The 56,075-nt window shown below is 60.8% G+C and carries 52 protein-coding genes, 4 tRNA genes and 1 other RNA gene (1 of these 57 only partly in view); 21 read left to right on the top strand and 36 right to left on the bottom strand.

The genetic code is table 11. The annotated features are described in order from the left end of the window. From GUC32_RS01030 to GUC32_RS01005, 6 genes are all read right to left on the bottom strand, one after another. Positions 1–374, bottom strand: partial view of a PLP-dependent aminotransferase family protein gene (locus GUC32_RS01030; protein WP_025304906.1) — the beginning only. 814 nt of this gene lie to the left of the window's left edge; the window shows 374 of its 1,188 coding nt (coding positions 1–374); it begins with the start codon at positions 372–374; its stop codon lies off the left edge, out of view. A gap of 44 nt (positions 375–418) precedes the next feature. Further along, positions 419–1,120: a high-affinity branched-chain amino acid ABC transporter ATP-binding protein LivF gene (gene livF, locus GUC32_RS01025; protein ID WP_025304905.1), complete on the bottom strand. Its 702-nt coding sequence runs from the start codon at positions 1,118–1,120 to the stop codon at positions 419–421. Between the two features lies 1 nt (position 1,121). Further along, the gene (gene livG, locus GUC32_RS01020; protein WP_025304904.1) at positions 1,122–1,892 is read right to left on the bottom strand and encodes a high-affinity branched-chain amino acid ABC transporter ATP-binding protein LivG; all 771 of its coding nucleotides are present in this window, start codon (positions 1,890–1,892) and stop codon (positions 1,122–1,124) included. Then, complete coding sequence (locus tag GUC32_RS01015) at positions 1,889–3,172, bottom strand: high-affinity branched-chain amino acid ABC transporter permease LivM (protein ID WP_060441197.1); 1,284 nt, start codon at positions 3,170–3,172, stop codon at positions 1,889–1,891. The genes livG and GUC32_RS01015 overlap by 4 nt, the downstream gene beginning before the upstream one ends. Then, positions 3,169–4,095, bottom strand: a complete 927-nt coding sequence (gene livH, locus GUC32_RS01010; protein ID WP_015376290.1) for a high-affinity branched-chain amino acid ABC transporter permease LivH — start codon at positions 4,093–4,095, stop codon at positions 3,169–3,171. Before livH ends, GUC32_RS01015 begins: the two co-directional genes overlap by 4 nt. A gap of 117 nt (positions 4,096–4,212) precedes the next feature. Next, positions 4,213–5,328, bottom strand: coding sequence for a branched-chain amino acid ABC transporter substrate-binding protein (locus GUC32_RS01005; protein ID WP_004934358.1), 1,116 nt, complete (start codon positions 5,326–5,328; stop codon positions 4,213–4,215). Positions 5,329–5,733: 405 nt separating this feature from the next. Here GUC32_RS01005 and panM point away from each other — a divergent pair, with 405 nt between their 5' ends. From panM to GUC32_RS00990, 3 genes are read left to right on the top strand one after another with little or no spacing between them, the layout of a single operon-like run. After that, on the top strand, positions 5,734–6,126 hold the full coding sequence (gene panM / locus GUC32_RS01000) for an aspartate 1-decarboxylase autocleavage activator PanM (protein ID WP_369435493.1): 393 nt from the start codon (positions 5,734–5,736) through the stop codon (positions 6,124–6,126). Next, on the top strand, positions 6,123–7,340 hold the full coding sequence (locus GUC32_RS00995) for a DUF3142 domain-containing protein (RefSeq protein ID WP_369435492.1): 1,218 nt from the start codon (positions 6,123–6,125) through the stop codon (positions 7,338–7,340). The genes panM and GUC32_RS00995 overlap by 4 nt, the downstream gene beginning before the upstream one ends. After that, a complete protein-coding gene (locus tag GUC32_RS00990; protein WP_369435491.1) occupies positions 7,327–9,396 on the top strand; it encodes a hypothetical protein in 2,070 nt (689 codons plus the stop codon). The genes GUC32_RS00995 and GUC32_RS00990 overlap by 14 nt, the downstream gene beginning before the upstream one ends. Before the next feature lie 64 nt (positions 9,397–9,460). On the opposite strand, the gene rpoH is transcribed toward GUC32_RS00990, so the two are convergent. From rpoH to ftsY, 4 genes are all read right to left on the bottom strand, one after another. Then, positions 9,461–10,318, bottom strand: a complete 858-nt coding sequence (rpoH, locus tag GUC32_RS00985) for an RNA polymerase sigma factor RpoH (protein WP_004934345.1) — start codon at positions 10,316–10,318, stop codon at positions 9,461–9,463. 317 nt (positions 10,319–10,635) lie between these two features. Then, the gene (ftsX, locus tag GUC32_RS00980) at positions 10,636–11,589 is read right to left on the bottom strand and encodes a permease-like cell division protein FtsX (RefSeq protein ID WP_025304898.1); all 954 of its coding nucleotides are present in this window, start codon (positions 11,587–11,589) and stop codon (positions 10,636–10,638) included. Further along, positions 11,579–12,250, bottom strand: a complete 672-nt coding sequence (ftsE, locus tag GUC32_RS00975) for a cell division ATP-binding protein FtsE (protein ID WP_004934337.1) — start codon at positions 12,248–12,250, stop codon at positions 11,579–11,581. Before ftsE ends, ftsX begins: the two co-directional genes overlap by 11 nt. 5 nt (positions 12,251–12,255) lie before the next feature. Next, a complete protein-coding gene (ftsY, locus tag GUC32_RS00970; RefSeq protein ID WP_369435490.1) occupies positions 12,256–13,890 on the bottom strand; it encodes a signal recognition particle-docking protein FtsY in 1,635 nt (544 codons plus the stop codon). A gap of 242 nt (positions 13,891–14,132) precedes the next feature. On the opposite strand from ftsY, the gene rsmD reads away from it, so the two are divergent. Together rsmD and GUC32_RS00960 are read left to right on the top strand one after the other, a co-directional pair. After that, positions 14,133–14,753, top strand: coding sequence for a 16S rRNA (guanine(966)-N(2))-methyltransferase (gene rsmD / locus GUC32_RS00965; RefSeq protein WP_042783457.1), 621 nt, complete (start codon positions 14,133–14,135; stop codon positions 14,751–14,753). After that, positions 14,743–15,015, top strand: a complete 273-nt coding sequence (locus GUC32_RS00960) for a DUF1145 family protein (protein WP_004934327.1) — start codon at positions 14,743–14,745, stop codon at positions 15,013–15,015. Before rsmD ends, GUC32_RS00960 begins: the two co-directional genes overlap by 11 nt. 3 nt (positions 15,016–15,018) lie before the next feature. On the opposite strand, the gene GUC32_RS00955 is transcribed toward GUC32_RS00960, so the two are convergent. Further along, complete coding sequence (locus GUC32_RS00955; RefSeq protein ID WP_060434781.1) at positions 15,019–15,375, bottom strand: DUF2500 domain-containing protein; 357 nt, start codon at positions 15,373–15,375, stop codon at positions 15,019–15,021. A gap of 159 nt (positions 15,376–15,534) precedes the next feature. Between GUC32_RS00955 and GUC32_RS00950 the strand changes: the two genes are divergently transcribed. Further along, positions 15,535–16,161, top strand: coding sequence for a lysoplasmalogenase (locus GUC32_RS00950; protein ID WP_025304894.1), 627 nt, complete (start codon positions 15,535–15,537; stop codon positions 16,159–16,161). Between the two features lie 40 nt (positions 16,162–16,201). Here the strand turns inward: GUC32_RS00950 and GUC32_RS00945 are convergent, their stop codons facing one another. Then, the gene (locus GUC32_RS00945; protein ID WP_025304893.1) at positions 16,202–16,579 is read right to left on the bottom strand and encodes an AprI/Inh family metalloprotease inhibitor; all 378 of its coding nucleotides are present in this window, start codon (positions 16,577–16,579) and stop codon (positions 16,202–16,204) included. Positions 16,580–16,633: 54 nt separating this feature from the next. Continuing rightward, on the bottom strand, positions 16,634–18,097 hold the full coding sequence (locus tag GUC32_RS00940) for a serralysin family metalloprotease (protein WP_025304892.1): 1,464 nt from the start codon (positions 18,095–18,097) through the stop codon (positions 16,634–16,636). Between the two features lie 682 nt (positions 18,098–18,779). Between GUC32_RS00940 and GUC32_RS00935 the strand changes: the two genes are divergently transcribed. Further along, entirely contained in the window at positions 18,780–21,098 is a 2,319-nt protein-coding gene (locus GUC32_RS00935) for a zinc/cadmium/mercury/lead-transporting ATPase (RefSeq protein WP_369435489.1), read from the top strand. A gap of 79 nt (positions 21,099–21,177) precedes the next feature. On the opposite strand, the gene tusA is transcribed toward GUC32_RS00935, so the two are convergent. Next, a complete protein-coding gene (tusA, locus tag GUC32_RS00930; protein ID WP_025304890.1) occupies positions 21,178–21,423 on the bottom strand; it encodes a sulfurtransferase TusA in 246 nt (81 codons plus the stop codon). A 219-nt stretch (positions 21,424–21,642) separates the two neighbouring features. Here tusA and GUC32_RS00925 point away from each other — a divergent pair, with 219 nt between their 5' ends. The 3 genes from GUC32_RS00925 (at position 21,643) to GUC32_RS00915 (ending at position 23,421) form a co-directional block, all read left to right on the top strand. Next, positions 21,643–22,302 carry a 7-cyano-7-deazaguanine/7-aminomethyl-7-deazaguanine transporter gene (locus GUC32_RS00925; protein ID WP_025304889.1) on the top strand — a complete coding sequence of 220 codons (660 nt, stop codon included), beginning with the start codon at positions 21,643–21,645 and terminating at the stop codon, positions 22,300–22,302. A gap of 40 nt (positions 22,303–22,342) precedes the next feature. Beyond that, the gene (locus GUC32_RS00920) at positions 22,343–22,777 is read left to right on the top strand and encodes a GNAT family N-acetyltransferase (protein ID WP_043142199.1); all 435 of its coding nucleotides are present in this window, start codon (positions 22,343–22,345) and stop codon (positions 22,775–22,777) included. Between the two features lie 80 nt (positions 22,778–22,857). Further along, the gene (locus tag GUC32_RS00915; protein ID WP_025304887.1) at positions 22,858–23,421 is read left to right on the top strand and encodes a DcrB family lipoprotein; all 564 of its coding nucleotides are present in this window, start codon (positions 22,858–22,860) and stop codon (positions 23,419–23,421) included. Between the two features lie 35 nt (positions 23,422–23,456). Here the strand turns inward: GUC32_RS00915 and glpC are convergent, their stop codons facing one another. From glpC to glpA, 3 genes are read right to left on the bottom strand one after another with little or no spacing between them, the layout of a single operon-like run. Continuing rightward, the gene (gene glpC, locus GUC32_RS00910) at positions 23,457–24,656 is read right to left on the bottom strand and encodes an anaerobic glycerol-3-phosphate dehydrogenase subunit GlpC (RefSeq protein WP_060448387.1); all 1,200 of its coding nucleotides are present in this window, start codon (positions 24,654–24,656) and stop codon (positions 23,457–23,459) included. Beyond that, positions 24,653–25,921 carry a glycerol-3-phosphate dehydrogenase subunit GlpB gene (gene glpB / locus GUC32_RS00905; RefSeq protein ID WP_369435488.1) on the bottom strand — a complete coding sequence of 423 codons (1,269 nt, stop codon included), beginning with the start codon at positions 25,919–25,921 and terminating at the stop codon, positions 24,653–24,655. The genes glpC and glpB overlap by 4 nt, the downstream gene beginning before the upstream one ends. Next, on the bottom strand, positions 25,911–27,560 hold the full coding sequence (gene glpA / locus GUC32_RS00900) for an anaerobic glycerol-3-phosphate dehydrogenase subunit A (RefSeq protein ID WP_337149021.1): 1,650 nt from the start codon (positions 27,558–27,560) through the stop codon (positions 25,911–25,913). The genes glpB and glpA overlap by 11 nt, the downstream gene beginning before the upstream one ends. 364 nt (positions 27,561–27,924) lie before the next feature. Between glpA and glpT the strand changes: the two genes are divergently transcribed. Continuing rightward, positions 27,925–29,280, top strand: a complete 1,356-nt coding sequence (gene glpT / locus GUC32_RS00895) for a glycerol-3-phosphate transporter (protein WP_025304883.1) — start codon at positions 27,925–27,927, stop codon at positions 29,278–29,280. An 82-nt stretch (positions 29,281–29,362) separates the two neighbouring features. Continuing rightward, the gene (gene glpQ / locus GUC32_RS00890) at positions 29,363–30,442 is read left to right on the top strand and encodes a glycerophosphodiester phosphodiesterase (RefSeq protein WP_369435487.1); all 1,080 of its coding nucleotides are present in this window, start codon (positions 29,363–29,365) and stop codon (positions 30,440–30,442) included. Positions 30,443–30,496: 54 nt separating this feature from the next. Here the strand turns inward: glpQ and yigL are convergent, their stop codons facing one another. After that, positions 30,497–31,294, bottom strand: coding sequence for a sugar/pyridoxal phosphate phosphatase YigL (gene yigL / locus GUC32_RS00885; protein WP_025304881.1), 798 nt, complete (start codon positions 31,292–31,294; stop codon positions 30,497–30,499). A gap of 4 nt (positions 31,295–31,298) precedes the next feature. Then, entirely contained in the window at positions 31,299–32,342 is a 1,044-nt protein-coding gene (gene pldB, locus GUC32_RS00880) for a lysophospholipase L2 (RefSeq protein WP_369435486.1), read from the bottom strand. A gap of 147 nt (positions 32,343–32,489) precedes the next feature. On the opposite strand from pldB, the gene rhtB reads away from it, so the two are divergent. Beyond that, the gene (gene rhtB / locus GUC32_RS00875; RefSeq protein WP_025304879.1) at positions 32,490–33,110 is read left to right on the top strand and encodes a homoserine/homoserine lactone efflux protein; all 621 of its coding nucleotides are present in this window, start codon (positions 32,490–32,492) and stop codon (positions 33,108–33,110) included. A 48-nt stretch (positions 33,111–33,158) separates the two neighbouring features. Here the strand turns inward: rhtB and rhtC are convergent, their stop codons facing one another. Genes rhtC through pldA form a run of 3 tightly spaced genes read right to left on the bottom strand, consistent with a single transcriptional unit; the run spans position 33,159 to position 36,546 of the window. Continuing rightward, entirely contained in the window at positions 33,159–33,779 is a 621-nt protein-coding gene (rhtC, locus tag GUC32_RS00870) for a threonine export protein RhtC (RefSeq protein WP_043142215.1), read from the bottom strand. Between the two features lie 12 nt (positions 33,780–33,791). Beyond that, positions 33,792–35,624: an ATP-dependent DNA helicase RecQ gene (gene recQ / locus GUC32_RS00865; RefSeq protein ID WP_142591276.1), complete on the bottom strand. Its 1,833-nt coding sequence runs from the start codon at positions 35,622–35,624 to the stop codon at positions 33,792–33,794. Between the two features lie 43 nt (positions 35,625–35,667). Then, on the bottom strand, positions 35,668–36,546 hold the full coding sequence (gene pldA, locus GUC32_RS00860) for a phospholipase A (protein WP_025304877.1): 879 nt from the start codon (positions 36,544–36,546) through the stop codon (positions 35,668–35,670). Positions 36,547–36,749: 203 nt separating this feature from the next. Here pldA and GUC32_RS00855 point away from each other — a divergent pair, with 203 nt between their 5' ends. Then, positions 36,750–37,220 carry a thioesterase family protein gene (locus tag GUC32_RS00855; RefSeq protein ID WP_016929489.1) on the top strand — a complete coding sequence of 157 codons (471 nt, stop codon included), beginning with the start codon at positions 36,750–36,752 and terminating at the stop codon, positions 37,218–37,220. Between the two features lie 66 nt (positions 37,221–37,286). Next, positions 37,287–38,174 (top strand): EamA family transporter RarD, encoded by an 888-nt coding sequence (rarD, locus tag GUC32_RS00850; protein WP_025304876.1) that lies wholly within the window; start codon positions 37,287–37,289, stop codon positions 38,172–38,174. Between the two features lie 16 nt (positions 38,175–38,190). Here the strand turns inward: rarD and corA are convergent, their stop codons facing one another. Then, positions 38,191–39,141 (bottom strand): magnesium/cobalt transporter CorA, encoded by a 951-nt coding sequence (corA, locus tag GUC32_RS00845; RefSeq protein ID WP_004934262.1) that lies wholly within the window; start codon positions 39,139–39,141, stop codon positions 38,191–38,193. 444 nt (positions 39,142–39,585) lie between these two features. Between corA and GUC32_RS00840 the strand changes: the two genes are divergently transcribed. Beyond that, positions 39,586–40,059: a WbuC family cupin fold metalloprotein gene (locus GUC32_RS00840; RefSeq protein ID WP_025304875.1), complete on the top strand. Its 474-nt coding sequence runs from the start codon at positions 39,586–39,588 to the stop codon at positions 40,057–40,059. Between the two features lie 45 nt (positions 40,060–40,104). Here the strand turns inward: GUC32_RS00840 and uvrD are convergent, their stop codons facing one another. The 6 genes from uvrD to GUC32_RS00810 form a co-directional block, all read right to left on the bottom strand. Continuing rightward, on the bottom strand, positions 40,105–42,267 hold the full coding sequence (gene uvrD / locus GUC32_RS00835; protein ID WP_025304874.1) for a DNA helicase II: 2,163 nt from the start codon (positions 42,265–42,267) through the stop codon (positions 40,105–40,107). A 78-nt stretch (positions 42,268–42,345) separates the two neighbouring features. Then, a complete protein-coding gene (gene yigB, locus GUC32_RS00830) occupies positions 42,346–43,062 on the bottom strand; it encodes a 5-amino-6-(5-phospho-D-ribitylamino)uracil phosphatase YigB (protein ID WP_025304873.1) in 717 nt (238 codons plus the stop codon). Next, positions 43,062–43,973: a tyrosine recombinase XerC gene (gene xerC, locus GUC32_RS00825; RefSeq protein WP_021504817.1), complete on the bottom strand. Its 912-nt coding sequence runs from the start codon at positions 43,971–43,973 to the stop codon at positions 43,062–43,064. The genes yigB and xerC overlap by 1 nt, the downstream gene beginning before the upstream one ends. After that, positions 43,970–44,683, bottom strand: coding sequence for a DUF484 domain-containing protein (locus GUC32_RS00820; RefSeq protein ID WP_049209356.1), 714 nt, complete (start codon positions 44,681–44,683; stop codon positions 43,970–43,972). The genes xerC and GUC32_RS00820 overlap by 4 nt, the downstream gene beginning before the upstream one ends. Beyond that, the gene (dapF, locus tag GUC32_RS00815; RefSeq protein ID WP_025304871.1) at positions 44,680–45,504 is read right to left on the bottom strand and encodes a diaminopimelate epimerase; all 825 of its coding nucleotides are present in this window, start codon (positions 45,502–45,504) and stop codon (positions 44,680–44,682) included. Before dapF ends, GUC32_RS00820 begins: the two co-directional genes overlap by 4 nt. A gap of 71 nt (positions 45,505–45,575) precedes the next feature. After that, positions 45,576–45,782 carry a lipoprotein gene (locus GUC32_RS00810; protein ID WP_004934241.1) on the bottom strand — a complete coding sequence of 69 codons (207 nt, stop codon included), beginning with the start codon at positions 45,780–45,782 and terminating at the stop codon, positions 45,576–45,578. Positions 45,783–45,860: 78 nt separating this feature from the next. Between GUC32_RS00810 and cyaY the strand changes: the two genes are divergently transcribed. Beyond that, positions 45,861–46,181: an iron donor protein CyaY gene (gene cyaY, locus GUC32_RS00805; RefSeq protein ID WP_004934237.1), complete on the top strand. Its 321-nt coding sequence runs from the start codon at positions 45,861–45,863 to the stop codon at positions 46,179–46,181. A 36-nt stretch (positions 46,182–46,217) separates the two neighbouring features. On the opposite strand, the gene GUC32_RS00800 is transcribed toward cyaY, so the two are convergent. Continuing rightward, positions 46,218–48,770, bottom strand: coding sequence for a class I adenylate cyclase (locus GUC32_RS00800; protein WP_019452546.1), 2,553 nt, complete (start codon positions 48,768–48,770; stop codon positions 46,218–46,220). 316 nt (positions 48,771–49,086) lie between these two features. On the opposite strand from GUC32_RS00800, the gene hemC reads away from it, so the two are divergent. Genes hemC through hemY form a run of 4 tightly spaced genes read left to right on the top strand, consistent with a single transcriptional unit; the run spans position 49,087 to position 53,112 of the window. Then, positions 49,087–50,028, top strand: a complete 942-nt coding sequence (gene hemC / locus GUC32_RS00795) for a hydroxymethylbilane synthase (protein WP_025304869.1) — start codon at positions 49,087–49,089, stop codon at positions 50,026–50,028. Then, the gene (gene hemD, locus GUC32_RS00790) at positions 50,025–50,765 is read left to right on the top strand and encodes a uroporphyrinogen-III synthase (RefSeq protein WP_025304868.1); all 741 of its coding nucleotides are present in this window, start codon (positions 50,025–50,027) and stop codon (positions 50,763–50,765) included. Before hemC ends, hemD begins: the two co-directional genes overlap by 4 nt. A 22-nt stretch (positions 50,766–50,787) precedes the next feature. Beyond that, positions 50,788–51,912, top strand: coding sequence for a uroporphyrinogen-III C-methyltransferase (hemX, locus tag GUC32_RS00785; protein ID WP_016929498.1), 1,125 nt, complete (start codon positions 50,788–50,790; stop codon positions 51,910–51,912). Between the two features lie 3 nt (positions 51,913–51,915). After that, positions 51,916–53,112 (top strand): protoheme IX biogenesis protein HemY, encoded by a 1,197-nt coding sequence (hemY, locus tag GUC32_RS00780; protein WP_004934228.1) that lies wholly within the window; start codon positions 51,916–51,918, stop codon positions 53,110–53,112. Between the two features lie 705 nt (positions 53,113–53,817). Here hemY and GUC32_RS00775 read toward each other — a convergent pair. The 6 genes from GUC32_RS00775 to GUC32_RS00750 all read right to left on the bottom strand — a co-directional run bounded on the left by GUC32_RS00775 (position 53,818) and on the right by GUC32_RS00750 (position 56,015). Beyond that, positions 53,818–53,946, bottom strand: a non-coding RNA gene (locus GUC32_RS00775) — RtT sRNA. Between the two features lie 35 nt (positions 53,947–53,981). Next, a tRNA-Pro gene (locus GUC32_RS00770) sits at positions 53,982–54,058 on the bottom strand. 74 nt (positions 54,059–54,132) lie between these two features. Then, a tRNA-Leu gene (locus tag GUC32_RS00765) sits at positions 54,133–54,219 on the bottom strand. A 41-nt stretch (positions 54,220–54,260) separates the two neighbouring features. Further along, positions 54,261–54,336: transfer RNA gene (locus tag GUC32_RS00760), tRNA-His, on the bottom strand. Positions 54,337–54,399: 63 nt separating this feature from the next. Beyond that, positions 54,400–54,476 (bottom strand) — tRNA-Arg (locus GUC32_RS00755). Between the two features lie 135 nt (positions 54,477–54,611). Beyond that, entirely contained in the window at positions 54,612–56,015 is a 1,404-nt protein-coding gene (locus tag GUC32_RS00750) for an amino acid permease (RefSeq protein ID WP_025304867.1), read from the bottom strand. Between the last annotated feature and the right edge of the window lie 60 nt (positions 56,016–56,075).

The following is a 56,075-nucleotide window of genomic DNA, read 5'->3' as shown; positions in this document are numbered from 1 at the left end:
GGGCGCTCCACCACGAACACGTCGCCGGGATTGACGATGGCGCGCATCACCAAATCCAGTGCCTGCTGTGAGCCGGCGGTGACCATTACCTCTTCCGCGCCAGCGGTGACGCCGCGCTCGGCGCACAGCGCGCAAATGCGCTCACGCAGCAGCGGGCTGCCCTCGGTCAGGCCATACTGGAATGCGCTTTTCGGCTGTTCGGTGATCGCCTGCTGGGTGGCGATGCTCAATCCTTCGAAATCGAACAGCGCATCAGAGGGGATGCCGCCCGCCAGCGAAATGACGTGTTCCATCTTGCTGTGCTTAAGCAATTCACGGATGGCCGAACTTTTTACGTTAACGATGCGCTGCGCGAGTAACCCTTCTGTCTTCATTTCTTCTTCTCGTACCTGATTATTTTAATTCGTAGGGGGGCGGATTAACCGCCCAGATACGCCGACCTCACTGCTTCGTTGGCTAACAATGCAGCCCCCGTATCTTCCAACACCACGCGGCCGTTTTCCAGCACATAACCGCGGTCCGCCAATTTCAGCGCCTGATTGGCGTTTTGCTCCACCAGGAAGATGGTCATGCCCTCTTCCCGCAGTTGCTGAATGATGTCGAAAATCTGCTGGATAATGATAGGCGCCAGCCCCAGCGAGGGCTCGTCGAGCAGCAGCAGCTTCGGCTGACTCATCAGCGCGCGGCCGATGGCCAACATCTGCTGTTCGCCGCCGGACATGGTGCCGGCACGCTGGCTTCGGCGCTCCAGCAGGCGTGGGAACAACGTGAACACCCGTTCAATGCGCTGTTGATACTGCTGGCGATCGGCGAAGAAGCCGCCCATCGCCAGGTTTTCTTCCACCGTCATGCGCGAGAAGACGCGCCGCCCTTCCGGCACGATCGCCACCGCTTCGCGCATGATGCGCGAGGTTTGCCACTGGGTGATGTCCTGGTCCTGAAAGACGATGCTGCCTTCGCTGGCTCGCGGTTCGCCGCACAAGGTGCCGAGCAGCGTGGTTTTACCGGCGCCGTTGGCGCCGATTAACGTCACAATTTCGCCCTGACTTATCGTGAGACTGACCTGATGCAGCGCCTGAATTTTGCCGTAATGGGCGGATACCTGATTGAATGACAACATATTATTCTTCGCCCAAATAAGCCCGGATCACGTCCGGGTTGTTGCGGATCTCCGCCGGTGTGCCCTGCGCCAGCGGCGTGCCCTGATTCACCACGTAAATGCGGTCGGAGATGCCCATCACCAGCTTCATGTCGTGCTCGATCAGCAGCACCGAGACCTTATGCCGATCGCGCAGCTCGACGATCAGGTGATCCAGCTCGTCGGTCTCTTTCGGGTTGAGGCCGGCGGCCGGTTCATCCAGCATCAGCAGCTCCGGCCGGGTCACCATGCAGCGGGCGATCTCCAGCCGCCGCTGCTGCCCGTAGGCCAGGTTGCCCGCCGAACGGTTGGCCATCTCCAGCAGGCCGACGCGCTCCAGCCACTCCGCCGCGCGCGCCAGCGCCTCGGCTTCGGCACGGCGGAAAGCCGGGGTTTTCAATAGGCCGGCGAACACGCCGCTTTTCAGGTGCTGATGCTGCGCCACCAGCAGGTTCTCGATCACCGTCATTTCACGGAACAGCCGCACGTGCTGGAAGGTGCGCACCACGCCCATACGGGCGATGGCCTGCCCCGCCAACCCTTCCAGGTGGCGATCGCGCAATTTGATGGTGCCGCCGGTCGGGCGGTAAAAACCGGTCAGGCAGTTGAACACCGTGGTCTTACCGGCGCCGTTGGGGCCGATCAGCGACACGATTTCGCCTTCGTTCAGCGTCAACGCCACGTTGTTGACCGCCAGCAGCCCGCCGAAACGCATCGACAGGCCCTCTACCTGCAGTAAAGGTTGAACGCTCATGCCTGCTCCCCCTTACCCGCGTGAATGTCCGCCGCCTGCAGCTTCAGCTGCGGCCGTTTCATCGGCAACAGCCCCTGCGGCCGCCAAATCATCATCAGCACCATCAGCGCACCCAGCAGCAACATGCTGTATTCATTCAGATCGCGCATCAGTTCGCGCGACACCACCAGCAGGATCGCCGCCAGAATGACCGCGAACTGCGAGCCCATGCCCCCCAGTACGACGATCGCCAACACGAAGGCCGACTCGACGAAGGTGAAGGATTCCGGGCTGACGAACCCCTGGCGCGCGGCGAACAGCGTGCCGGCAAACCCGGCGAACGCGGCGCTGATGGTAAAAGCGGTCAGCTTGATGCGCGTCGGGCTGAGGCCCAGCGAGCGGCAGGCGATCTCGTCTTCGCGCAGCGCTTCCCAGGCGCGCCCCAGCGGCATACGCAGCAGGCGGTTGATGACGAACAGCGTCAGTACCACCAGCAGCAGCGCCACCAGGTACAGGAACACGATGCGATCGCTCGGATCGTATTTCAGGCCGAAGAAGTTATGGAAGGTATCCCAGCCGCCGTCGCGCACGCTGCGGTTGAACTCCAGGCCAAAGAAGGTCGGTTTCGGGATCTGGCTGATGCCGTTCGGCCCGCCGGTGATCTCGGTATTGTTCAGCAGCAGGATGCGCACGATCTCACCGAAGCCGAGCGTCACGATTGCCAGATAGTCGCCGCGCAGCCGCAGCACCGGGAAACCGAGCAGGAAGCCGAAGGCGGCGGTGACGATGCCCGCCAGCGGCAGGCTCTCCCAGAAGCCGAGGCCGTAATAGTGATTCAGCAGCGCGTAAGTGTAAGCGCCGATGGCGTAGAAACCGCCGTAGCCGAGCACCAGCAGACCAGACAAGCCCACCACCACGTTGAGGCCGAGGCCCAGCATCACGTAGATCAGCGTCAGGGTGGCGATATCCACCGTGCCGCGCGAGACCAGGAACGGCCAGGCGACCGCCGCGACGATGAGCAGAGCCGCCAGCAGCTTTTGCCGCGGCGTGGTGCCGTCGAAGCTCGGCAGCACGAACGCCGGGCCGGAGACTTTTTTCAATCCCTGCTGCAGCAGCGGGCGCAACAGCTGGAAGAAAAAGACGATGACACAGCCGATGCCGATCCACATCCAGCGCACTTCCGCCGCGCCGTGCACCACCAGCTTGGTGCCGTCCAGGCTGAGCTGCATCCCCATCAGGAACGACGCCATCACGAACAGCACCGCCGTGGCGATCAGCGCATTGAGCAGATTGAGTTTCATACTTTCTCAACCTCCGGGCGCCCAAGGATGCCGGTCGGCATGATCAGCAGCACCACGATCAGCAACGCGAACGACACCACGTCTTTGTATTCGGTGCTCAGGTAGGCGGAGGTCAGCGCTTCCGCCACGCCCAGCACCAGGCCGCCAATCATCGCGCCGGGAATGCTGCCGATACCGCCCAGAACCGCGGCGGTGAAGGCTTTCATACCGGCCATAAAGCCGATGTAAGGGTTGATGACGCCGTAGAACTGGCCGAGCAACACTCCGGCCACCGCCGCCATCACCGCCCCGATGACGAAGGTCAGCGAGATCACCCGGTCGGTGTTGATGCCCAGCAGGCTGGCCATCTTCAGATCTTCCGCACAGGCGCGGCAGGCGCGGCCCATGCGTGAATAGCGGATAAACAGCGTCAGCGCCAGCATCGCCAGGAAGGTCACGAGCCAGATGGTCAGCTGCATGGTGCTGATGGTGGCGGCGAAGCCGTTGCTTTCTCCCAGCACCCACTGGCCGGTCACTAGGCTAGGCAACGCCAGATCGCGTGAGCCCTGCGTCAGGCTGACGTAGTTTTGCAGGAATATCGACATGCCGATGGCCGAGATCAGCGCAATCAGGCGCTTGGAGTTGCGCACCGGCTTGTAGGCCACCCGTTCGATGCTCCAGCCGTAGGCACTGGCGATAACGATCGAGACCAGGAACGCGGCGCCGATCAGCAGCCAACCGACGTCGATGCCGAGCATCATCAGGGCGGCGATAACGATAAAGGAGACATAGCTGCCGATCATGTACACCTCGCCGTGGGCGAAGTTGATCATGCCGATGATGCCGTAAACCATGGTGTAACCGATGGCGATCAATGCATAGGTGCTGCCCAACGTTAAGCCGTTGAACATCTGCTGCAGAAAATAGAGGAGTTGCTCTGACATACTCTGAACCCTTGGCTGCGAACCCCGCCGGCGCAGAACCGGCGGGTAAAGGGAGACGGGGCCGGCAAGCCGACCCGCCGGGCGCAGCGGGCTGCGCCCCACCCTAATCATTATGGCTTATTTGATCGGTGTGGACGTGCCGTTGGCATGCCATTCGAACACGCCGAACTCGAAGCCTTTCAGATCGCCCTTGTCATCCCAGGTCAGCGGCCCCATCACGGTGTCCACCGGCTTGCCGGTTTTCAGATCCTTGACGATGTCCGCCGGCTCCTGGCTGCCGCTGCGCTCCATGCCGGTGGTCAGCGACTGCAGCGCAGCATAGGTGGTCCAGACGAACGGGCCGGTCGGATCCAGCTTCTTGGCTTTCAGCGCATCGACGATCGGCTGGTTAGCAGGCACCTGATCGTAGCGTTTCGGCAGCGTCACCAGCATGCCTTCCGAGGCGGCGCCGGCGATGTTGGACAGCGAGGAGTTGCCCACGCCTTCCGGCCCCATGAAGCGAGTGGTCAACCCGGCCTGCTTGGCCTGACGCAGGATCTGGCCCATTTCCGGGTAGTAACCGCCGAAGTACACGAAGTCGATATTTTCTTTCTTCAGGCGCGCCACCAGGGTGGAGAAGTCTTTGTCGCCGGCGGTGATGCCTTCGAACATCGCCACTTCGGTGCCCTGTTTTTTCAGGCTGTCGCGCACCGAGCGCGCCAGGCCTTCGCCGTATTGCTGCTTGTCGTGCACCACGGCGATGCGCTTCGGCTTGATGTCGCTGAGGATGTATTTGGCGGCGGTCGGGCCCTGATCCGAATCCAGGCCGGTGGTGCGCAGGATCATCTTGTAGCCGCGGGTAGTCAGATCCGCGTTGGTGGCCGCCGGGGTAATCATGATCACGCCTTCGTCTTCATAGATATCGGACGCCGGCTGGGTGGATGAGGAGCACAGGTGGCCGATCACGTAGCGAATACCGTCGTTGATCACCTTGTTGGCGACCGCAACTGCCTGTTTCGGGTCGCAGGCGTCGTCGTATTCCACGCCGACCAGCTTGTCGCCCTTGATGCCGCCCTTGGCGTTGATGTCGGCAATCGCCTGGCGCGCGCCGGTAAACTCCATGTCGCCATACTGCGCGACCGGGCCGGACATTGCCCCGACGATCGCCACCTTGATGTCTTTCGCCATGGCCGCCTGGCTCATGGCCATCGCAATACAACCCGCCAGCAGTGCCTTACCTGTTGTTAATTTCATCCGCAAATCCCCATCTGTCGTTGTGAACGTACCTGTTGTGTTTGCCTGCGCCCGATCGTTATTGACCGCTTTTGTTATAAGTAATAATGATTTAGGCGTTTTGTCGGCATTATTTTCTAATAAGACTTTATTTTTCATACCATTAAACAGGAATTTTCTTCTGCAAATCAACTTCATCTGGCAGAAACAAGCGGTGTAAACAGGATAAAATTCGAATTAAATCTGCGCTCTTTACCTTTAGGCGCAGTGCGTTGTGCTGGTTAACAATCCGTTTACTAACTATTTACTCGGAAAATGCCCCGTGCAAAAAACATATTGCACAGTAATCGTACAGAAAAACTTACACAACGCTCTGCACAAGATCTATTACACTGTCGACATCATTTAGCTGCGCGGAAATTCTGCATGAAACTGACCATCGAGCGCCTGACCGCGCTGTCCCCGCAAGATCTCATCGACCTCGGTAAAATTTGGCCGCACCAGCAGCCGGAACAGTGGCAAGGCTGGCTGAGCGACGGCAAGGCGCTGTTCGCCGCCCGCTTCAACGAGCGTCTGCTGGGTGCGGTAAAAATTGCGCTGCAGGACGACCGCGCCGAGCTGCAGGACCTGCTGGTGCGCGAAGTTACGCGCCGCCGCGGCGTCGGTCTTTACCTGGTACAGGATGCGCAGCGTCAGCTGCCGCAGGTCGCCCATTGGCAGCTGTCGACCGCCGGTCTGGCGCCGCGCGAACGTGGGGAAGTCGATAACTTCATGCGCGCCTGCGGCTTCGCGCCGCAGGGCGATCTCTGGCTAAAATGAAACGCCGGCTGGCGGCGCTGGTCTTGATTGCGCTGGGGTTGGCGGCCTGGTTCGCCGGGCGCCAGCAGGCGCTGCGCCTGGCCTCAGGCTGGGATCAGCAGGTTTATGTCTGGCAGCGAGTTTGGACGCCGCAGCACGCCGATGCGCTGGCGCACAGCCGCGATCTGTTTACCGGGCTGCGGGTGCTGGCGCTGCAGGTGCATCCGCGTGAAGGCTGGCGGGAAATCCCGGCCGATCTCAGCCTGCTGAAGCAGGACGGCCACCCACTCTGGCTGGTAGCCCGCCTCGACGGCCAACTGCCGCAGCTGGATCAAGAGGCCATTATCCAGCGCCTGCTGGCGCTCACCCAGCGCTGGCAGGCGGCCGGGCTGCCCGTCACCGGCGTCGAGATCGATCATGATGCCGCCACCGCCCGCCTGCCGGACTACCAACGCTTTCTGCAGCGGCTGCGCCAACGGCTGCCCGCCGCTTTGCAACTCGGCATCACCGCCCTGCCGGCCTGGATCGGCTCATCCAACCTGCTCGGCGTACTGCAACAGGCCGACAGTTCCGTCCTGCAGGTGCACGCGGTGCTCTCGCCGCAGCAGGGGCTGTTTGACGGCCCGCTGGCGCTGCGCTGGGTGCGGCAGTACGCTGCCGTCACACCGAAGCCGTTTCGCGTCGCGCTGCCGGCCTACGGCATGGCGTTGTTGGGTTTTGATGCGCAAGGCGCGCAGGTGGAGAGCGAATCCTCGCTGCGCGTGGCGGGCAACGGCCGTGAGCTGACGGTCGCGCCGCAGCAGATCGCCGATTTTCTGCAGACGTTGGCGCAGCAAACGCCGCCCCGGCTACGCGGCATTCTCTGGTTCCGCTTGCCGCTGACGGACGATCGGCGCGCCTGGTCGCTCGCCACGCTGCGAGCGGTGATCGAGCGCCGGCCGCTGAACGTCGACTGGCAGGTAAAATTTAGGCCTCAGCCACAGCAAAACGGGCTGTATGACCTGATAATTCATAACAACGGGCCGGTAGATGCCCCGCTGCCGCAAGAGGTGGTCATCCGCGCCGACGACTGCCTGGCGGCGGACGCGGTCGGCAACTACCGGCTGGAATCCGCACCGCAACGGCAACGCTTTATTCGCATCAGCAGCGACCAACTGCGCGCCGGGCAATCCCGGCCGTTGGGTTGGCTGCGCTGCCAACAACTGACGCCAGGAGGCCCCCTTGTCACACCTTGATTCGCGCGCGGCACGGAACACCCGCCGCCTTCTTCCGCTGGCCATGCTGATCGGCGCCGCACTGCCGCTGAGCGGCTATGCCTGCGGCCCGGATTTTCCTAACCGGCTGCTGATCGACCGCAACGGTACCCTACTGTATATGCCGGAGGGCAATTTCGCCTTCGAAGCCGGCCGGCTGGTGCCGATGGATAAACAGTTGCCGCACTGGCAAGCCCCGCCGCCGCCGATGCCGCCGAAACCGATGCCGCAATCGCCGGAAACGATCGCGATCGGTAAAATGCGCGCAGCCAAAACGGTGGAAGAGGCTGACGCCGTCAATGCGCAGGGGTTGTCCAACGCCGCGCGTCTCTATCAACTGGGCGCCGTCGCTTTCGCCAGCCACGATCCGCGCGCCACAGACTATTTCCAGCAGGTGCTGAAGCTACCGGCCGCCGAGCAGAGCGACTGGGGACTGCGGGCGCAGTATTCGCTTGGCCGCGTCCTGATGGCTGACCACGGTACACCGGTGAATGAATCCGGTGAAGCAGTTCCCGCCGCCGAGCATCCGCCTAAAGCCGAACTTGAACAGGCGCTGACGGCATTCCAGCAGGTGATCGACCGGGTGAAAAGCGGCGCCGCCGATCCCGATCAGTTGGCATTGAGCAGCCTTGGGCAGCAGGCGCGCATCCACCTGTGGCTGGGTGACGTCGCCCCCGCCGCCCACCTCTATGCGCAACAGGCGGCGCAGGGCGATCCGAACGGCGGGCAGTCGCTGCAGTACGTCTCCAGCCTCCTGGTCAACCCCGACCATTTGGACACGCTGAAACAGATTATCGGCGATCCGTTGATCCAGCAGTTGGTGACCATTGAGCTGTTCGCGCGCAGCGGCAACCTGCAAATGGCGGATACCGACGGCAACGGCCGCTCCGCCCAGATCATCAGCCAGATCCTGACGCTGCTGGACGGCTCAGTGAAAAGCGGCTTCGCCGGCAGCGATCGGCTGGCGGCGTTGGCTTACCGTTCGGGGCAGTACCCGATGGCGGCGAGCCTGCTGAAAAACGCCGGCGACAGCGGCCTGGCGTGGTGGCTGCGCGCGAAAATGGCGCTGCGCGACGGCGACGTGAAAGCCGCCACTGCCGCCTACGCCAAGGCGGCAAGCGCGTTCCCCGCCGACGAAAGCTGGGGTGAACAACGCAACGCCGACTTCGTCGCAGAAGCCATCGTGCCCGAGTGCCGGGTGGCCGGCGAACAGGCCATCCTGGCGCTGAATCGCGGCGACTATCTGCAGGCGATGGACCTGCTGTATCGCGGCAAAGCGCTCTACTGGGCCGACGTGGCCGACGTGGCGGAGCGGGTGCTGACCGTCGATGAGTTGAAAGGCTTTGTCGATAAGCACGCCCCGGCGCCGACGACGCCGCTCAAGCCGGTTAATCCGGACGACTACGGCGGCCAGCAGATCACGCCGGAAGTGCAGCTGCGCGAACTGCTGGCGCGGCGGCTGATGCGCGCCGGACGAGCGCCGGAAGCGCTGGCCTATTTCGATATCCCCAACTACCGGCAAGCGGCGCAGCAGTTCGCCGACGAACTGAAGGCCGCCAAGGACAAATCCGCCGCGCCGCTGACGCGCGCGCAGGCTTACTATCGCGCCGCCAACCTGCTGCGCGCCCAGGGGCTGGAGTTTACCGGGTATGAGATGACGCCGGATTACGCCATCTATGGCGCCGGCTATTCCTATCTGGGGGATGCGTTCGATACTCGCGAGCTGAAGCATAAAAGCTGGATCGACAGCGCAGAAGCGGCGCGCGCCAAGGCGGCGCTACCGGAGGAAGACAACCGTTTCCTGCACTATCGCTGGCAGGCGGTGGGGCTGGCGCAACAGGCGGCCGATCTGCTGCCGCCGAAGAGCCAGGCCTATGCCGCCGTGTTGTGTAACGCTGCCAGCTGGGTTATCAAGCGTGATGCCAAAACCGGCCGTGCGCTTTATCAGCGCTATATCAACACCGGCACCCGTTATCCGTGGGCGGCTAAATTCGGCTACGACTGCCCGGCGCCGGACTTCACCGCCGTGGCGCCATAACGCCGAATTTCAGGCACTAAAAAGCCCGGCAAGCCGGGCTTTTTTTATCGAATCTCGCATCGACTCAGGCTTCGATCGCCATTTTGAGTTTCTTCATGGCGTTCTTTTCCAGCTGACGCACGCGTTCGGCGGAAACGCCGTACTGATCGGCCAGCTCCTGCAGCGTCGATTTGTTGTCATCATCCAGCCAACGGGCGCGGATGATATGCTGGCTGCGCTCGTCCAGACCTTCCAGCGCATAGGCCAGTTTGTCTGCGGCGTTGCTTTCCCAGTTATCTTCCTCGATGCCTTCGGCGAAGTCCGAGCTTTTGTCCTGCAGGTACAGCACCGGCGCCATCGACTGGCCATCGCGGGCCTCGTCGTCCGGAGTCGGATCGAACGTCATGTCCTGCGCCGCCATGCGAGATTCCATCTCGCGCACGTCTTTGCTGGTTACGCCCAGCTCGCGGGCCACCAGTTCCACTTCGTCCTGGTTGAACCAGCCCAAACGCTGTTTGGTTTTGCGCAGGTTAAAGAACAGCTTGCGCTGCGCTTTGGTGGTCGCCACTTTCACGATGCGCCAGTTGCGCAATACGTACTCGTGGATTTCCGCCTTAATCCAATGCACCGCAAAGGAAACCAGACGCACGCCGACTTCAGGGTTGAAGCGGCGAACGGCTTTCATCAGGCCGATATTGCCTTCCTGAATCAGATCCGCCTGCGGCAGACCATAGCCTGAATAGTTGCGGGCAATATGAGCGACAAAGCGCAGGTGAGACAGGATGAGCTGCTTAGCGGCATCCAGATCGCCCTGATAATGCAGCCGTTCAGCCAGCTCCCGCTCTTCCTCTGCCGTCAGCATCGGATAGGCGTTGGCTGCCCGGATATAGGCTTCCAAGCTACCTTGGGGTACTAAGGCTAAAGTTTGCATTTCTTTGGTCATTCAAACCCTCTCTATGAGAATACAAAATCATGCAGGTGATTATTACAGCGGGGAAATGATTGATTCTACGGCAGTTGCTGAAGCAAAAGCGGTTCCACACGCCGGGCACCTTAACATTTGCTGCAATTTTTGACCGTACTCTGCCCTAAAAGTTCACCCTTTTTTGCAAGCATTGTCGCTGACAATACGTGACGAGGATGAAGGCCGATAGGGAATTTGTGCGCTAAGAAGAGAGGGATGGTGCTGACTTCGCTTGAGGTCACTCTTCTCCCGCAACGCGATCAAAAGCAGCAGGAGAAGAGTATACCAAAAAAATCTTACTGTGGTGTAAATCGGCGTAAATGTTGCACCGTCGCCAGCCAGGCGGCGATCCAGCCGATCATCGCGGAGATGATCAGCAGCAGCAGCGCCTCATCCCAGCCCAGCCCGTGCAGGGTGAAGGTGGTGCCGAATACCTTGGCGACCCCGACGACCACCGACTCCAGCTGCCACACCAGCGCGCCGGAGAGCACCAGCGACAGCAGCGCGCCGGCAAAGCCCAGCATCGCCCCGCCGTTGAGGAACGGCCGCAGAATAAAGCCGTCGGTGGCGCCGATCAGCTTCATCACGTTGATGGTGTCGCGACGGCTGAAGATGCTCAGACGCACGCTGTTGCCGATCACCAGGAACACCGCCACGATCATCAGCACGCCGATGATCGCCGCGATCTGGCCCGCCAGCCCGGTCAGCGCCGCCAGGCGGGCAAACCAGCTGTCATCCATGCGCACTTCTTCCACGCCCTGCACCGCCGCTACGCGATCGCGCAGGGTGTTGAGGGTGTCCGAACTCTGGAAGCTCATCTTCGGCGTGACGATCGCCACCGCCGGCAACGGGTTCTCTTCCAGCATGTCCAGCGCGCCGCCAAAGCCCGACCAGTTACGGAACTCGCCGCGCGCTTCTTCACGCGACAGGTAGTTCACCTTCTCCACGCCGGCTTCCGCCTTGATGGCGTCGAGCACTTTCAGCGCCGCGTCGTCATCGAGCGATTTATCCAGGTAGACCGTCAGTTGCGGCGTCGGGTACCACTGGCTGGCCGCGGTGCTGACGTTTTTCCACACGATGTAGCACACGCTCGGCAGCGTCAGGGAGATGGCGATCACCATCACCGTCAGCAGCGTCGCCAACGGCTGGCGCAGCATGTCTTTGATGGCGTTCATCCAGGCGTAACGCCACTGTTCGCGCCAGCCGCCGCGCAGCGCCTTGCTCTTGGCGGTTTTTGCGTTATTGGCCATGGTGAGCGCCCCCCTGCATGCGGCCCTGGCTCAGCGTCAGGATGCGGTAATTGCGACGGGCGATAAGCCCGGTGTCGTGCGTCGCCATCAGTACGGTCACGCCGACGCGGTTGAATTCTTCAAACAGGCGCAGAATGCCTTCCGACAGCGCATCATCCAGGTTACCGGTCGGTTCATCCGCCAGCAGCACCGCCGGCTTGTTCACCACCGCGCGGGCGATGCCCACGCGCTGCTGCTCACCGCCGGACAGCTGAATCGGGAAGTTTTTCGCTTTATCCAGCAAACCGACTTTGTCCAACGCGGCGGAAACGCGGCGGCGGATATCTTCGGTGCTGGCGCCGGCGATGATCAGCGGCATCGCCACGTTGTCATACACCGTGCGATCCAGCAGCAGGTGGTGATCCTGGAAGATCATGCCGATCTGCCGACGCAGGAACGGCACCTCGCGGTTTTTCAAACGGCTGATGTCGTGCCCGCCAAACCAGATGTGGCCGGCGCTGGGCCGTTCGATACCGCAAATCAGTTTCAGCAGGGTACTTTTCCCCGCGCCGGAATGGCCGGTCAGAAACGCCATTTCCGCCGGGCGCAGATGGAAATCAACCCCCTGCAGCGCTTGCCGTCCGCCCAGATAAGCTTTACTGACCTGTTCAAAGCGAATCATCCGTATTAATCCTCTCGGGCAAAAAGTGCCTCAATAAAATCGTCAGCCTTAAACGGCCGCAAATCTTCGATGCCTTCCCCGACGCCGATATAGCGGATCGGGATACCGAACTGATCGGCGATGGCGAAGATCACCCCGCCCTTGGCGGTACCGTCCAGTTTAGTCAGCGTGATGCCGGTTAAGCCCACGGCCTCATTAAATAATTTCGCCTGACTGACCGCATTCTGGCCGGTGCTGGCATCGAGCGTCAGCATAACCTCATGGGGGGCCTGGTCGTCCAGTTTTTTCATGACGCGGACGATCTTCTTCAGCTCTTCCATCAGGTGCGATTTATTCTGCAGACGGCCGGCGGTATCGGCGATCAACACATCGATGCCGCGCGCCTTGGCGGCCTGCACCGCATCGAAGATCACCGAAGCGGAATCCGCGCCGGTATGCTGCGCCACCACCGGAATGCGGTTGCGTTCGCCCCACACCTGCAGCTGCTCCACCGCGGCGGCGCGGAAGGTATCCCCCGCCGCCAGCATCACCGACTTGCCTTCCGCCTGGAACTGACGCGCCAGCTTGCCGATGGTGGTGGTTTTACCCACGCCGTTCACGCCGACCATCAGGATGACATACGGGGTTTTACCGCTGACATCCAGCGGCTGATCGACCTTGGCCAGAATTTCGGACATTTCCTCCTTCAGCTTGCCGTACAGCGCTTCAGCGTCTTTCAGCTGCTTGCGGCTGGCGTGCTGAGTCAGGGAGGTGATGATCTTGCGCGTGGTCTCCACGCCGACGTCGGCGATCAGTAGCTGTTCTTCCAGCTCGTCGAACAGGTCGTCGTCGATCTTTTTACCGCGGAACAGCCCCATAAAGCCGGAACCGAGGTTTTGCTTGGTCTTCAGCAGGCTGCGTTTCAGGCGAGCGAAGAAGCCTTCTTTGGTCGGGCGTTCCTGCTCTTGCGCAGCGGCCGGCACCACAGGTTCAAGCGGCGCTTCTTCCGGCTCCGGTTCAGGTTCGACGATTGGCTCGGGTTCAACGACCGGCTCAGGTTCGACGATTGGCTCGGGTTCAACCACCGGCTCGGGCTCAACCACTGGCTCGGGTTCAACGACCGGCTCAGGTTCGACCACCGGCTCGGGTTCGACGACCGGCTCAGGTTCGACGACCGGCTCAGGTTCGACGACCGGCTCAGGCTCGACGACCGGCTCAGGCTCGACGACCGGCTCAGGTTCGACGACCGGCTCAGGTTCGACGACCGGCTCAGGCTCGACGACCGGCTCAGGTTCGACGACCGGCTCAGGTTCAACCACCGATTGCTGCTGCGCCACCACTTGCTCGGTGACGCTGACGATCTCTTCAGCCAACGCTTGCGGCGCCGCCGGATGTTCAGCCGCCGCCGGCAGGTTTTCCGCGATTTGCTCGCCGGCCTGACCGTTATCCCACTCCCCCGGGGTGTCGACGGAGGCGGCAGGTTCAGATTCCTGGGCGGGGAGCTTGTCATCCAGCTTGACGGCGGCCGGTTCAGCCGGCGTCTCCGCGGCCTGAGGTTCCGCCTGCTCTACCGGCTGCTCAGGTTGCTGTTGCTCTTCTTCCTTTTCCTTCTGGCCAAAGCCCAGCCAGGAGAAAAACCCACGTTTCTTATCTTTTGCCATGTTATGACTCTACTCCGTACCGAAGGCTCGCTTACCCTACATACCTGAAGGATATATGCTGACAATAATCCGCCGAGTCTATCACTTTCCCTCGCGCAGCAACACGCATCCGGCATGCTTTCCGGTGTGAAATCAGACAACAACGTTTTACCGTTCCCCCCGACGCCCGTCACCGGTAGAATAGGGACAACTTTTCGTTAACCTCTGCGGCCCCGCGCCGCAAAAGAAATCAAACAACGCTTATGACAAGACTCTCGCCACGGGCCGCGGCCAAAAAGCCGCCCCAGGCCGCAGCCGGACAGATCCGCATCATCGGCGGCCAATGGCGCGGCCGCAAACTCCCGGTGCCGAACAGCCCGGGGCTGCGCCCCACCACCGATCGGGTACGCGAAACCCTGTTCAACTGGCTGGCGCCGGTGATTCAGGGCGCGCGCTGCCTGGACTGCTTCGCCGGCAGCGGCGCATTAGGGCTGGAAGCGCTGTCGCGCTATGCCGGCAGCGCCACGCTGCTGGAATTCGAGCGGCCGGTGGCGCAGCAACTGGAAAAAAATCTGGCGCTGCTGCAGGGCAAAGGGGTAGTTATCAACACCAACGCGCTGAGCTGGCTGGCGGGCGACGGTCAACCGTTCGACGTGGTGTTCCTCGATCCGCCGTTTCGCAAAGGCCTGCTGGCGGAGACCGTCTTGTTGCTGGAGCAGCGGGGCTGGCTGGCCGACGAGGCCTGGATCTATGTAGAAGCCGAGGCGGAAAGCGCCGCGGCGGACGTGCCTGCCAGCTGGCAGTTGCACCGGGAGAAGGTCGCCGGCCAGGTGGCTTATCGCCTTTATCTTCGTTCGCAAGAGAAAACCGACCATGCTGATTAATCTGGGCCGCCTGCTGATGCTGTGCGTGTGGGGCTTCCTGCTCTCTAACCTGTTCCATCCGTTTCCCAAGCCGCTGAAGTATTTCATCGACGTGGCGCTGTTCTTTATGGTGGTGATGCACGGCCTGCAGCTGGTGCTGTTGAAATCCACCCAGCCGAAGGATCAGCCGATCAGCTACTGGCAAGAGGCCAAGATCTTTATCTTTGGCGTGTTTGAGCTGCTGGCCTGGCAAAAGAAACAGCCGCCCATCAAGAAAAAGTGACCGCTACGGCTGAACGGTGAACGAGACGAACCGCGTGCCCTGCATGTTTAACGTGCCGTGCGCGCCTTTTTCTATCGGGTTGTACTGCCATTGCTTCAGCCGCAGCGTAATGTCTTCACCGCCCTGGTTCGGGCTGAACACCACCTCGTAATACATCGGCTCGTTGACCAACGGCTCGCGCTGCGGCGCACGGGTCTTGGCGACCGGGAAGCTCCGCTTGTCGCTCACCGTCACCTGCAGACTACGCATCGGCGCACGATCGTTTTCCGTCTCCTGCTGGCGCTGTTTGAAGTAGCGTTGCGTGGCCAGCACGGCGATCAACGCAATGACGGCGACAAAAAATAACGGTGGCTTACTCATCGGTTTCCCATTTCCTTCACGGCCAAATCGGCGTAAACATAGCATTCTCAAGAAAGCATTGTCGATCGTCGGCAGGCTACCTACACTGAAATAAGAAGTGACATGGGTGACAGTTTGGAGCCGGTGGTTGCGGCTCCCTCCTACATAAGGATGACATCAATGAGTTGGCCGTTCCTTGCCGTATTCTTTTCCGGTTGGCTGTTCGTCGACGCCTCTTACCGCGGGCCGCGCTGGCAGCGTTGGGTGTTCAAACCCGTCACGCTGTTGCTGCTGTTGCTGCTTGCCTGGCAGGCGCCGGTGCTCAGCGCGGCGGGTTATCTGATCGTACTCGGCCTGCTGGCGACGCTGATCGGCGATGCGCTGCTCCTGCTGCCGCGCGAGCGGGTGCTGTACGCCATCGGCGCCTTTTTCCTGTCCCACTTGCTGTACACCCTGAGTTTCGCCAGCCAGATGACGTTCAGTCTGTTCTGGCCGCTGCCGCTGGCGCTGCTGGCGATCGGTGCATTGCTGCTGGCCACCCTTTGGACCCGGCTGGAAGAGATGCGCTGGCCAATCGTCACCTACGTGGCGATGACGCTGCTGATGGTCTGGCTGGCAGGCGAACAATATTTCCTGCGCAGCACCGATTTCGGCTTCTCGCTGCTGGCCGGCACCTCGCTGCTGCTGCTGGCCAACGTGGTTTGGCTGCTCAACCGCTACCGCTTCACCTTCCGCGCGGCGGACGCCATCGTGGCTTTCTGTTACTTTTCCGGCCACTTCCTGATCGTGCGTTCGCTCTACCTGTAGAGACCTGCCGCGGGTTCGGCGCGCCGAACCCGTTTCTTCATCAAGCCAGCGCTTTCAACGTCAGGGCATCACCCGCACCCAGCTGATTGCGGTACAGATCGCCGTCGCGCGAGAAGAACGCCAGCGTGCTGCCATCCGCCTGCAGCAGGGCGATGCCGTCCGGCGCCGGGCGCCAGCCCACCACCTCGGCCGCAAATACGCTTTGCAGACAACGCTGCCGATCCACCAGCTGGTAGCCGTTGGTCTCGCTTTGCTCATTGGCCAGAAACTCGATTTGGCATTGCCTTTCGCTGTCGGCTACCTGCCATTGCCCCGCCAGCGACTGCGCGGTCGGCAGCGCCAGACTGCCGGCCATCACCGCACTCGTCACCATCATGCCTCCCGCCGCCAGCGCGGCGCGCGTTAAAGTACCTTTCATACCGGCTCCCACATCACGCCCGGCCGAGACTGCGCCGGGCGCTCCGTTGCTGAGTTACACGATAAAGTCAGTGGCGACGTCTACCTGACCGACGATTTTCACCAGGAAGTCCGGCGCCTGATGACCCCCGATGTTCACCGACAAATCGGTCACGTTGTTGGACGCGTTGTAGCTCAGCAGCGCTTCACCGGCCGCGCCGCTGAAGTGATCGACGAAGTGAATGAAGTCGCTGCTCTGCGCCTCTTTGTTGAAGAACGACAGATCAATCTTGTCGATCCCTTTCTGGAAGTCGCGGATCCAGTCTGAAGCGCCCGGTGCGGAATCGCTGGCGGCAGAGAACACGAAGATGTCTTTACCGGCACCGCCCCACAGCTCATCCGCCCCGCCGCCGCCGAACAGTACGTCGTTACCCGCGCCGCCTTTCAGCACGTTATTGGCCGCGTTGCCGACGATCACGTCGTTGCCGGAACCGCCAATGGCGTTCTCAATGGTCACACCGGCGGCGATCGACACGTTGCCCTTCAGGCCGCCCACGTCGGAGAACGACTTCTCGTTCAGGTTGATGCGTTGGTTAGCGGTGTAACCGGAGAAGTCGAAGGTATCGTTGCCGCCCGCATCCCAGGCCGCAAAGATCACTTTTTGCGAGTTGCTGGTGGTGCTGAGGAAGTCACGACCGGTGTTGGAGTTAAAGCCGTACACGGTGTCGCCGGTGCGGGTCGACAGGTTGGCGCCATACAGGTGCTGAATGGCGGCAATGTCATCCAGCAGCGGAGCCGCGGCGTAATGACCGCCGTTGTCGCCACCGGTATTGGTTTCACTCCAGTAGCTCATCAGGCTGAACTGACGAGTATCTTCCGCGTAAGTGACGTCGCGGTAGGTCGGGTTGCCTTCACCGGCGTTGTAATCGCCCGGATGGCTCAGACCCAGTGCATGGCCAATTTCATGGGTGAACGTCTGGCGGCCGTAGTCTTCGGTCGCCGGATGCTTGACGTTGGACTGATTGACGTTGTACCAGGTCTGGCCCCCCAGATCCTGGCCCTGCCAAATGGTGTTCGGCAGGAAGGCGTAGGCCTGGGTGCCGTAATCATAGTGGCCGGGGCGATCCTGGCTGTAGTTGCCGAAGGTGATATTGGCCTTTTGTCCGGCCGCCACTTCGGTGAAGGTGATATTGGCGACGTCGGCCCAGGACTGCAGCGACAGCTTAGCCTGCTGCTGCTGTTCCGCGCTGAACTTGCTCAGCCCGGTGTCGCCGGCGACGTTAGTGGAAGAGAACTTATAATCCGGGAAGGAGAAGGTTAATTTGATCGGCTGGCCAAATACCTTGTAACCGTTCCAGGTTTGGTTCTCGCGGGTAATAAACAGCCCAGCTTGCTCGTTAGAAAATGAATCCTTGCCATTAATCTGAATCCCGTTACCCCGCTCATGATAATGCAGCAGGTCGTCTACAGCATCGTAACCGGTTGTGGCGGCCGCGAGGCTGGATTCAGTAATTTCAATTGCCTTTTTAGTAGATTGCATTGGTTCGATTCCACTCATTACCTGATTGATATCAATCAGACAGATAGACATAACCTCCCCGTAAGCCACGGTTAATGAACCTCAAGCTTGCTGGAAGGGGCTTATGCGCCGTTACCGGCAGTGTGTTAGGTAGAATTAATGCATATATATCAGCAAATAAGATCACCATTAAAAATGGTAATCGATTCCAATTATAGGCAGGACCGTAAAACTGCACATAAAATAATCAACCATTTATTATCGCAACGAAAGTTTGTTATGCTGCTTTTTAGGCTTCTTTACAAAGCAAACGAAACTTGATGAGGATAAGTTGGCACCAAACTTCAATAGCAACGCGGCCTGCAGAGTCAAGCGAATCATGCTGGCTTTACTCAGGGGAAAAGGTAAATTTTGCTAAAGCGTTATAGATTAATAACTCTTTATTATTAGGTCGGGCGATTTTTTAGTTTCTATAGGAATATTATTTTCTTATTTAAACTAACGGCAGCGAGCCTTTTCGCCCAAATAGGGGATAAGAAAAGCCGATATATTTAAATTCGCATTATTCATTATTGAATGAATCCCCCTTTTCTACGCCCGAACGCCGTTAGCAATAATTCTCATCCGGCGCTTGACTCTGGAGTGGACTCCAGGGTGTAGAGTCAGCTGAGCAAACCCGTTTAACAGCCCGAAGGGGGACGTTATGCACAATCAGCAAAACCATAATCATCAGGAACATCACCACGCCGAAGGCGGGTGCGGCTGCAACCACAGCCACAGCAAAACGCAGCATGGCTGCAGCAGCGAGCCGAAAAGCGCAGCCGTACAGGCCGAACACGCCCACCATCATCACGATCATGGCGATAGCGGCTGCTGCGCCACCGCGCCCGACGATCCGGACGAGGAAAGCGACAGGCTGGCCGCCGCTCCCCCTTCCGGCAGCCAACGTTTCAGCTGGAAAGTCACCGGTATGGACTGCCCCAGCTGCGCCAAGAAAATCGAAAATGCCGTCACCGCGCTCCCCGGCGTTGACAGCGCACGCGTATTGTTCGCCACTGAAAAACTGGTGGTCGACGCACAGTCCGATCTCAGCCTGCGGATCCAGGACGCGGTCGCCCAGGCCGGTTTTACCCTGCTCGGCACTCAGACCGCCAAAGATGCCGCGCCAAAAGCCTCGCGCTTCGGCGAATTTGCGCCGCTGCTGTTGTTAACTACCCTGATGGTGGTCAGTTGGGTGCTGGATCGGGTTAACCCGGAGCTGGGTCGCATCGCCTTTATCGCCACCACGCTGGTCGGGTTGGCGCCGGTCGCCGCCAAGGCGCTGCGTCTGATTCGCTCCGGCACGCCGTTCGCCATCGAAACGCTGATGAGCGTGGCGGCCATCGGCGCGCTGTTTATTGGCGCCACCGCCGAGGCGGCGATGGTGCTGCTGCTGTTTATGGTCGGCGAGCTGCTGGAATCCTACGCCGCCAACCGTGCGCGTCGCGGGGTGAAGGCGCTGATGGAGCTGGTGCCGGAAGATGCGCTGCTGCTGCAAGGCACGGAACGCAAACGCGTGCCGGTCGCCAGCCTGCGCCCTGGCGATGTGATTGAAATCGCGCCCGGCGGGCGCCTGCCGGCCGACGCCGAGCTGCTCAATCCGTTCGCCAGCTTTGACGAAAGCGCCCTGACCGGCGAATCGGTGCCGGTCGAGCGTCAACAAGGGGAAAAAGTGGCCGCCGGCAGCCTGTCCGTCGATCAGGCGGCACAGATGAAGGTGATTTCCGAGCCCGGCAAAAATGCCATCGACCGCATTTTGCAGCTGATTGAAGAGGCCGAAGAACGCCGCGCGCCGATCGAACGCTTCCTCGATCGCTTCAGCCGCTATTACACCCCAGCCATCATGCTGCTGGCCGTCGCGGTGATCCTGGTACCGCCACTGCTGTTCTCGCAGCCGTGGGAGACCTGGATCTATCGCGGCCTGACGCTGCTGCTGATCGGCTGTCCATGCGCGCTGGTGATCTCGACGCCGGCGGCCATCACATCCGGGCTGGCGGCCGCCACGCGGCGCGGCGCGCTGATTAAAGGCGGCGCGGCGCTGGAGCAACTGGGCCAGATTCAAACCATCGCCTTCGATAAAACCGGCACCCTGACCGAAGGCAAGCCGACGGTCACCGACGTGCTGCCCATCGGCGCGCTGACCGAACAACGGCTGTTGCAGCTTGCCGCCGCGGTAGAGGCCGGTTCACATCACCCGCTGGCGCAAGCGATCATCAACCGCGCCGCCGCAAGCGGGGCTGAGCTGCCGCTGGCGCAGGCGCGCCGCGCGCTGGCCGGCGTCGGTGTGGAAGGGATCGTGGACGGCAAGACCGTGCTGATCAGTGCGCCGGGCAAGCTGGCGCCGGGCCTGCTCGCCACACAATGGCAGAGCCAGGTAGACAAGCTGGAAAACGCCGGTAAAACGGCGGTGGTGGTGCTGGAAGACGGCACGCCCATCGGCTTGCTGGCGCTGCGTGATACGCTACGCAGCGACGCCAAACAGGCGATAGCCGAACTGAACGCGCTGGGTATTCGCGGCGTGATGCTGACCGGGGATAACCCGCGCGCCGCCGCAGCGATCGCCGGCGAGCTGGGCCTCGACTATCGTGCCGGTCTGTTGCCGGAAGATAAGGTCAGCGCGGTCACCGAACTGAGCGAACTGCGCCCGACGGCGATGATCGGCGACGGCATCAACGACGCCCCGGCGATGAAGGCCTCCAGCATCGGCATCGCCATGGGCAGCGGCACCGACGTGGCGCTGGAGACCGCCGACGCCGCCCTGACCCACAACCGACTGGTGGGCGTCGCGGAAATGATCCGCATCTCGCGCGCCACCCACGCCAATATCCGGCAAAACATCACCATCGCGCTGGGGTTGAAAGGGGTCTTCCTGATCACCAGCCTGCTGGGGTTAACCGGGCTGTGGCTGGCGGTGCTGGCCGACTCCGGCGCCACCGCGCTGGTCACCGCCAACGCGCTGCGGCTGTTGAGAAAGCGCAGCTAAGCTCTGAAACAAACACGGGCGCGGCATACCGCGCCCGTTGTCATTGGGGGAGGGAACTTTTAACTCGGCCGCGCCGCCGTTATACGCCTTTACGCAGCAGATAACGGTATGGCGCCTGCTCGGTCTCCTGCGCCACCAGCGTATGCTCCATAAAGCGGCAGAACCCCGGGATATCGCGGGTGGTGGCCGGATCGTCGGCAATAATCAGCAGCGTTTCGCCGTTGTCCATATGGCGCACGGTTTTACGCACCATCATCACCGGTTCTGGGCAACGCAGCCCCAGCGCGTCGAGCGTCTGGTCTGCCTGGGCAAATAAGTCAGTCATGCAATTTTTCTCGTTAAAAACGATCGGCGAACGCTCGCCGCATCTCATTAGCGCCTAGTTTACGCCGGTAGTTTTTCTGCGCAAGATGCGTTAACGTTTGCGTTAAATTTAACCATTGCATTGGTTGCGCAAACGCGTATCATGCCGCCGCGCAGCGTTTTTTGCTGTTTTGACAAGACACACTGGGTTCCCTCACCCCACTGCTAAAAAGGCTACAACATGTATTCGTTTACCGCACAGCAGCGCTTCACGGCGTTGGTCTGGCTTTCGCTGTTTCATATCGCCATCATTACCTCCAGCAACTACCTGGTGCAGCTGCCGATCACCGTTTTCGGCTTCCATACCACCTGGGGCGCCTTTACCTTCCCGTTTATCTTCCTGGCGACCGATCTGACCGTGCGCATTTTCGGCGCGCCGCTGGCGCGACGTATTATCCTGGCGGTGATGGTGCCGGCGCTGTTCATCTCTTATGTGATCTCCACCGTCACCTATCAGGGAGAATGGCAGGGCTTCGCGGCGCTGAGCAGTTTTAACCTGTTCGTGGCGCGCATCGCCGTGGCCAGCTTTATGGCCTATGTGCTCGGCCAGATCCTCGACGTACACGTCTTTAACCGTCTGCGCCAACGCAGCGCCTGGTGGGTGGCGCCGGCGGCGGCGATGTTCCTCGGCAACATCAGCGATACGCTGGCGTTCTTCTTCATCGCCTTCTACAAGAGCAGCGATCCCTTCATGGCCAACAACTGGGTGGAGATTGCGCTGGTGGATTACAGCTTCAAGGTGATGATCTGCCTGCTGTTCTTCTTGCCGATGTACGGCGTGTTGCTGAACATGCTGCTCAAACGCATCGCGGCGCGCAGCGGCAGCCTGCAGCCGAGCTGAGCCATGCTATTCTGGGCGGCCTTATCCTTGGAGGCCGCTCATGACCCCAATCGTCCGCACCGCCACGCTCGAAGAAATCCACCGCCTTTATCAACGCATCCCCGAATTCGGCGGCCTGCATAGCCTGGCCGATCTGCAGCAGCGTATCGGCACCGCCCCCGCCAGCCTGTTGATCGCCGAGATAGACGGGCAGCCGGCCGGTTTCAAACTCGGTTATCAACGGCAGGAAACGGTGTTTTACAGCTGGCTGGGTGGCGTGCTGCCGGCATTCCGTCGCCACGGCGTGGCGCAGGCCTTGTTGGCCGAACAGGAACGCTGGGCTCGGGCGCAGGGCTATCGCCAACTGACGGTCAAAACCCGTAACCGGTTCCGCGCCATGCTGACGATGCTGCTCACCCACCACTATCAGATTGTTCAACTGGAAAAGAAAGGCGAAGTGGCTGATTATCGGCTATTACTGGAAAAAAACTTGTGACAACATCTGCCTTGCATTTCAACCTGGAATAGGTTGCGATACGACAGTAAATCCCTACCGGAAAGGAAGAAGGAAGCCCGATGCGTAAAGTAGCGAAATTGATGGGTATCAGCCTGCTGGCGCTTGGCCTCGCGGCCTGCGACGGCAACACCAAAGACACCAAGGCAGCGCCAGACGGCGCGGCGGCCAGCGCGCCGGCCGGGCAGCAGGTAAGCCTGCTGGACGGTAAACTGGCGTTCACCCTGCCGGTCGGCATGGCGGATCAGAGCGGCAAGCTGGGCAACCAGGCTAACAACATGCATGTTTACGCAGACAGCACCGGCCAGCGCGCGGTGATCGTCATCTTGGGCGACAAGACCGCCGACAGCCTGGAGACCCTGGCCAAACGCCTGGAGAATACCCAGCGCGCGCGTGACGCCAACCTGCAGGTGATCACCAACAAGGCGCTCGACGTCAACGGCGTGCCGCTGCGTCAGCTGGACAGCATCATCACCAGCGGCGGTGAAAAGGCTTATTCTTCCGTCCTGATCGGTTCGCTGAACAACAACATGCTGACCATCCAGGTAACGCTGCCGGCAGACAATCAGCAGCAGGCGCAGACCGAAGCCGAAGGCATCATCTCCACTCTGAAGCTGAAGCAGTAATCCCACAGAGGGCCGGTTTGCCGGCCCTTTCGTTTTTATACCAGCGCCTGCGCCAGCAGGGTGATCGGATGTTCGCAGCGCTTGCTGGTGGACATTTCTATCTGCCATTTGCAGGTTTCGCAGTCGGTCACCACCAGATCCACCCCGCTCTCTTCTATCTGCCGGAACAGCGGCGCGCCGATGCCTTGCGACGTGGCGTAGTTCTCCGATTTGAACCCGTAGGTGCCGGCGATGCCGCAGCACTGCGAATCCAGCACCACCAGCTCCAGCCCCGGTATCTGCCGCAGCAGCTCCAGGGTGTAGGCGGTCCAGCCCATCTTCTCCATATGGCAAGGCGTGTGATAAGCCACCCGCAGCGGCGTACGCTTGAGCGGCAGGCTGCGCCCCTGATTGATCAGGCGATAGAGATAGCGCGTCGCCAGCTCCACCCGATCGCGCACCGCAGTGGTGTCTACGTCCAGCAGATGAGGGTATTCGTCACGCAGGGTGAAGGTGCAGCTCGATGAGGTCGCCACCACCGGAATGCCGCGCTCCAGCACCGTTTCATGCAGCGATTCGGCATTGACCCTGGCCTGCTTTTTAGCCTGCTCGATAAACCCGTTGGCGATCAGCGGCACGCCGCAGCATTTCTCGCGTTTCAGCAGTTGCACGCCGATATCCAGCGCGTTGAACACCCGGACCAAATCCTTGCCCAGCTGCGGGTGGTTATAGTTGACGAAGCAACCGTGGAAGAATGCCACCTGCTCGGCGTAACGCTGCTGAGCCTGCGCCTGTTGCCGGTACCAGCGGCGGAAGGTGCCGAACGAGTATTTCGGCAGTTCACGGCGGTGATCGATCTTCAGCGCCTTGTCCAACAGCTTGCGCACCGGTTTCAGCCCGGTAGCGGCGTTGACGATCGGCGCAAACGGCGTCGACAGCGAGCCCATGATATCGGTGTGGCTGAGGATGGCGTCGCGCAGCGTCGGCTTGCTCTGGGCGAAGTCGGCGCGGGCGCGCTGAATGATGTCGCCGATTTTGACGTCGGACGGGCAGGCCACTTCACAACGCTTGCAGTTGGTGCAGTATTTCAGCGCTTCGTCGTACAGCGCCGGGTCTTTCAGCCGCAGCCGCTCGCCGTCCGGCCCCGCCTGTTTCGGCCCCGGGTAGAGCGGGTTCACTTTGGCGACCGGGCAGTAAGTGGTGCAGACGGTGCATTTGATGCAGCTTTCAAAGCTGTGGTCCCGATGCAGGCTCATACGTTCTCCTCCGCGGCGATCTGCTGCGCGACGTGCAGCGCGCCGATCAATGACACGCCGGCGCCGCAGCCCTGCTGCAGCGGATCGTAGCCACCGGCGACCGCGCCGATGGCGTACAGGTTGTCGAACGGCACTCCCTGCTTCATCGCCCGCAGCCTGCCGTCGGTACGCACGCCGAACTGCAGGTAAGGCTGCGGCGCGAACAGCTCGCGTCGGCTCCAGTCGGCGCGATCCGCCCGGCTGTGTACGTCCAGCCCAAAGATCGGCTCACGCACCCGGTCGAAATCGGCCACCAGCCCATTGCTGAAGAAGCTGCCGCTGGCCAGCACCACCTGCTGCGCTCGCAGCGGAATATCGCCGTGGTTGCGGGTGTACAAACCGGTGATGCGGCCGGCCTCGCTCTCGGCGCGCAGCACGCTGTCGCCGGGCATGAAAATGCCGCCCAGCTGCTGAAAACGCCGCCGCAGCGCCTGATGCAAGCGCATGCCGGGCACCGAAGGCGGCAACGTCGGCAGCAGTCGGATCGGTTTGCCGACCGCATCCTGCAACACCGCCAGCGACGCATCGTCCTCCAGGCCCAGACAGGCCGGCAGGAAGAGCGCCTCGGCCTCGCCCGCCAGCCGCCGCAGCTCTTCGGCCATCGGCGGCAGGCTTTCCATCAAATCCAGTACCCGGGCGATGTTCACCGCGCGGAACTCACTGGGGTTATTGCGCAATCTGTCCAGCGCCGGCATGTGCAGATAGGCCACGTCCGTCTGCACGCCGAGCTCGCGGCTCAGGGAATCGGCGGCCATCTGCGGCTGGAAGTCGAGGAACCCTTCGATGCCGATCACCGCGATGCGCTGCCACGGCAGTTGGCCGGTCAGCGGCAGCGTCGGGATCGCCTGCGGGCTGAGCCAGGTGGCGCGGCGCGTGCCCAGCGGCGTAATGCGCAGATGGTTATTGGTTCCCTCCCCCTGCAGGTTCAACCCGCAGCGCGCCAGCAGCCGCTGTGCGGCAGCGGACAGCGCCGCCACCCGGCCGGGCCCGATCAGGGCATACGGATGCTGCGGCGCCTGCTGCGCCAGCTGCGGCAACGCCGCCAGCGGCATCTCGACCGGCGTGCCATCCGGCAATCTCGTCAACAGGTCGAGCGAGCCGGAGGAGAAGTAGAGCGCGCTCTGGCCAGAACTGACCACCGCGCAGCGCTTGCCCTGTTCGGCCACGGCAATGGCGCAGCTCAGGCCCGCCAGACCGCCGCCAATCACCACGACGTCAAATCGCATCATCTGCCTCCTGCTCCTGGTCGGCCTGGGCTTCAAGCCCGCATAATCCCTGGTAAACCCAGCTGGTAAATTCGCTCTCGCGCAGCGCATCGCCCCAGGCGATCGGCCGTACGCCTTTCCAGCGTTCGTTGAGGAACTGCGACAGCTGCGCGATGGATTGCTGCGGCGTGCTGACGTTAAAGCGCGTCAGCAGCCCGGCGGCGCGGCAGGCGCAGAGTTCGCCCTGGCAGGTGCCCATGCCGACGCGGGTGCGGCGGCGCAGATCCACCAGGTTATTGACGGTCAGCGAATTGACCGCATAACGCACTTCCCCGGCGGTCACCGCCTCGCATTCGCACACCAGGCTGGTGTCGAGCCGATCGGCCGCCGGCACCTGGCTGGCGCGATCGCCGTGGCGGTAAATCGCCGAACCACGGATGCTGGCGGGCAGTGAAACCACGCTGCGCACCGTTTCCTCCGCCGACTGGCGGGATCCGGGCAACGCGTCCTGCGCGGTGGTGCACGGACGGTTTACGCCAAGCTTTTCGCACACCTTGTCGGTGGCCCACTCCGCCATCAGGCGGTAGGTCATCAGCTTGCCGCCGGTGATGGTGATAAACCCTTCCAGCCCGTCGCGGGCGGCGTGATCGAGCAGCACGATGCCGCGGCTGACGTTGCGCCCGCTGGGATCGTCGTCGCTGGCGACCAGCGGCCGCACCCCGGCATAGGCGCGCAGAATGCGGGTCTGCGCCAGGGTGGGCGCCAACAGCGCCCCCTCGCGGATCAGAATGTCCACCTCCTGCGGGGTCACCAGCATGTTGTCAATTTGGTCGTAGTCGATATGGGTCGAGGTGGTGCCGATCAGCGAGATGGTGTCGCCCGGCACCAGGATGTCGGCGTCCGCCGGTTTGCGGCAGCGGTTGATCACCATGTTGTTGATGCGATGGCCGAGGATCAGCAGCGCCCCCTTGGCCGGGAACATGCGAATGCGTAAATCGGCATATTCGGCAATCCGCTGGCCCCAGATACCGGCGGCGTTGACCACCACAGACGCGTGCAGCTCATAGCGCCGCTGATTCTGATGGTCGTAAACGCGCACGCCCGTTACCCGATCGCCGCTGCGCAACAATCCCACCACCTGGTGGTAGGTCAGGATCTGCGCACCGTGCTCGCGCGCGTCCAACATGTTGGCGGCGGTCAGCCGGAAGGGATCGACGGTGCCGTCCGGTACGCGCACCGCGCCGATCAGCGCCGGGTTAGCCGCCGGCTCCAACCGCAACGCCAGCTGCGGGTCGATCGCTTCGGCGTCGATATCGGCCTGGCGACAGGCGGCGATAAACTGTTGCTGATAGTCCAGCGAGTCTTGCGGCAGGGTGATGAACAGCCCATCGGTGCGTTCGATACAGTGATGCGCAATGCGTTTCAGGATGCGGTTCTCTTCTATGCATTCGCGCGCCGACTCGCCGTCGGTCACCGCATAGCGCGCGCCGCTGTGCAGCAAACCGTGGTTGCGGCCGGTGGCGCCGGTGGCGATGTCGTGGCGCTCCAGCAAAATGCATCGCAGGCCGCGCCGCGCACAGTCGCGGGCAATGCCTGCGCCGGTGGCGCCGCCGCCGATGATGATCACATCCGTTTCGCCGCCGTCAAAATAGCTGCTCATGTCGCTCCCTCAGGATCGGTAGTTATGAGCCTATTGAGCCACGGTTATTGGGGTCTTTGTTTGATAAGGAACAATAACGAACATAAAACGAAATAAAAATGACCACAAAAAACCATCAATGTGATCATAATCACGATTTTTGGACGTTTTTCTATTTCATAACGTTAACGAATCGCTCAAAATCCGCCGTGGTTTCATGAAAGTGTAACAATTGCGCCATTCGTCACAGCGACACCAGGCGTATTTGATGACAATGGCGCTCGTTATGGAACACAAAAACACCACATTCGATATCCGCTCAATCATCAAATGAACGTAAAAGGTCATATTGATGTGATAACAGATAAAGCCATCGGAGGCGCTCATGTTGAGTATTTTTAAGCCAGCCGCACACATCGCCCGTGTGCCGAGCGATAAGGTAGATCCGCTCTACCGTAAGCTGCGCTGGCAAATTTTCCTGGGGATCTTCTTCGGTTACGCCGCCTACTATCTGGTGCGTAAGAACTTCACCCTGGCCATGCCTTACCTGATCGAACAAGGCTTCAGCCGCGGCGACCTCGGCTTCGCGCTGTCGGGCATCTCTATCGCCTACGGCTTCTCCAAATTCATCATGGGTTCGGTTTCCGACCGTTCCAACCCGCGGGTGTTCCTGCCTGCCGGCCTGATCCTGGCGGCGGCGGTGATGTTGTTCATGGGCTTCGTACCGTGGGCAACTTCCAGCATCGCGGTGATGTTCGTTCTGCTGTTCCTGTGCGGCTGGTTCCAGGGCATGGGTTGGCCGCCGTGCGGCCGCACCATGGTGCACTGGTGGTCGCAGAAAGAACGCGGCGGCATCGTCTCCATCTGGAACTGCGCCCACAACGTGGGTGGCGGCCTGCCGCCGCTGCTGTTCCTGCTGGGCATGGCCTGGTTCAACGACTGGCACGCGGCGCTGTACATGCCGGCCTTCGGCGCCATCCTGGTGGCCCTGATCGCCTTCGCCCTGATGCGCGATACCCCGCAATCCTGCGGCCTGCCGCCGATTGAAGAGTACAAAAACGACTACCCGGACGACTACAGCGAAAAAGACGAAGAAGAGCTGACCGCCAAGCAGATCTTCATGCAGTACATCCTGCCGAACAAGCTGTTGTGGTACATCGCGGTCGCCAACGTGTTCGTCTACCTGCTGCGTTACGGCATTCTGGACTGGTCACCGACCTACCTGAAAGAAGTGAAGCACTTCGCGCTGGACAAGTCTTCCTGGGCCTACTTCCTGTATGAATACGCCGGTATCCCGGGCACCCTGCTGTGCGGCTGGATGTCGGACAAAGTGTTCAAAGGCAACCGCGGCGCCACCGGCGTGTTCTTCATGACGCTGGTGACCATCGCCACCGTGGTGTTCTGGATGAACCCGGCCGGTAACCCGACCGTGGACATGATCTGTATGCTGGTCATCGGCTTCCTGATCTACGGCCCGGTGATGCTGATCGGCCTGCACGCGCTGGAGCTGGCGCCGAAGAAAGCCGCCGGCACCGCCGCGGGCTTCACCGGCCTGTTCGGCTACCTGGGCGGCTCGGTTGCGGCCAGCGCCATCGTCGGTTACACCGTAGACTTCTTCGGTTGGGACGGCGGCTTCATGGTGATGATCGGCGGCGGCGTGCTGGCGGTTATCCTGCTGCTGCTGACCATGCTGAACGAGAAGAAACACCACGCGGAAATCGCTGCCGGCAAGCGCGGCTAACCGTCACACGACTTTTGCATGATTTAAAGGCCGCCCTGCGGCCTTTTTACTACCCTGCCCCCAACAACACGGAGAAAACGGAATGCGGACTCAAGTCAAAGCCCTGCTGACAGGGATCATTCTCGCCACCTCAATGGTCAGCGCCGCCCAGGCGGCGGACAAAGTGGTGATCGCCCACCGCGGCGCCAGCGGCTACCTGCCGGAACACACTCTGCCGGCGAAGGCAATGGCCTACGCGCAGGGCGCCGATTACCTCGAACAAGATCTGGTGATGACCAAGGACAACGAGCTGGTGGTGCTGCACGACCATTACCTCGATCGCGTCACCGACGTCGCCGAACGTTTCCCGAACCGCGCACGCAAAGACGGCCGTTATTACGCCATCGACTTTACGCTGGCGGAGATCAAATCGCTGAAGTTTACCGAAGGCTTTGACATCGAAAACGGCAAGAAGGTACAGGGCTACCCAGGCCGCTTCCCGATGGGCAAATCCGACTTCCGCGTACACACCTTCCAGGAAGAGATCGAGTTCGTGCAGGGTCTGAACCATTCGACCGGCAAAAACATCGGCATCTATCCTGAAATCAAAGCGCCTTGGTTCCACAAGCAGGAAGGCAAAGACATCTCCAGCAAAGTGCTGGTGGTGCTCAAGCAGTACGGCTACACCGGCAAGAACGACAACGTCTACCTGCAGTGCTTCGACGCCAACGAGCTCAAGCGCATCAAGAACGAGCTGGAGCCGAAGCTGGGCATGGATCTGAAGCTGGTGCAGCTGATCGCCTATAACGACTGGCAGGAAACCTACGAGCAGAAAGCCGACGGCAAGTGGGTAGAATACGACTACGACTGGATGTTCAAACCGGGCGCGATGAAGAAAATCGCTCAGTATGCCGACGGTATCGGGCCGGACTACCACATGCTGGTGGTGGCGGATCAATCCAAGCCGGGCCACATCGTGCTGACCGACATGGTGAAAGAAGCGCATGCCAGCAAGCTGGCGGTGCATCCGTTCACCATCCGCGCCGATGCGCTGCCGAAGTACGTGACCGACGTAAACCAGCTGTATGACGTGATTTACAACCAGGCCGGCGTCGACGGCGTGTTCACCGACTTCCCGGACAAGGGCGTGCAGTTCCTGCAGAAGCAGGGCCAGCACAAGTAATGCCAAGGGCGCCGCAAGGCGCCCTTGTTATTTCAGAGAAACGGCCTGGTTATTTCAGAGGAACATCTTGCGCAGGTAGTGCGGCACCGCGTTATCGACATTGGAGCCGATCACTTCCAGCTCCGGCAGCATATCCTTCAGGCGCTGATGCGCGTCGCGCATGATGCAGCCCTTGCCGGCCATCGACAGCATCTCCAGATCGTTCATACCGTCGCCGAAGGCGATGCACTCTTGCAGCGTATAGCCGATGATCTTGGCCACTTCTTCCAGCGCATGCCCTTTCGACACGCCGCCCGCCATCACTTCCAGACAGGTCGGGAACGAGAAGCTGACGTTGACCCGATCGCCCCAGCGCGCGTTGATGGCGTCTTCCACCTGCAGCAACCGCTCATGATCTTCACAGGTAAAGTAAACCTTGCAGACGCCGTCGGTTTCCAGCAGGCCCGGCTCAAACAGCTGATATTTGAATACCGACTCCTGGAAGAACTCTTCCTGCTCCGGGCTTTCGCGGTTGATGAACCAGTCATCGTTACGGTAGACGTTGGTGGTTATCTCCGGATCGTCGTGCAGCATGCCGTACAGATCGCGGGCGATATCCTCGTCCAGGTTGTGGCTGAAGATCAGCTCGCCGGCCGTGTTGTGCACCCGCGCGCCGTTGGAGGTGATCATAAAGGCACTGATCTCCAGACTGTCGCGGATCTGCGCCACGTCGATGTGGTGGCGGCCGGTGGCGAACACGAAATGCACGCCGCGCTGGGTCAGCAACTTCAGCGTTTCTTTGGCGTACGGCGACAGGGTATGGTCGGGAGACAGCAGCGTGCCATCTAAATCGGAAGCGACGACGTGATACATAGCGTTATGTTCTAACCTCTGATGGAGTTGTCGGCGGCAGCGCGCCACCTAAGTGTTGAGCAAAGAAGCGCAGGATTGCGTTCAGTGCTTCGGCGCGCATCGCGTCCCGCTCGAACAGGATCTCATGGCGTGCGCCGTTGATAACCCACGGAAGCCCCCCTTCGCAAGGGCGCCCCGCGTCTGACAGAGCCTGACAAAAAGCCTGGTGCGAACGGTTGTCAACCACCCGTTCCTCACCGGCTTGCAAAAGCAACAGCGGCGTTGTTATCTCCCCGGCCTGCGCGATGATCTGCCGGCCGGCGCGGATGCTCTCCCGCACCCAATGGTAGGTCGGTCCGCCCACCTGCAGCTCGGGGTAATCGGCGTAATAGCGCAGGCTACGCCGGTAGCGTTCGCGGCTGTGGGTCAACACGTTGACCACATAAGGCAGCGGCCGCCACTGGCCGGTGCCCACCGCGTAGTAGTCGCGGATCGCCGGACGGGTCTCCGCCCAGTCGAGGATGCGGTCGGCCAGCCAGCCCGGCATCGGCAACTGGATGCCGAACATCGGCGCGCAAAACGCCGCCGCATCGAACGCCTGCGGCCGGCGTTGCAGGAACTGCGCCAGGATCGCGCCGCCCATCGAATGCGCCAGCGCGAAGCGCTGCCGGTAACCGCGCGACTCGACTTCGCGCTGCCAAAGCTGCTCGAAATCGTCCACGTAGTCGGCGAAGTTTACCACATGACCGCGGTGCGTATCCGCCAGTAAACGCCCGGAACGCCCTTGGCCGCGATGATCGACGATCACCACGTCGTAACCGCAGTGGAACAGATCGTAGGCCACCTCGGGGTATTTCACGTAGCTTTCGATGCGGCCGGGGCTGACCACCACCACGCGCTGATGCCGCGCGGAACTGAAACGCACAAAGCGGATCGGCACGCCGTCCACGCCGCTGAATTCGCCTTCTTCGCGCAGCCGCCAGAAATCCAGCAGCGGCCCGGTGGCGAAGGCAGCGAACTGCGTTTCACGCGTTAACCAGTCATCGGAGCTGAGAGTGAACGAGGTCATCGAGAGCGTTTTCCCTGTGGGGCCGGCGGAAAATGTGACCGCTGGCACAATAAATCATACTAGCGTATTGTGATTCAATTCTGACAAAAAACGGCGCCGCCTCGGCGCATTGTGGCACAAAACGACACTTTCAGGGAGCCGAGAACCATGACCTTGGACTGGTGGTTAACCTACCTGCTGACCACGCTTATCCTTAGCCTGTCCCCTGGATCCGGCGCCATCAACACCATGAGCACCGGCATCAGCCACGGCTATCGCGGCGCCGCCGCGTCAATCGCCGGGCTGCAGGTCGGGTTGAGCGCGCACATCGTGCTGGTGGGCATCGGTCTCGGCGCGCTGATTTCTCAATCATTGCTGGCGTTCGAACTGCTGAAATGGTTGGGCGCCGCCTACCTGGTGTGGCTCGGCATCCAGCAATGGCGCGCCGCCGGCGCGCTGGATCTGCATGCGCTGGCGGGCAGCATGCCGCGCCGCCGTCTGTTCCGCCGCGCGGTGCTGGTCAACCTGACCAACCCGAAAAGCATCGTGTTCCTCGCCGCGCTGTTCCCGCAGTTCATCTTGCCCAATCAACCGCAGGCCGAGCAGTACCTGGTGCTCGGCGTCACCACCGTGGTGGTGGATATTCTGGTGATGATCGGTTACGCCACCCTGGCGACGCGCATCGCCGGCTGGCTGAGAACGCCGCGCCAGATGCAGCTGCTTAACCGGGTGTTCGGTTCGCTGTTCATTCTGGTGGCGGGGCTGCTGGCGACCGCCCGCAAAGCCTGACAAAAAAGGCCGGGCATCGCTGCTCGGCCTTGGGCATCTCACCGCCGGTCAGCGGGTAAAGATCAGGTGTAACCCGAAGCCGGTAAACAACACGCCCGCTACCCCGTCTATCCACTTGGCCAACCGCTGATAGCCGCGGCGCATCGCCGGCAGCGCAAACACCACCGCCACCAGGCTGAACCAGACGAAGGTCTCGGCAACGATCAGCAAGAATAGCCCCCAGCGCGCGCCGGCGCCGACGCTGTCGCCGACGAACAGCGAGAACACGCTGCCGAAATAGATCACCGCTTTCGGGTTGGACAAATTGGTCAGGAAGCCGCGAATAAAGCTGCGCCCGGCCTTCGGCAACGCCACCTGGGCCTCCGCCGCCGGCTGCGCTCGTTGCGCCCGCGCGGAACGCAGCAGCTGCCACCCCATCCAGCACAGGTAAATGCCGCCGCCGACCATGATGATCTGATGCAACCAGGCCATCTTCTGCAGGATCAGATGCAGCCCCATCAACGCCACGCCGGCCCATACCACGATGCCGAGCGAAATGCCGACCACGCCCATCATCGCCTCACGGCGCGAGCGGCTGGCGGCGGTTTGCGACACAAAAAAGAAGTCCGGCCCCGGGCTCATCAGCGCAATCAGATGCACCAGCGCCACGGTGAGAAACAGCATCAGCATGATTTATCGCCCTCAGTCTTCATCATTGTCGAGATGGTCGCGGATCATCGCCATAAAGGGCGCGCCGAAACGCTCCAGTTTGCGCTGGCCGACGCCGTTGACGCTCAGCAGATCGCCGGCCTTGATCGGCATCTGTTCGGCCATTTCCAGCAGCGTGGCGTCGTTGAACACCACGTAGGGCGGAATGTTTTCTTCGTCGGCGATCGATTTGCGCAGTTTGCGCAGCTTGGCGAACAGCTTGCGATCGTAATTGCCGCCGTAGGATTTCTGGTTGGTGCTGCTGCGCGACTTCAGGCTCTGAATACGCGGCACCGCCAGCTGCAGCGCCACCTCGCCGCGCAACACCGGACGCGCCGCCTCGGTCAATTGCAGCGCCGAGTGCATGGCGATGTTCTGGGTGATAAAGCCCAGGTGGATCAGCTGACGCAGCACGCTGGTCCAGTGTTCGGTGGTTTGATCGCGGCCGATGCCGTACACCGGCAGCTTGTCGTGACCGTATTCACGAATGCGTTGGTTGTTGGAGCCGCGCAGCACTTCCACGATGTACCCGAGGCCAAAGCGCTGGCCGACGCGGTACACGCAGGACAGCGCCTTGCGCGCGTCCTCCAGCCCGTCGTAGCGCTTGGGCGGATCGAGGCAGATGTCGCAGTTGCCGCAGTTCTCGTGCTTGCCTTCGCCGAAGTAGTTGAGCAGCACCAGGCGACGGCAGGTTTGCGCCTCGGCGAAAGCGCCCATGGCGTTCAGCTTGTGGCGTTCGATGTCCAGCTGTTGCCCGGCGGGTTTCTCCTCCAGGCAGCGGCGCAGCCAGGCCATGTCGGCCGGATCGTACAGCAGGATGGCTTCGGCCGGCAGGCCGTCGCGCCCGGCTCGGCCGGTCTCCTGATAATAGGATTCGATATTGCGCGGGATGTCGAAATGCACCACGAAGCGCACGTTGGGTTTGTTGATGCCCATGCCGAAGGCGACGGTGGCCACCACCACCTGCAGATCGTCGCGCTGGAACGCTTCCTGCACCTGCGCGCGGCGATCGTTGTCCAGCCCGGCGTGGTAGGCACCGACGCTCAGCCCGCGGCTTTGCAGGCGCGCAGCGGTGTCTTCCACCTTGGCGCGGCTGTTACAATAGATAATGCCGCTCTTGCCGCGCTGATCCTGCACGAAGCGCCACAGCTGGTCGAGCGGTTTGAATTTTTCCACCAGCGTGTAACGGATGTTCGGCCGGTCGAAGCTGCTGACCTGCACCAGCGGATCCTGCAGCGACAGCAGACGCACGATATCGCCGCGGGTGGACTCGTCGGCGGTGGCAGTCAACGCGATCACCGGCATCGACGGGAAGCGCTGTTTCAGTTGGCCCAGCGCGCGATATTCCGGCCGGAAGTCATGGCCCCACTGCGAGATGCAGTGCGCCTCATCCACCGCCAGCATCGCCGGCGGGCAGTGGTCGAGCAGGTTGAGGAAGCTTTCCATCATCAGCCGTTCCGGCGCGATGTACAGCATCTTGATGTTACCGTTGCGGCAGCCGGCCATAACGTCCAGCTGCTCCTCGCGGGTTTGCGTCGAGTTATAGCAGGCGGCGGAAACGCCGTAGGCCAACAGTTGGTCGACCTGGTCCTTCATCAGCGAGATCAGTGGGGAAACGACCAGCGTCAGGCCGTCCATCACCAGCGCCGGGATTTGGTAGCACAACGACTTGCCGCCGCCGGTCGGCATCACCACCAGGCAATCCTGCCCGCCGATCGCGGCGTTGATAATCGTTTGCTGCCCCGGACGGAATTGCTGGTAGCCAAAGGTATCGCGCAATACCTGCTCGGCCAGCAACTCTCTGTTAATCACTGCTGCGGTTGACACACACTTCCCCATTTTTTCATCGGTACACACCCAGCGGGTATGATTACATAATATCGTTCAGCATGACACCAACGCCCACCCGTGTCTGCCGGAAGTTATAGTCGATCAGCGATTCGCCGTAGCCGCTGAATACCTGGGTATAGAAACGCACGTTGCGGGTGATCGGATAGCTCCAGCCCAGCTCCGCGCCGCCGTAGCCGCTGTTCCAGTTATAGTGGCTGTCGACGCTGAACACGCTGTCGCCCCAGGCGTAACCGACCTTCAACCGGTAGTATCCCATGTATTTGGTGATGTCCGGGTTGTCGTCGTTGCTCGAGCTCTCCGAGAAGCGGAACCAGGGCTTGAGATCCACCTGCCAGTTGCCGTTTTGCGCCATCAGCCGCGCATAGCCGCGATTCCAGCTGCGCGACGTCGGATCCGAGCGGCCGTTAGACTGATGGTTAACGCCGATTTCAACATCGCGCAGCGTCCAACCGGCAAAACGGTAATCGGTCGCCCACCCCACGAACAGCTGCGGCTCGTAGTTGGTTTCGCGGAACGGCGAAGACTCGCCGCGGTTGGACAATTGCCACCAGGAGCGCTGAGTATAAGACGCGCCGAGCACCGAGTTGTCGCCGGCAATGCCCCGCCACAGAGGAAACGCCAGGCTAAGTTGGTATTTCACCTCGTCCTTGCGCGCCTTGTCTCCCCAGTTGTACGTCTTGATGGCCTCTTTGTTGATATCACTGGTGTCGGTGTACAGCAGATAATTGGGATCGTAAGGATACAGCGTGAACGGATTCTCGTGCTCCTGCAGCAGGTTGGCGATAATGCTGCCGCGCACCGCCGGCTTATCGTGAATCTGCTGCTCTTTGGCTTCCTCAGCCAATGCCAGCGCCGGCATCAGCAGCGTGGCGGAAACGATCCCTGACAAAATGCGCATAACCTCTCCTCACTCCAACGAAAAAGGGCAAGCCCGGAAAAAATCAGGCCATTTTACACACAAAGGGCGTTTTACCGCAGCGCAGGCCGGTTTTATTGGAATAGTCTGGAAAGCAACAAAGGTTAAGCATAAAATCAACATCTCATTAACCTGGACTGACCAGTTAGCTCCCTTAAAACGCAAAAGAAAAATGGAAACCCGCTATGTCGACCACACCACTGACCCTGGAAGCCGCCCGCCGCAAGATCGGCGAAATCTTTGTCTACCACATGCCGTTCAACCGCGAGCTTGGCCTGGAGCTGCGCCGCTTCGACGATGACTACGTCGAGCTGAGCTTCACCAACCAGCGCAAGCTGGTGGGCAACGCCGCACAGGAAATTCTGCACGGCGGCGTGATCGCCGCGGTGCTCGACGTCGCCGCCGGGCTGGCTTGCGCCGGCGGCGTGCTGACGCGCCTGGAGCCGCTGATCGAAGAAGAGATCGCCGCCAAGCTGTCGCGCATGGGCACCATCGATCTGCGCGTCGACTATCTGCGCCCCGGCCGCGGTGAACACTTCGTCGCCTCCGCCAGCGTGCTGCGCAGCGGCAACAAGGTCGCCGTGGCGCGCGTAGAACTGCATAACCACGACGGCCTGCATATCGCGACCGCCACCGCCACCTATCTGGTCGGCTGATGATTGTGTGCGGTGAGCGTCTTCAGTACACTCACCGCATCTTAAGTTCCCCACCAGAGTGACGTCATGGACGCAAAGCAAACGCGTCAGGGCATTTTCTTCGCCCTGGCCGCCTATTTTATGTGGGGCATTGCCCCGGCCTATTTCAAACTGATCCAGCAAGTGTCCGCGGACGAGATCCTCACCCACCGGATCATCTGGTCGTTTTTCTTCATGCTGGCGCTGATCACGCTGGGCCGCAACTGGCCTAAAGTGCGCGCCGCCTGCCAAAACCGCAAACGACTGCTGCTGCTGGCGGTCACCGCGCTGTTGATCGGCGGCAACTGGCTGCTGTTCATCTGGGCGGTGAACAATCACCATATGCTGGAAGCCAGCCTGGGCTACTTCATCAACCCGCTGGTTAACGTGCTGCTGGGGATGCTGTTTCTCGGCGAGCGCTTTCGTCGCATGCAGTGGGTGGCGGTGGCGCTGGCATTCACCGGGGTGCTGGTGCAGCTCTGGCAGTTCGGCTCGTTGCCGATCATCGGTCTGGGGCTGGCGTTCAGCTTCGCTTTCTACGGCCTGCTGCGCAAGAAAATCGCCATCGACGCCCAGACCGGCATGCTGATTGAGACGCTATGGCTGCTGCCGGTGGCGGCCGCCTATCTGTTCCTGTTCGCCGACAGCCCCACCAGCCACCTGAGCGCCAACCCGTGGTCGCTGAACCTGCTGCTGGTCGCCGCCGGCATCGTCACCACCGTACCGCTGCTGTGCTTCACCGCGGCGGCTACCCGGCTGCGCCTGTCGACGCTCGGTTTCTTCCAGTATCTCGGCCCGACGCTGATGTTCCTGCTGGCGGTCACCTTCTACGGTGAGACCATCGGCCAGGACAAGCTGGTGACCTTCGGCTTTATCTGGGCGGCGCTGATCCTGTTCACCCTCGACGCGCTCTACACCCAACGCAAGCTGCGCTAAGCCCGGCGCCGCCGGGTTACAGCCAGTTCTTGCGCTTGAAGTACAGGTAAGGGGCCAGGCCGGCCAGGATCATCAGCGTGATGGCGCCCGGGTAGCCGAACGACCATTTCAGTTCCGGCATGAATTCGAAGTTCATGCCGTAGCTGGAGGCCACCAGCGTAGGCGGCAGGAATACCACCGACACCACCGAGAAGATCTTGATGATGCGGTTCTGTTCGATATTGATGAAGCCCATCGCCGCCTGCATCAGGAAGTTCACCTTCTGGAACAGCGATTCGTTGTGCGGCAGCAGGGATTCGATGTCGCGCAGCACTTCACGCGCCTGCTCCAGCTGGCCGGTCGGCAAACGCGCCTTGCGCACCAGGAAGTTGAGCGCGCGCTGGGTATCCATCAGACACAAACGCACCTTCCAGCCGATATCTTCCAGCTCCGCCAGCGTCGACAGCGCGGCGTCGTATTCGTCGCCCTGATGCCCTTCCATGATCACCCGGCTGAGCTGTTCCAGATCGCTGTAGATGTTCTCTATCTCGTCCGCCAGCTGTTCAATCTTGGTTTCGAACAAATCCAGCAGCAGTTCGTAGGCGTTGCCTTCGAGCATGGTCTGGTTGCGGGCGCGCATGCGGTACAGGCGAAACGCCGGCAGTTCACGCTCGCGCAGGGTATACAGGCGGCCGTCGCGGATGGTGAAGGCTACCGTGGAGTTGCCGGCGTGATCTTCCGCATCTTCGAAGTAGAAGAAGGAGTGGATATGCAGACCGTCTTCGTCTTCGAAGAAACGGGCGGAGGCTTCGATATCGTCCAGTTCGGGACGCGTCGCCAGGCTTTGTCCCAGCTCATTCTGCACGCGCTCACGCTCGCCCTCTTCCGGCTCGACCAGATCAACCCACAGCGATGACGTGAGATCATCCGAGTCGTCCAGTTCCAGACGGGACAAGCGGCGGTTATCTAATTTAAAAGCGCTCAGCATGTGCCAAAACTCCGTGAAGGTAACGGGTGCGGACAACGCGTTGAAGCACAGAAACAGAGGGGATGCGTATCACCGATTGTTTCAGACCATGAAGAGATCTGACTCATAGCGACGCTTTGCGGGGTCGCCGACAACCACGAAGGCTATCAGCAAAAACGGAGAGCCTTAGAAGTTATACCTGCGGCGCAGGTCAGTGAGCCAGTATCTACTGGGTGTGTCCAAGGCGTCTGTCCTCAATGATAATAGTGCGCGCATGTTACGCCGAGAAGAAAAAGCCTGTCAACACGTTAGGCGGGATAATTGCGCAACAAATCATCACGATGATCAATGGCAGAAATGACGCTTAAACCGTACTGAAAAAGTCGCGACGATCGCTTACCGCCATCAAGAATGTTGCTAAGATGACATCACCCTAATGGTACGACAAGCATGCGGATTTAAACGATGAAACAGATTACCGCCCATGAACTGACCGCGATGAGCGAACAGGCCGCCAGCGTGCCCCGCCTGCGCGCGCACCGCACCTTACACGAAGAGCTGAGCGACCCGGTGCAACGCCTGGCGATCGCCATGGAGCCCGGCACCTATATCCGCCCGCACCGCCACCCGCAAACCTGGGAGCTGCTGACGCCGCTGCGCGGTCGTTTTGTCGTGTTGCAGTTCAACGATGACGGCGTCGTCATGCAGCGCACCCTGCTCGGCGAAGAAACCAAAGTGCTGGAGATGCCGGCCTTTACCTGGCATGCGGTGCTGTCGGTCGATGCCGGCGGCGTGGTGTTCGAAGTGAAGCAGGGCCCGTATCAGGCGCTGACCGAAGAGGACTGCATGCAATGGGCACCGCAGGAAGGCGGCGAAGGCACCGAAGCGGTGATGCGCTGGTATGCCACCGCGCAGGTCGGCGATCGCTACCCTCACTGATAATGAACGATTGCAGGGGCCTGCCCCTGCAACTCTCCCCTCTCTTTATACCGTTTCCAGGCGAGCGTAGGCCGCCACCAGCCACTTGATGCCCTCGCCCGGGAAAGCGATCTGTAACCGGCTGTGCTCGCCGCTGCCTTCCAGATTGACGATGGTGCCTTCGCCAAACTTGGGATGGCGCACGCGCTGGCCCAGCTTGTAGCCGGTATCGTTCTCGCTGATCGGCGTGCCCATGCGGCGGTGATTGACCGGGCGCGATACGCTGGCGCGCAGGCGCACTTCTTCCACACACTCTTCCGGCAGTTCGCCGATAAAGCGCGACGGCCGATGGTAAACCTCTTTGCCGTACAGACGGCGCGTTTCGGCATAGGTCAGCGTCAGTTTCTGCATGGCGCGCGTTACGCCCACATAGGCCAGACGGCGCTCCTCCTCCAGACGGCCGCCTTCATCCAGCGACATCTGGCTCGGGAACATGCCTTCTTCCATGCCGACGATAAACACCAGCGGGAACTCCAAGCCCTTGGCCGAGTGCAGGGTCATCAGCTGCACCGCGTCCTGATAGGCGTCGGCCTGACCTTCGCCCGCTTCCAGCGCCGCATGCGACAGGAACGCCTGCAGCGGCATCAGATCCTGATCTTCTTCCTGATAGCTGAACTGACGCGTCGCCGTCACCAGTTCCTCAAGGTTTTCGATACGCGCCTGCCCCTTTTCGCCCTTTTCCTGCTCATACATGATGAACAGCCCGGAATCGCGGATCACCCGGTCGGTCTGCACGTGCAGCGGCATGTCAGCGGTTTCATGCGCCAGCGACTCCACCAGTTCGATAAAGCGCTGCAGCGCCGACGCGGCACGGCCGGCCAACACTTTGTCCTGCATCAGCTCGCGCGTCGCCTGCCACAGCGTCAGCTGGCGATCGCGCGCCGCCTGGCGCACCACGTCGAGGGTGCGATCGCCGATGCCGCGCGTCGGGGTGTTGACCACGCGCTCGAAGGCCGCATCGTCGTTGCGGTTGGAAATGAGGCGCAGGTAAGCCAGCGCATCCTTGATTTCCTGGCGTTCGAAGAAGCGCTGGCCACCGTAGATGCGGTACGGCATCGCCGTCTGCAGCAGCGCCTCTTCCAGCACGCGCGACTGGGCGTTGCTGCGGTACAGGATGGCGCAGTCGTTCAGCGCGCCGCCGTTGTCTTGCCAGGTCTTGATGCGGTTGACCACGAAGCGCGCTTCGTCGAGTTCGTTGAAGGCGCAGTAGAGGGAAATCGGCTCGCCTTCGCCGCCTTCGGTCCACAGATTTTTGCCCATGCGCCCGTCGTTGTTGGCGATCAGGGTGTTGGCCGCTTTCAGGATGTTGCTGGTGGAACGGTAGTTCTGCTCCAGGCGGATGGTTTCCGCGCCGGGGAAGTCCTTCAGGAAGCGCTGGATGTTTTCCACCTGCGCGCCGCGCCAGCCGTAGATCGACTGGTCATCGTCGCCGACGATCATCACGTTGCTGTTGCCGCCCGCCAGCAGGCGGATCCAGGCGTACTGGATGCTGTTGGTATCCTGGAATTCGTCCACCAGCACGTTGGTGAAACGCTCGCGGTAGTGGTTGAGGATATGCGGCTTATTCAGCCACAGTTCGTGCGCGCGCAGCAGCAGCTCGGCGAAATCCACCAGCCCGGCGCGATCGCAGGCTTCCTGATAGGCCTGATAGATGCGCAGCCAGGTGGCCTCTACCGGGTTGTTGTATGTCTCGACGTGCTGTGGCCGCAGGCCCTCGTCTTTCTTGCCGTTGATGTACCACATCGCCTGACGCGGCGGCCACTGCTTCTCGTCAACGTTCAGCGCCTTGATGATGCGCTTGAGCAGCCGCAGCTGGTCGTCGCTGTCGAGGATCTGGAAATCCTGCGGCAGGTTGGCCTCCAGGTGGTGGGCGCGCAACAGGCGGTGCGCCAGGCCGTGGAAGGTGCCGATCCACATGCCGCCCTGGCTGGTACCGATCAGATGTTCGATACGGTGGCGCATTTCCGCCGCCGCCTTGTTGGTGAAGGTCACCGCCATGATCGAATACGGTGAGCAGTTCTCCACCGACAGCAGCCAGGCGATGCGGTGCACCAGCACCCGCGTCTTGCCGCTGCCCGCTCCGGCCAGAACCAACAGGTTGCTGCGCGGCGCCGCCACGGCTTCACGTTGTTTTTCATTCAGGCTGTCGAGCAGATCGGAGACGTCCATAGGCACCACTAATGGTTAAGGGAAAACCCGCCGGTGACGGGTTTTTCACTGGAAATTTATACAGAGTTCTGGCAGGGATTATAACAATGCTGTCAGCGATGCCAACTGCGAAATCTCAATATGCGGCAGCAAGCGGCTGTCGGCAGCCTGCATCAGGCAGCGTTGCCGATCGTTGATCCAACAGGCCTGCAGCCCCGCGCGCAGCGCGCCGGCCACGTCGGTGGTCAGATCGTCGCCCACGTGCAGGATCTGCTCGGGCGCCACGCCCAGCCGCTCAACGGCCAGGTGGTACATGTCCTGATACGGCTTGGCGCGCCCGTCCGGCCCGGAGCGCAACACGAACTGGAAATAACCGTCCAGGCCGCACAGAGACGGATCGACGTTGCCGTTGGTGATCGCCACCAGCGGGTAGCGCGCGGCCAACGCCTTCAGCGTGGCGTGGGTCGCTTCCGGCACCTCGATGCGGCTGCGCCACAGCGCGAAGTTCTGCATCGCCGCATCGGCCCCGATCGCCGCTTCGGCGTCGCGCAGCCCCTGCCGGCTCAGCGCCAGATGAATAGCGCGCCAGCGCCACTGGGTGACGTCATGGTAGATCTCCGGTTCCTGCTCGCGCAGCTCCTGGCGCAGGCGGTGGAAGTCCGCCGACTGAAAGCTGCTCAGGCCGGGGTGGTAACTCTGCAGGAAGGCCACCGATTGTTGTTCGGTTTGCCGGATCACCGGACGGTTATCATACAGCGTGTCGTCCAGATCGAAAGTCAGCGCCGCCAGCGGGCGCAGCGGGCGATAAAAATGCATCAGGATTTCCCCCGTTTGGCACGCGGATGCGCGGCATCGTACACGTTCGCCAGGTGTTGAAAGTCGAGGTGGGTATAAATTTGCGTGGTGGTCAGGTTGGCGTGGCCGAGCAGCTCCTGCACCGCGCGCAGATCGCCGCTGGACTCCAGCATATGGGTGGCGAAGGAGTGGCGCAGTTTGTGCGGGTGAATATGGCTGTTAACGCCCTGTTTCACGCCCCACTCGGCGAAGCGTTTTTGCACGTTGCGCGTCGAGATGCGCCGCCCCTGATTGGACAGGAACATCGCGTCGTCCTGCGGCCCAAACAGATCGCGCATTGCCAGCCAGTGTTCCAGCCAGGTGACGGCGGTGCGCCCGATCGGCAATTTACGCTCTTTGCTGCCTTTCCCCATCACCCACACCTCGCCGGCGGCCATATCGACATGGCGGCAATCCAGCCCCACCAGCTCGGAGAGGCGCAGGCCGGCGCCGTACATCACCTCCAACATGGCGCGATCGCGCACCGCCAGCGGATCGTTGAGATCGATCTCCAGCAGTTGGTTCATTTCATCGACGTCGATATTTTTAGGCAGATGGCGGCCGCTGCGCGGCGTGCGGATGCCCTTGGCGGGGTTGGCGTGCAGCACGCCCTGGCTGACCAGCCAATCGAGGAAGCTACGCAACGAAGAGAGCCGCAGCGCCAGGCTGGCGGACTGCAGACCGGCGCGTTTGCTGCGCGCCGCCAGCATGCGCACCCGGGCGGCGTCCAGCGCTGCCCAGTCGGTGACGCCGATCTCCTGCGCCAGGCGCATCAGCGCCGCCAGCTGGCGTGAATAGCTGAGCTGCGTCAGCGGGCTGAGTTGCCGTTCTACCTTGAGATAACGCAGAAACGCGTCCACCGGCTGCTGCAGGCTGGGCGCAATCGGCGTCATGCTCGTTCGATCCAGCGTTCCAGCAGCGCCGGCAGCATGCGCGCCAGTTGATTGAGCATCACCGTGCCCATGCCCTGCTGATAGTGTTGCGTATCGCGGCTGCTGAAGATCACCATGCCCAGCTCGCCGTCGTCGCCCAGCATCGACAGCGCCACCGAGCCAATCTGGCCGATCTGTTTGGCCTGCGGCAACAGCAGCAGCAGCTCGGGGCCGTTCAGGCCGCCGAGGTAGTGTTGTTCGCTGCCCAGCCGCTGAATGCGGAACGGCTCGAACGCCGAACGCGTCAGCGCCAGGTGGGTGAAATCGGAAGGCGCGCCGATATTCCAGCGCTCGGCGAACAGCCGAACCGTGGCACCGGCCAAACCGAAGCCGCGCGCCCAGCGCTGCAGCCGGTTGAGCATGTCCTGCAGGCTGTCGGCGGTGGCCAAATCGGCCTGCAGGTGCAGCAACCGGGCGAACAGCCCTTCGTTGGCGCTGGCCTGCTCCATCAACAGCGTGATCTCTTCTTCCAACCGTTCGATGTGATTGCGCTGGCGGGCCAGGTGCCATTCCACCAGCGAAACGGTGCCGCGCACCGGGTGCGGCACGCGCATCTGCTCAACCTGGCGCGCGTTGCGAATAAAGAAATCCGGGTTCTGCAGCAGGTACTGCATCATGGTGTCGTCATCCAGCGCCAGGCCGGCGACGCTCTGTTCTTCTACGCTTTTCATAGATGAATAAATCCGTCATAGACATGGGTTGCCGGACCGGTCATAAACAGCGGATTGCCCGGCCCTTTCCAGCGAATATGCAGGCTGCCGCCCGGCAGTTCTACATGCACCTCTTCTGACAGCAATTCCTGTTGGATCCCCACCGCCACCGCCGCACAGGCGCCGCTGCCGCAGGCCTGCGTTTCACCAGCGCCGCGTTCATAAACGCGCAGCTTGATGTGATCGCGGCTCACCACCTGCATAAAGCCGATGTTGGCCCGTTCCGGGAAGCGTTCATGCCCTTCCAGCACCGGCCCAAGCAGCTCCACCTTGGCAGTTGTGACATCGTCCACCTGCAAAACACAATGCGGGTTACCCATCGACACCACGCCGCACAGCACGGTATGTTCCGCCGCGCGCATGATGTAGGTCTTTTCAGCCTTAGTGGCGCGGAACGGCACCGCCTGCGGGTCGAAATTCGGTTCGCCCATGTTGACGCACACCAGATCGTCGTCGGTGACACTGAGCACCATGCGCCCGGTTTGGGTGCTGACACGGATGTCGCGTTTGTTGGTCAGCCCTTTCAGCCGCACGAAACGCGCGAAGCAACGCGCGCCGTTGCCGCACTGCGCCACTTCGCTGCCGTCGGCGTTAAAAATTCGGTAGTGAAAATCCAGTTCGGGATCGTAAGGCGGTTCTACCACCAGCATCTGGTCAAAGCCGACGCCCAGGTGCCGATCGGCCAACCGGCGGATCAGCTCAGGTGAAAAATAGACATTCTGTGTAACGGCATCGACCACCATAAAGTCGTTGCCCAGACCGTGCATTTTGGAGAACTGCATATCATACTCCGCTATCTGGACGCGCTATCCGTCTTGATGTTGCGGTGGCGCTCGCTACCGCAAACCGGGGTTTACTGGTCAACCATCGACGGTTTTTGCTGAGAGCCAGACTGCTCCTGCTGGTTCTTTTGCACCTGATCGCCCGTTTGCACCGGCGGCTTGGCCGGTTTCTGGCTGGCGGGATCGGCAGGCGGGAAGTAAAGCGGGCCTTTCAGACCGCAGCCGGCGAGGCCGGTAACCAGAACTGCCATCAGCGCATAGCGTAGTTGTTTTTTCATTTGCATTAATGCCTGTAATTCATGCGTCCAAGGTCTCTATAATCGCAGGTGGATCATGAAAAGCAATAGGAATTGAATATGAACGACAGTGAGTTTCACCAGTTGGCCGACCAGCTGATGCTGAATATTGAAGAGACACTGGACGATTTTGACGGCGATGCGGATATCGATTACGAAACCAATGGCGGCGTAATGACGCTGAGCTTCGAAAACGGCACCAAAATCGTCATCAACCGCCAGGAGCCGCTGCACCAGGTGTGGCTCGCCACCAAGGCCGGCGGTTATCACTTCAACTACCGCGACGGCGTTTGGCTATGCGATCGCAGCGGACAGCCGTTTTATCAGCTGCTCAGCGAAGCGGCCAGCGCGCAGGCCGGCGAGGAACTGCATTTTTCCTGAGGCTAAGCAGGGCTCGGCAACCGAGCCCTTGCGGCGTCAATGCAGCTGGAACTGCTGTTTCAGCGGCTGAGCGGCGCCGTCGGCCACCGTCACGCACAGGCTGGACAGCACGTTGCTGCGGAACGGGATCACCTGCGTGCGCCCGTCGAGTTGCACGATCTGATAGAACTGCGGCAGATTGAAGTTGATGAAGCTGGAGCCGTAGGTGAAGCGATCGTGCGACGATGAGTAGAAGCGGCTGACGTCGCGCACCAGCTCCTCTTTACTGCCCTCGCAGTGGTGATACACCTCCACCCGATTCGACTCATCCAGAATATAGATGTTGAAGCCCTTGTCGTCTGAGGTGTCTTCGAAGAAGAACTGGATGATCCCCTCGCTGGCGAAGCCGTCCACCACCGGCGGCAGATGCACCTGATCGGTTTCCACCTTGATAGACAGGCCGTGCAGCTTGTTGTTGGAGATGGCGCCGTAAAACTCCACCGCATTCTCCAGCTTTTGCACCGACACGCTCAGGCGCTCGAAGAACAGCCCCCAAGTCTGCCCGGCAACGCGCACCGCCTTGAAGCGGCCGGGTTCCAGCCGGGTACTGGACAGGCGCAGCTCGATGCACTCCGACACCAGCTGCTGGATACGGGTGCGGATCAGGCCGCGCAGGTGCTGGCTGTAGCAGAACACTTCCACCGACTCCGGCGGCGCGGCGTCCTGGTGCATTTTGCCGAGAATGGTCTTCAGCGCTTCCAGCACCGACTGCTCGCCGCTGAAATGCAGGGTACGCACTTCGTTCCAGGAGTTGCGATACAGCAGATCGATACTGCCCACCAAACACTGCTGCTGCTGGCCGAAGCTGAACACGTCCAGTTTGCGGAAATCGAAGTGCACCACCTGATTGCGGAAGGCGGCGGTCGGATCGTTTTCCAGATTGACGATGATGGCCAGATGGCGAATTTCGCACGGGCTGTACAGCGCTTTCGGCGTCGGCGCCGGCAGGCGCAGCGGGAAGTGATGAGAAACGTCGGCCACCAGCTCCTGCAGCTTGGCGGTGTCGCACAGGTTGCCGCTCTTGATGTGCAGGCGGGTCTGCGGCGTTAGCAGGCCGTTGAAATAGGCCCAGGCCACCAGCTTGTTCAGGTAGCGGTTATATTCCAGCGGCTGATGGCTGACGATCGAATCCATAGCCGGTGCCTGATTATACAGGTACCAGCCGGTGCGGTTGGCGCGGCCAACCGGCACGTGAATAAAGGTTAAATCGTTTTCCGACAGGTCCGGTGAGATCTGCGGGTTCACCAGCGTCACCTTGCCGGGCAGCGCTTCGAACGCCGCGTACAGTTTGCGGGTCAGCACGCCGATATCCTGCGGGCTGGCGCTGACGCTGAGGTTGTTGCGGCGAGCGAAACGGATCAGGTTGCGGTAGCTTTGCATCATCGCATCGAGCAGTTCGTTATGCGCTTCGCGCACCCGCTCGATTTTCCAGTTGGCGCGGTTATCCAGCATCGCCAGACGCTCTTCGCTCCAGCCCCACTCGCTGACCAATTGGCTGAGGATCTCGCGTCGCCAGCCGACGCAGGCCTTGGCCAGCGACAGCTTTTCACATACTTTCAGGTAAAAACAGCGGCGGGCCAGATCGAGGCGGGTGGTATCGTTGATGTCGGTCAGGTAGCGGGTCACGCGCTCAAGCATCATGCAGTAGGCATCAAGCCCGAAGCTGACGATCTCACCCTGATGCAGCCGGTGTTTGATGTCCGTCGCCAGCAGTTGGGTATTGGGGTATTCCCAGGAATAGGCTTCCAGCAGCAGGGTCTTCAGCACCGCCTTGTAAGGCGAATCGATGCTCTTGTACAGCTGCCACAGGCTGGCGCCGAAGTACTCTTCCGCCGACAGCGAACTCAGGCCACCGAGATCCAGCCACTCGTTCGGCGTCAGCGCACCCTGCGCGTACAGCGACAGCACGTATTCATCGTAGTGCGCTTCTTCTTCGCCCGGTACCATGTTCCACAGGATGCGTTTGCCAGCCAGGCGCACAGCGGTGCGATAGAATTCATCGAGCAACAGGATGTGCTGCGTCGAGCCGCAGTCTTCGCCACCCAGGCTGCCGCTTTCATTATGGCGGAAGCGGTTTTCGTCGATCAGGAAGAAGCTGACTTCCACCCCCATCGAGGCGGCCCACTTCTCAAGCAGGCTGCATTTTTGCTGCAAACGGGTGCGTTCTTCGTTGTCCAGCCAGGACTGGTGGCAGACCCAGATGTCGAGATCCGAGCTGCAGCTTTGGCCGATAGACGAGGTGCTGCCCATCGAGTAGACGCCGGTGATCGGCAGCTCGCCGCTGGCCGGCTTGTCAAACGGGCTGCCCCATTTGTCTTCTAAATCGTTCAGGTAATCTTGTTGAGTTTCATCAGGCGTGTAGAGGCAAATGCCATGGGGAACGTTACCGTTCAGGTAACCCGGCATCAGCGGGTGGTGGTGGTGCAGTAAGGTGGGCAGCAGACTGTATACCCGTTGAAACGCGGGCTTCATAGCCGCTAGGGCGCGATCGACGCGTAGCTGATTGATCGCATCCAGTCTCTGCTTCAATGTCTCGATGTAGAGGTACAAGACGTCTCGCCTGATTATCCCGGTGTTTAGAAAAAAACCCGTATTCCATAAGCGCCGTTAGTGTAAGAAGAATATTTGGCGACTTATTGCTGGAAACGTGATCAATTTAACACCTTGCTGATTGACCGTAAAGGAGGTAACGCTTCACAATTATTGTAGCGCTTCCCTAAACGATTTACCCGCAGTGTTAACTGCCCCAAAGCACATCACACGTCCCTTTGATTCCGTTGTCCTTTTTCCGCCTCCGGCTTCTTGCACTGACAGTATTGGCTCTCAGTGGTAGGATGGATGGCGAAATATAAAAACGGTAACAAGCATGTTAGACAAAATTATTCGAATTGCCACCCGACAAAGCCCGCTTGCACTCTGGCAAGCACATTATGTGCAGCAACGTCTGATGGCCAGCCATCCCGGCCTGCAGGTCGAGTTGGTGCCGATGGTGACGCGCGGCGACGTTATTCTGGATACGCCGCTGGCGAAAGTCGGCGGTAAAGGCCTGTTTGTTAAAGAACTCGAGCTCGCGCTGCTGGAAGGCCGCGCCGACATCGCCGTGCACTCGATGAAAGACGTGCCGGTCGATTTCCCTGCCGGCCTCGGTTTGTCCACCATTTGCGAACGCGAAGATCCGCGCGACGCTTTTGTTTCCAATCGTTTCGCCTCGCTCGATCAGCTGCCGCAGGGCAGCGTGGTCGGCACCTCCAGCCTGCGCCGCCAGTGCCAACTGCGCGAACGCCGCCCGGACCTGATCGTACGCGACCTGCGCGGCAACGTCGGCACTCGCCTGGCCAAGCTGGACAACGGCGACTACGACGCGATTATTCTGGCGGTGGCCGGCCTGAAGCGCCTGGGGCTGGAGCAACGCATCCGCAGCCCGCTGAGCGCCGAAGAGTGCCTGCCGGCGGTCGGCCAGGGTGCAGTCGGCATTGAATGCCGTCTCGACGACAGCGTCACCCGCGCGCTGCTGGCGCCGCTGAACCATGCGGCTACCGAAACCCGCGTGCGCGCCGAACGGGCGATGAACACTCGCCTGGAAGGCGGCTGCCAGGTGCCGATCGGCAGCTATGCCGAACTGGATGGCGACAGCCTGTGGCTGCGCGCCCTGGTCGGCGCGCCGGACGGCAGCCAGATGGTGCGCGGCGAACGCCGCGGCCCGGCCGCCGAAGCCGAACGGATGGGCGTTGAGCTGGCGGAAGAGCTGCTGGCGCGCGGCGCGCGCGAGATCCTGCGCGAAGTTTATCAGGGAAATCCGCCGGCATGACGATCCTGGTAACCCGCCCATCGCCTTCGGGAGAGCGGTTAGTGAGCCGGCTGCGCGCACTCGGCCGGGTTGCCTATCATGCACCGCTGATCGACTTCGCCCCCGGCAGCGATCTGCCGCAGCTGCCGCAGGCGTTGCAGCAGTTGAACGCCGGCGATCTGGTATTCGTGCTGTCGCAGCATTCGGTGAACTATGCCGATTCGGTCATCGGCCGCGCCGGACTGAGCTGGCCCGCTCACCTGGCCTATTACGCCATTGGCCGTACCACCGGGCTGGCGCTGCACCGCATCAGCAGTTTGCCGGTGGAATACCCGCGCGAACGCGAGATCAGCGAAACGCTGCTGCTGCTGCCGGCGCTGCAGAAACTGGCGGGCAAACGCGCGCTGATTTTACGCGGCAACGGCGGCCGCGAGTTGCTGGGCACAACGCTGAGCGAGCGCGGCGCCGACGTCAGCTATTATGAATGCTATCAACGCAGCCCGGTGCACTACGACGGCAGCGAGCAAAGCGCCCACTGGCAGCGTGCCGGTGTGGATACGCTGGTGGTGACCAGCGGTGAAATGTTACAACAGCTCTATACTTTAGTTCCTGATTACTATCGTTCTTCATGGCTGCTGCGTTGCCGCCTGGTAGTAGTGAGCGAACGCCTGGCTACCCTCGCCCGGGATTTGGGCTGGCGTACGATTCGGGTAGCTGACAATGCCGATAATGACGCGCTGATCCGCGCGCTACAATAATCTGACTATGGGATGTGCCACTATGACGGAACAAAATACCCCAGCCGCCCCGGTTGAAGAGCCAACCACCGCGGTTGAGAGCTCCCAGCAGCCAGCCGCTGCCAGCCGCAAAGGCAAGAACACCGGCCCGGTGCTCGGCGCGATCGCTATCGTGCTGGTCATCGCCCTCGGCGCGGGCGGCTATTACCACACGCACAAGCAGGCGCAACAGCTGATCGCCGCCAATCAGGCGCTGCAGCAGCAGCTTGAAGGCGTGAAGCAGAGCCAACAGCAGGAAAGAAATGCGCTGGAAGGCCTGCTGCAGCAGCAGGGTAAAACCCTGGACGCCGCCGATCGCGAGCAGGCGAATCTGGCGCGTCAACTGAGCGAGCTGCAGGAAAAAGTGGCGACCATCTCCGGCAGCGACGCAAAAACCTGGCTGCTGGCGCAGGCCGATTTCCTGGTGAAAATGGCCGGCCGCAAGCTGTGGAGCGATCAAGACGTGACCAGCGCCGCCGCGTTGCTGAAAAGCGCCGACGCCAGCCTGGCGGACATGAACGATCCTAGCCTGCTCGACGTGCGCCGCGCCATTACCGAAGACATCAGCACGCTTTCTACGCTGACCCAGGTCGATTACGACGGCATCATCCTCAAGGTCAATCAGCTGTCCAACCAGGTGGATAACCTGCGCCTGGCCGATAACGACACCGACGAAGCGCCGATGGATCAAAACAGCAGCGAGCTCTCCGGCTCGATCGGCGAATGGCGGCAGAACCTGGCCAAGAGCTGGCGCAATTTCATGGCCGACTTCATCACCATCCGCCGTCGCGATACCAGCGCCGAACCGCTGCTGGCGCCGAACCAGGACATCTACCTCCGCGAAAATATCCGTTCGCGCCTGCTGGTGGCCGCACAGGCCATCCCACGCCACCAGAACGAGACCTACAAGCAATCGCTGGAAACCGTCTCCACCTGGGTGCGCGCCTATTTCGACACCACCGATCCGGCGACCAAGGCTTTCCTGGAAGAGCTGGATAACCTGAGCCAACAGTCGATCTCGATGGACGTGCCGGATCAGCTGAAAAGCCAGCCGCTGCTCGAAAAAGTGATGCAGACCCGGGTGCGCAACCTGATGACCCAGTCCCCTGCCGCTCACCAGGAGGGTTAAGCCATGTTACGCGTGCTATTTCTGTTCCTGGTGGTGATCGCCAGCGTGGTGCTCGGGCCGATGTTGGCCGGGCATCAGGGCTACGTGCTGATCCAGACCGATAACTACAATATCGAAACCAGCGTCACCGGCCTGGTGATCATGTTGGTGCTGCTGTTCGTGGTGCTGCTGGCGATCGAGTGGATCCTGCGCCGCATCTTCCGTACCGGCGCCCGCACGCGCGGTTGGTTTATCGGCCGCAAGCGCACCCGCGCGCGCCAGCAAACCAAAGCCGCGCTGATCAAACTGGCGGAAGGCGACTATAAGCAGGTTGAGAAGCTGATGACGCGCAACGCCGATCACGCTGAACAGCCGGTGGTGAACTACCTGCTGGCCGCCGAGGCCGCGCAGCAACGCGGCGATGACTTCCGTACCAATCAATATCTGGAACGCGCCGCCGAAGCCGCCGACACCGATCAGCTGCCGGTGGATATCACCCGGGTTCGCATCCAGCTGGCGCAGGGCGAGAACCACGCCGCGCGCCACGGCGTCGATCGCCTGCTGAACCAGGCGCCGCGCCATCCGGAAGTGCTGCGCCTGGCGGAACAAGCCTATCTGCGCACCGGCGCCTACGCGTCGCTGCTGGAAGTGCTGCCGTCGATGCGTAAAATCGAACTCCACAGTGAAGAGCAGTTGCAGGCATTGCAGCAACAGGCTTATATCGGGCTGATGAATCAGGCGATGGCGGACGAAGGCAGCGAAGGCCTGAAGCGCTGGTGGAAAGATCAGAGCCGCAAGACGCGTCACGAGGTGCCGCTGCAAATCGCGATGGTGGAACACCTGATCGAATGCAACGACCACGAACTGGCGCAGGAGATTGTGCTCGACAGCCTGAAGCGCCAATACGACGAGCGCCTGGTGCTGTTGCTGCCGCGGCTGAAGTCCGGCAACCCCGAGCAGCTTGAGAAAGCGCTGCGTCAGCAGATGAAACAACACGGCGCGACGCCGCTGTTAAACAGCACGCTGGGGCAACTGCTGATGAAGCACGGCGAGTGGCAGCAAGCGGCCGACGCCTTCCGCGAAGCGCTGAAACAGCGTCCGGACGCCTACGATTACGCCTGGCTGGCCGATACGCTGGAGAAACTGCATCGTTCGGATGAAGCGGCGCAGATGCGGCGTGAGGGGCTGATGTTGACGCTGAAACAGAACGGCGGCGAATAACGCCCTGCCCGAGAGAGAAGAGCGCGGCCCCGATGCCGCGCTTTTTTTTTGCTCAGGGTTTTTCTGTGGCGCAAAAAAAACACTTGCCGTATGGCAAGTGTATAAAGAAGCAATCAGGTCTAGGACAACAGGGGCGGTGCCTCACTCAACGTTCTGCCCTGAGCGTGATGACGGGTTAGTCATCGTTCTCGTGGGCGATAGGCACCCTAAATCGGCTCTGCGTCATTCCCAGGGTTTATGAAGCCTAAGGCGAACATAAGAGGTGGAATGAGCATCTACGCTATAGATATAGCATTTGGCGTGCCAACTTTTATATTGAGTCCATCCCCATAAGAAAATAGAATTCAAGATATTGAAAATATTGATTTTTATTTAATTCCATCCTTTGCGTTGCAAACCACTTCCTGGCATTCCTTGCCAGCGGCCGTTATCAGGATGTCGCCTCAAAACGACGACTTAAGCCAAAGCCAACTTTATCTTTTTAAATCAATTAATTATTTGTCTCAACCTGACGACAGCGCTGGATGGCGTTGTCGCTGAAAACCAACACGCTTGCCAGCAGAGACAAAATGCCCATCCTTCGATACGCAAAAAACCCGCGCATTGCTGCACGGGCTTGTCGGTATTAGCTTCGTCATGCTGAGAAAACTTGCTCTCATAAACGGCAGATGTAAAAAAACCGACTTGCGTCGGTTTCTTTGAAAGTGGTCGGCGAGAGAGGATTACGCGCATCTTTGATGCGCGCCCTGCGGGCCGTTGCTAAAGCAACGTTGTCTCGCTTCGCGAGGCTCGAACCTCCTGCGGAGGTACTCATCCTCATAAACCGCAGACGAAAAAAAACCTGCTTTAAAAAGCAGGTTTTTCGAATGTGGTCGGCGAGAGAGGATTCGAACCTCCGACCCACTGGTCCCAAACCAGTTGCGCTACCAAGCTGCGCTACTCGCCGATTTGTGTTGCTCATACTACCCGATTTATCAGACCGTTGTCCATATAAATCTTATATTTATCAGATATTTTGCGTGGTGCGAAGAGAGGGACTTGAACCCTCACGTCCGTAAGAACACTAACACCTGAAGCTAGCGCGTCTACCAATTCCGCCACCTTCGCACTGTCACAAAATACTGCTAAATCTTCACTTCGTTAGGAAGTGGGGTGGCTAATGGGACTCGAACCCACGACAACTGGAATCACAATCCAGGGCTCTACCAACTGAGCTATAGCCACCATTACTACTACTTCTTACTCACGCGGTAATATTACCACCGCAGCTCCTGCGCACAAACTTAATGGCGCGCCCGACAGGATTCGAACCTGAGACCTCTGCCTCCGGAGGGCAGCGCTCTATCCAGCTGAGCTACGGGCGCGTAGCGCCGTTGCGGGAGGGGATACTACGGATTTACGCCAATCCTGTCTAGTGCTTTTTCGCAGAAATGTTGCGTTTGATTACGCTTTGCTCACTCCTGCGCAGGAAAGCGCACTCCGTAGCCCCTTTTCACCGTTTATTGCCGCGTTTCTACCCGATTTTCAGCCGGATGATGTTTCTTATGCATACCGAAAGCGAAGTAGCACAGGCTGACGCCGGCTAAGAAAATCGCACCGACCAGCAGGGAAATTCGCGTATCTGGGTTGATTCCCATGCCGACCAGCACGCAAACCAGAAAAGCGATGGTCAGATAGTTCACATACGGGAACATGATCGACTTAAAGCTGTGGGTTTTGATCGCTTCCTTATGGGCACGGCGGAAATAGAGCTGGCTTATCAGCACCACGAACCACGGCACCATGCCCGGCAGCACGCTGGCGCTGTAGACATACACGAACACCTGCTCCGGATTCGGGATGATGTAGTTCAGCGCGGACCCCACCAACAGACAGGCGATGGTGACGGCGATGCAGTTCACCGGCACACCGCTGGCGGAAAGCTTGGTCAACGCCGCCGGCAGTTGGCGGTTCTTGGCCAAGGCGTACAGCATGCGGCCGCCGCTGTACATGCCGCTGTTGCAACCGGAGAGCGCGGCGGTCAGCACCACAAAGTTGATAATGCCGGCGGCGGCGACGATGCCGATCTTGGCGAAGGTCAGCACAAACGGGCTGCCGGTGGTGCCGATGCCGTTCCACGGGAAGATGGTCACGATGACGAAGATTGCGCCGACATAGAAGATCAGGATGCGCCACAGGATATTGTTGATCGCGCGTTTCAGCGTCACCTGCGGGTTCTTGGCTTCCCCGGCGGTGATGCCTACCAGCTCAACCCCCTGATAGGACGCCACCACGATGCACAGCGCAAACAGGAAGCCTTTCCAGCCACCGGCAAAGAAACCGCCGTGCGCCGTCAGATTGGCGAAACCGATAGGCTCACCGCCGTTGCCGAAACCGAAGAAGATCACCCCCAGCCCCACCAGAATCATCACGATGATGGTGGTGACCTTGATCATGGCGAACCAGAACTCCAGCTCACCGTACAGGCGCACCGCCGCCAGGTTGGCCAGCGCCACCATCGCCACGGCGATCAGTGCAGGCACCCACTGCGGTATTTCCGGGAACCAGAACTGCACATACACCCCGATGGCGGTGATCTCAGAAATACCAACGGCGATCCACATAAACCAGTAACCCCAGGCGGTCAGGTAACCGAAGTAGGGATTCATGTACTTATGCGCGTAAACGGCAAACGACCCGGCGACCGGCTCGAGGAACAGCATCTCCCCCATCGAACGCATAATGAAAAACACGAACAGCCCGGCGATGATGTAAGCCAGCAGCACCGACGGCCCGGCCCATTTCAGCGTACTGGCCGAACCCATAAACAGGCCGACGCCGATGGTGCCCCCCAGAGCGATAAGCTCGATGTGCCGGGCCTCAAGGCCCCGGTGTAGCCCTTGCGGTTTCTCTTTGTGTGCCATAAATCCTCAATAATTTTTCTCGGGTTGTGTTTGCCTGCCGGCCGCTGCCGGTCGTTATTG

Source organism: Serratia sp. NGAS9 (assembly GCF_009905295.1).
Taxonomy (GTDB): Bacteria; Pseudomonadota; Gammaproteobacteria; order Enterobacterales; family Enterobacteriaceae; genus Serratia; species Serratia bockelmannii.
Note: the sequence above shows the minus strand (reverse complement) of the source record. Positions and strands in the feature narration are given on the sequence as shown.

Bases quoted from the DNA above. Each gene is read 5' to 3' on its own strand.
- livF (WP_025304905.1), bottom strand. From the start codon at position 1,120: ATGTTGTCATTCAATCAGGTATCCGCCCATTACGGCAAAATTCAGGCG.
- livG (WP_025304904.1), bottom strand. From the start codon at position 1,892: ATGAGCGTTCAACCTTTACTGCAGGTAGAGGGCCTGTCGATGCGTTTC.
- GUC32_RS01015 (WP_060441197.1), bottom strand. From the start codon at position 3,172: ATGAAACTCAATCTGCTCAATGCGCTGATCGCCACGGCGGTGCTGTTC.
- livH (WP_015376290.1), bottom strand. From the start codon at position 4,095: ATGTCAGAGCAACTCCTCTATTTTCTGCAGCAGATGTTCAACGGCTTA.
- GUC32_RS01005 (WP_004934358.1), bottom strand. From the start codon at position 5,328: ATGAAATTAACAACAGGTAAGGCACTGCTGGCGGGTTGTATTGCGATG.
- panM (WP_369435493.1), top strand. From the start codon at position 5,734: ATGAAACTGACCATCGAGCGCCTGACCGCGCTGTCCCCGCAAGATCTC.
- GUC32_RS00995 (WP_369435492.1), top strand. From the start codon at position 6,123: ATGAAACGCCGGCTGGCGGCGCTGGTCTTGATTGCGCTGGGGTTGGCG.
- rpoH (WP_004934345.1), bottom strand. From the start codon at position 10,318: ATGACCAAAGAAATGCAAACTTTAGCCTTAGTACCCCAAGGTAGCTTG.
- ftsX (WP_025304898.1), bottom strand. From the start codon at position 11,589: ATGGCCAATAACGCAAAAACCGCCAAGAGCAAGGCGCTGCGCGGCGGC.
- ftsE (WP_004934337.1), bottom strand. From the start codon at position 12,250: ATGATTCGCTTTGAACAGGTCAGTAAAGCTTATCTGGGCGGACGGCAA.
- ftsY (WP_369435490.1), bottom strand. From the start codon at position 13,890: ATGGCAAAAGATAAGAAACGTGGGTTTTTCTCCTGGCTGGGCTTTGGC.
- rsmD (WP_042783457.1), top strand. From the start codon at position 14,133: ATGACAAGACTCTCGCCACGGGCCGCGGCCAAAAAGCCGCCCCAGGCC.
- GUC32_RS00960 (WP_004934327.1), top strand. From the start codon at position 14,743: ATGCTGATTAATCTGGGCCGCCTGCTGATGCTGTGCGTGTGGGGCTTC.
- GUC32_RS00955 (WP_060434781.1), bottom strand. From the start codon at position 15,375: ATGAGTAAGCCACCGTTATTTTTTGTCGCCGTCATTGCGTTGATCGCC.
- GUC32_RS00950 (WP_025304894.1), top strand. From the start codon at position 15,535: ATGAGTTGGCCGTTCCTTGCCGTATTCTTTTCCGGTTGGCTGTTCGTC.
- GUC32_RS00945 (WP_025304893.1), bottom strand. From the start codon at position 16,579: ATGAAAGGTACTTTAACGCGCGCCGCGCTGGCGGCGGGAGGCATGATG.
- GUC32_RS00940 (WP_025304892.1), bottom strand. From the start codon at position 18,097: ATGCAATCTACTAAAAAGGCAATTGAAATTACTGAATCCAGCCTCGCG.
- GUC32_RS00935 (WP_369435489.1), top strand. From the start codon at position 18,780: ATGCACAATCAGCAAAACCATAATCATCAGGAACATCACCACGCCGAA.
- tusA (WP_025304890.1), bottom strand. From the start codon at position 21,423: ATGACTGACTTATTTGCCCAGGCAGACCAGACGCTCGACGCGCTGGGG.
- GUC32_RS00925 (WP_025304889.1), top strand. From the start codon at position 21,643: ATGTATTCGTTTACCGCACAGCAGCGCTTCACGGCGTTGGTCTGGCTT.
- GUC32_RS00920 (WP_043142199.1), top strand. From the start codon at position 22,343: ATGACCCCAATCGTCCGCACCGCCACGCTCGAAGAAATCCACCGCCTT.
- GUC32_RS00915 (WP_025304887.1), top strand. From the start codon at position 22,858: ATGCGTAAAGTAGCGAAATTGATGGGTATCAGCCTGCTGGCGCTTGGC.
- glpC (WP_060448387.1), bottom strand. From the start codon at position 24,656: ATGAGCCTGCATCGGGACCACAGCTTTGAAAGCTGCATCAAATGCACC.
- glpB (WP_369435488.1), bottom strand. From the start codon at position 25,921: ATGCGATTTGACGTCGTGGTGATTGGCGGCGGTCTGGCGGGCCTGAGC.
- glpA (WP_337149021.1), bottom strand. From the start codon at position 27,560: ATGAGCAGCTATTTTGACGGCGGCGAAACGGATGTGATCATCATCGGC.
- glpT (WP_025304883.1), top strand. From the start codon at position 27,925: ATGTTGAGTATTTTTAAGCCAGCCGCACACATCGCCCGTGTGCCGAGC.
- glpQ (WP_369435487.1), top strand. From the start codon at position 29,363: ATGCGGACTCAAGTCAAAGCCCTGCTGACAGGGATCATTCTCGCCACC.
- yigL (WP_025304881.1), bottom strand. From the start codon at position 31,294: ATGTATCACGTCGTCGCTTCCGATTTAGATGGCACGCTGCTGTCTCCC.
- pldB (WP_369435486.1), bottom strand. From the start codon at position 32,342: ATGACCTCGTTCACTCTCAGCTCCGATGACTGGTTAACGCGTGAAACG.
- rhtB (WP_025304879.1), top strand. From the start codon at position 32,490: ATGACCTTGGACTGGTGGTTAACCTACCTGCTGACCACGCTTATCCTT.
- rhtC (WP_043142215.1), bottom strand. From the start codon at position 33,779: ATGCTGATGCTGTTTCTCACCGTGGCGCTGGTGCATCTGATTGCGCTG.
- pldA (WP_025304877.1), bottom strand. From the start codon at position 36,546: ATGCGCATTTTGTCAGGGATCGTTTCCGCCACGCTGCTGATGCCGGCG.
- GUC32_RS00855 (WP_016929489.1), top strand. From the start codon at position 36,750: ATGTCGACCACACCACTGACCCTGGAAGCCGCCCGCCGCAAGATCGGC.
- rarD (WP_025304876.1), top strand. From the start codon at position 37,287: ATGGACGCAAAGCAAACGCGTCAGGGCATTTTCTTCGCCCTGGCCGCC.
- corA (WP_004934262.1), bottom strand. From the start codon at position 39,141: ATGCTGAGCGCTTTTAAATTAGATAACCGCCGCTTGTCCCGTCTGGAA.
- GUC32_RS00840 (WP_025304875.1), top strand. From the start codon at position 39,586: ATGAAACAGATTACCGCCCATGAACTGACCGCGATGAGCGAACAGGCC.
- uvrD (WP_025304874.1), bottom strand. From the start codon at position 42,267: ATGGACGTCTCCGATCTGCTCGACAGCCTGAATGAAAAACAACGTGAA.
- yigB (WP_025304873.1), bottom strand. From the start codon at position 43,062: ATGCATTTTTATCGCCCGCTGCGCCCGCTGGCGGCGCTGACTTTCGAT.
- xerC (WP_021504817.1), bottom strand. From the start codon at position 43,973: ATGACGCCGATTGCGCCCAGCCTGCAGCAGCCGGTGGACGCGTTTCTG.
- GUC32_RS00820 (WP_049209356.1), bottom strand. From the start codon at position 44,683: ATGAAAAGCGTAGAAGAACAGAGCGTCGCCGGCCTGGCGCTGGATGAC.
- dapF (WP_025304871.1), bottom strand. From the start codon at position 45,504: ATGCAGTTCTCCAAAATGCACGGTCTGGGCAACGACTTTATGGTGGTC.
- GUC32_RS00810 (WP_004934241.1), bottom strand. From the start codon at position 45,782: ATGAAAAAACAACTACGCTATGCGCTGATGGCAGTTCTGGTTACCGGC.
- cyaY (WP_004934237.1), top strand. From the start codon at position 45,861: ATGAACGACAGTGAGTTTCACCAGTTGGCCGACCAGCTGATGCTGAAT.
- hemC (WP_025304869.1), top strand. From the start codon at position 49,087: ATGTTAGACAAAATTATTCGAATTGCCACCCGACAAAGCCCGCTTGCA.
- hemD (WP_025304868.1), top strand. From the start codon at position 50,025: ATGACGATCCTGGTAACCCGCCCATCGCCTTCGGGAGAGCGGTTAGTG.
- hemX (WP_016929498.1), top strand. From the start codon at position 50,788: ATGACGGAACAAAATACCCCAGCCGCCCCGGTTGAAGAGCCAACCACC.
- hemY (WP_004934228.1), top strand. From the start codon at position 51,916: ATGTTACGCGTGCTATTTCTGTTCCTGGTGGTGATCGCCAGCGTGGTG.
- GUC32_RS00750 (WP_025304867.1), bottom strand. From the start codon at position 56,015: ATGGCACACAAAGAGAAACCGCAAGGGCTACACCGGGGCCTTGAGGCC.